This is a genomic window from Paenibacillus sp. Y280, from assembly GCF_056786335.1.
Genome location: NZ_JBXCIW010000028.1, coordinates 1 through 57,671, shown reverse-complemented (window position 1 = coordinate 57,671; position 57,671 = coordinate 1). Strand labels below are relative to the sequence as shown.

The following is a 57,671-nucleotide window of genomic DNA, read 5'->3' as shown; positions in this document are numbered from 1 at the left end:
TACAGCACTAGGATGCAGGTAGTTCTCCATCTCTCTTTTTTCGGTAATAAAGGCTTTTGAACGATCACGTCTACGATTGACACTATTGCATTGCTCCAAGTACTTTGGCTGTACTCCCTCGTCCCGATCATATATATGGATCTCAGGTATCCCAAGCCCACTGAGATAATTTGATGATACCCAATCCTTAAGTGTGCTGCCGCCCAAATGAAACATCGCTATTCTAGGATCATTCTCTATATCTGGGAATAGGGGATCAACATTGTGCAAGATTTTACTAATAATGTTTAAGAACCGAACATCGTGCGGTCCTTCAACACAGATGAAAACTTTTATCCGACTGTCCGGGAACACCCCTAATTGATCAGCAATCCTTTTGTATACACCAGCGTCTTGATATGTGATTTCTCTATTGCCATCTGGAAGAACTTCTATGTACCGTAGTTGTTCTACATTAAGTAATCCAGCCAGGCCAGGTACATGAGTTGTAATAATGACCTGACAATTATCTGTTTGCGAAAGCTGAGACAGCGACTCTACTAACATCTTTTGATTATTTGGATGTTGCGCTGTTTCAGGCTCCTCTATAGCGTATATAATTCCAGAAGAACTTGACTCTAATTGTTTGCGTTCGACTTCTGCGCGAAAAAAGTTCAGTAAGATAAGTCTTCGAACACCGCTTCCCCGTTTATTTATTGGTATCTGATCATCACTTGTCAAAGATAGTTTGAACAGTCCATCCCATTTCGGTTCAGATTTAAAACGCGGGGCTAATTCATTCGCTAAAGCTGGATCCATTTGCCTCAATTTATCTAGTGTTCTTGAAGCGACAGCAAGCACCTGATTATGTACAGTTTCTTTTATCCGCAGCAGGTCTGCTTCAACTGTCTTAATGGCCTCAGTAATTGCATACTTCATAGGGTCTTGGATTTCAGAATCCTCGTCATTACTCGGACGATCGGCTTGAAATAGTGCATATTGCGGTAGGATCTTAACAATACTTTCCCATACAGTCTTCGCATTTTCTTCATTTAAGGGAACCATTTGTTGTTCGCATTGTAAATTACCCACTTGATTTCTTATTGCTTGACGAAGTGCCGGGTTAGAACGTTGATCAATATTGGATAAATCTATCCCTAGCGATCGTGCACGACTTTTGAGTTCAGCATTCTTTAGTGTTATCAAATCTTTTGTCTCATCCGTTGAAGGATGAGAAGCAAAAGAAAATACCATTTCCTTGGGAGTTTTTAAACTACAATTGTAAACCTTATGGATCTCAAGTTCACCATTTTGATTAATTAAGTATTCCGTAGCAAAATCCGTTGTTGTCTGCGTATCCAAAACAACCTGACTAGGCAAATCTGAAAAGACGCAACCAATAACAACCTCTTTATTAGTATTGTAAACACAAGCATCCGATTGTTCAATTTTAACAATCCTGTTGTTAAAGAATATCTCTAGAGCTTCGAGAATTGTTGATTTGCCAACATCATTTTTTCCTATAAATGCGGTAAAGTCATCGAAAGGAATCACAAGTTCATCCTTATATGATCGGAAATTTTTAATAATAACTCGATTTAACTTCACGTTGGACACCTCCAGATTGGGTATGCTCATGCATGCATTGCCCTTTTACGCTATAATGCTAGGTGACATTGACATCAATGTAAATCGTTCAGAACTTCGTATCTCTAGTATACTCTCGTTAATTCGACCCTTTACAATGAAATTCGAGCAATAAAGATGTTTTATTTAACTATTCGACATTAATTTTCCATGCCCTCTTATTATCGAAGAACTTTACCTCAAAACCTCAATACATTTCTTCTTTTAAACCAGAGACCAATGGTTAAATAGAAGCTAAAAACACCCGAGTTTCTATCACAAATGTTTAAGTGATGTACATCGCTCATGTAGAATTAGGAATAAGGGACACAGACAGAACGGCATCTCACTCTTCATTTGACTTTCAGTTCACTTTATGCAAATAATAAATACTAGGAAAGATTCATTCTCCAAAAATACTAAATTCGCAAAATTTAATCAGAATATCATTCGACAAAAGATAAATCACGGGAGGACCGGATTATCTTATGTGCATGTATTGCACATGGGATATCCGGTCCTTTTTTTGTTGCAAGAAATCAGTCCATCTTTCCTAACATAATACGAAAGGGAGGGCCAAGATTGAAACGTAAAACAAACAAAGTTTCAAAGTTTACAATAAGGCAAGCTCTATGCCGTTGTGCCAGACACAGCGAAAAGTACCACATTTCAAGACACATTTTTATGCACAGACTTAGAGCTTTGAGGGGGGTGCAGAATGAACGAGGCGTTTGAAAGGTATAAGTTTCCATGTTCAAGCTCGAAGAAAATAATCATCCCTCGTGCAACGGGGAAAGATACCAGTCAGCAATTCGCTGTTCAATTACAACTGGATCTTCTCGTGGGGGATGAAAAAGCTCAGTTACAAGAGTACAAGGTATAAACGAATTCTCTCCTGTCAAGTATGGTTATAAGCATAAACCTTGACGGGAGAGATCTAAATGTCAAAATCACGAATTACAAAAATCACGTATGCGCAAGACCTTCCAGCAGAATCAGCAGTGTGGATTCAAAAGCTAATAACCAAATTATTAATAAACGAGTTGGACATCGACTTCTCGGTTAAAACGAAACTTTTGGAGTCAGCCGACAGAAGATTCAGATTGTAAGGAGGGTTGTAAAATTGCAAAAAAAGCTAGTTGTTGTTTACACACGCGTTAGTTCCGGATCACAAAATTTAAGAGAACAGAAAGCCGCGGCCAAAAACGTCTTAGAGATGAGAAATATCAATGAGGATGATGTTCTCTTTCTCGAAGATTATAATGTTTCGGCGACGAAGAATGACATGAAAAATCGCCCCGAATTTAACAGGCTACTACGATTGGTAAGTGAAGATAAAGTCGCGACAATCATCATCTATGCGCGAGATAGAGCATATCGGAATTTTTATGAGGGTTCGCAGTTCAATGATCTGGTGAATCTCCATAATGTTGAAGTCGTTTATACAGCTTCAAACTCCATTCCATTCCATAAAAACTCTAGCATCGAAAGTTTTTACGGGATCTTTGCCCAACAAGAAGGTAAAAACATTGGAAGACGTACGGATGATGCAAGAAAGAGATTCCCCGGGGAAACCATTGGTTATCAGCGCATTGAACAGAAGCCAAGTGACGGCACAAAGAAGGTGAATTTCATTAGAGATAATGATCGAAGCCATATGATCAAATCGCTATTCGATGAATTTAGCCGAATTCAAACGAAAACAGAATTTGTGGATATATTGTTTACGTATGGGAAGAAGCTAAGTGGTCACGCAAAAGTAATGAAAATATTACAAAGACCATTTTATGCAGCTCATTGCATCACAGATTATGGCTATGATCAACTCAACCATGTTGAACCGATTATCACTCTTGAACTTTTTGAAAAAGTACAAGTAACTCTTCAAAAATATGTTCAAGAATATGAGGATGAGGTCGCGCGGGTCAAAGAACGAATCATCTTTCAACCTATTTGCGGAATTTGCAACAACGAAATGAAATTCAAAAAGATGTTAAATAAGCCATCCTACTTTGTTTGCAGTCAACGGCATAAACAAATAGCAATCGGATTGGATGAACTTAACCAATTTATCGAAAAAACGATCTTGAATGAGATCAACAGCTTTACCCTCTCAATATATGAGCCTATGTTTCGAACCCATCTTAAAGGTGTGCAGGATAAGCTTCTTCATCAAAAGCAACATAATAAGCATTTATGGGAAAAATCCCTCTTGTTGTTAGCAAGCGCCGATTTAATTCATCATGGTACGTTACGCAAACACTCAGAATCTAAAATTCAGCATATTGAGGATAAGATTGATACGATTGATCGAGAACTAGTGGAACTGCGATCCTTAGAACATATAATGACATCCATTACAAGTATCGTACCTCGAGCCATACGAAATTTGACTAAATCGGATTTGGAAATATTAATTGAACTTCTGATCAAAGAAATCAATATACATCACGATTATCTGGAAGTTAACATGTATAGCTTTGCATCAGAGCAAAAAGGAGTTGGTTAATCAGTGGTGGTCAAGTTGAAAGGCGTGGGCTATCTCCGAATTTCAGACAACAAACAAATGGACAATCATTCGGAAGAAATCCAAAAGAGAATGATACGTGAGAGAGGCCGACAAGAAGGAATCGAGATCGTTAAGTGGAGATTCGACGAAGCGGAAAGTGCTTATCGTAAACGTGCAGCTAAGAGAGAAAACTTGAGAGAATTGATTAACGACGCAAATGAAGCCGATGCAATCATCTTTTACGATGAAAGTCGGCTGACCCGCAGAATATCTGACTTTTATGAGGAAATATATTGCCCGATTAAGAAGAGATACCCTCATGTAAAATTTATTAGCACACAGTCACCCGGCGAATGGGATCCCAACGATCCTATCGTCCAAGCAAAATTTGTGTTTGCCGCCGAAGAATCTCACATCAAATCGATTCGTGCAATAGATGCTCAATCTAGCCTACTAGAAAACAAGGTTAGACCTGGAGCTCGTTCTCCTATCGGCTACGATTTAATTGGAGGTGTACTAATCGCCAATGATGAAGCCCCGATTGTGGTTACTATTTTCGATTTAGTTTCTTGGGGAAATTCGAATGACAAGATTGCTGAATTTCTCAATGCTAATTGTGTGACAACGAAATATATTAGCAAATGGCACAGCAGTACGATTGATTATATCCTTCATAACTATGCGTATGCAGGTGAACTCCGCTGGAATGTAAAACATTCAAACTCGTTCATGAACGCAAGTGACACTGGTGATATCGGCCTTTTTGATACCGTGCATGAGGCTATCATTTCGCCAGTCATGTTCGCAATCGTCAATCAAGTGAAAGATTATAAGAAAAAATACGGTAAGCTAGATACACCTTTCTTCTTGCGGAACCTTCTTCATTGCGGTAACTGCAATTCCATTCTAGTCGCAAAAGATAATTCACCTAAGACAAAAAGCAAGCAATATCAGGTGTACCGATGCCTTACATGCAAAGTACCGATTCGTGCCAATGAAGTTCATGATGAAGTTCTCGCGGACCTAGCAAAAAAGTGGACTTCAAACCTCAATGAAATGATCAACGAAAGTAAAAGGATCCTCTCAAAGTGGCTTAAAACGCTGCAAGCTTTAAAAAAATCAGTTGATCAAACAGAACAGCGCATTTTATTGAATGAACGATTACTAAACCAACAAAACAAGTCTGAAGATTTGTCCAATACCATCAATCGCATCAAACAATCATTAGAGGTCATTCGGAAAGAGAAGCTAAAGCTAATCCAAGCTATTGAAAAGGTTGATCTGCTGAACGACGTTAAGGCACTATATGAAGTTTACTCGCACTTCAAACATGCAGATGTAACTTCCCTATTCAATACTGAGCTAAGAACGCTGTGCCTGACCTTCATCGACCGTATTAAATTGACACCCAAAGAACATAAAGGCTTTTCCCTTTCAATCAATTACAGGCTTAACCCATTCGTTGAATTGGAAAACTCGACTGGTCAGATAACCGAAGAATTACTAAACCAACTGCCTGCAAAACCGAATGAGCTCAAGAAGAAGTAATCCACCGCACTTGGCCGATCTCAAGAATCCCTTGATATCCATGAATTTTGGTGATAGTTCATCGGTTTTCCAACCGGTAAAGGATACTTTTCTAGTTGAATAATCGAATCGCTTATTATCTTTATGGTCAAAAAACCGAACGTTTAAACCGTTGTTGTAGTACTTAAAAATATTCTATCGCTTTTATTCGCCATCCCGTTTTCGGTTGGTTATGATGAACTTATAAATGCAGTACTTAACTAAATATTTTCACGGGAGCACCGTTTCCACTCGTCTTGGAGAACTTCTTACTTCAGACGATTGTTAACGGTGCTTTCTTTATCTTGATTTACAAACATCAAGGAGTGATTACATTGAAACGCACGGTTGGAAGTGTAGCACAATTAGGCATTGTGAAGAAAGAGAAACTCTCCAAGCCACCAGTCCGGCAAGGTGCAAGCCAAACTTCCGACAAGATTAAACTGCTTGTCCGGTGGCGGAATCCAAGAGAAGCAACACCAAAGATATGGCTCTGGTGGCTGTTACACATGGTTGAAGTTGCCCTGATGGAAACTTTCATTGTTGACACACTATGCAGAATTAGACGCAATCCTGTGAACTTTATTCATCATAAATCGCTTCTCAAAAAATACGGTGCAAAGCTAATTGTCCTCGAGCTCTTGATGGAGGTGGACTAAATGGCTAACAAACATGAAGGCATTGTTGAACGTGTTTTCTCCATAGAAAATGACTTTGATTTCAAAAGCGTGATGAAACTAATCGTTGCAAATAAAATTGAAGATCTTGTCAATAATGTTGATAAGGTAAACACTGCTACATCTCAACAAAATGAGGAAGGATTTGAACACTCATGAGATGTGCGGTATATGTTCGTGTCTCAACGGACAAAGAGGAACAAAAGGCATCGCTTAAGTATCAAAAGGAGCTGTTTTACAGATACATTGCAGAGAAAGGATGGGATTTTCACAAATTTTACGTTGATGTCCAATCCGGAACAACCGCCAAAAGGAAAATGCTGCAGAAGATGATCGAGGATGCTGAAGCAAAAAAGTTCGATGTTATCTTGGCAAAAGAACTTTCGCGTTTGGCCAGGAATGGAGAACTATCGTACAAGATCAAGAACCTTTGCGAATCTCAGGGCATCCATATCATCACTTTGGATAACGCGATTAATACCTTGGAAGGGAATACCCATATGTTTGGCCTGTATGCGTGGATATACGAAAACGAATCTCAAAGTACAAGCAATCGTGTTAAAGCCACCCTTCGCTCCAGGGCAAATAAAGGGTTATTCAAAGGTTCTGTTCCTCCATACGGTTACGAGGTAAGAAACGGACAACTGCAAATTCGGGGCGATAACACACCGGATGTCGTTAGACGGATCTTTAATGAATACCTAAGTGGAAGTGGAAGAGAAAGCATTGGACGGCGGCTGTACAAAGAGGGGATTCCTACTCCTGCTGAAGTGGCCGAAAAGAAAAATGCCGGGGACAAATGGAACGATTCGACCATCAAGCTGATCCTCACGAATCCGCATTATACTGGTGATTTGGTACAAGGTCGAACTACAACCATAAGCGTGACAAATAAAAAACGAAAAAAGATTGATAAGGAAAACTTAATTGTCCATAAAGATAGGCATGAGGCGATTATTTCAAGAGAAGTTTTCAATGCTGTTCAGCAGCAATTGAAAATCAGAACCAAGCACATTACAGCGCCTAAGAAACATCTCTTCACTAATACCCTGTTTTGCGCAGATTGCGGTACCGGGATGTGGTATCGGCATAACAGAGTAGGCTATATTTGCGGCTCTTATGCACGACATGGAAGTAAAGCCTGCAGCAATCATGCTGTCAAAGAGGAGTTTCTGATAAGAACAATTCTGTCTGACATCAAAATGTGGTTGGATCAAATCGATAAGGAAGCATATGTTAAGGAGCTAGAGGCAAAGTCTATAAAATCGAAACTTCAACTTCAAAAACAACTCGAAAAATTAACAAAAGACATCGATACATTGAAGAAGCGAAAAAAGAATTTTGTCAACCTTTTAGCTGATGAACTCCTAACACATGAGGAGTATCGCGAAAATGTTGAAGCCACCAATACTGAAATCAATGAGTTAGTCTTGAAGAAAACCGAGTTGGCATCCGAATTCGAACACGAAAATGTTACAGAAAACCTTAGTCAGCTAAAGTCAGAGTTGCTTAGCTTCCTTAATTTCGATGAGTTAACTCCTGAGATGCTACATCGTTTAGTAACTCGGATTGAAGTTCGAGAAGACGGAATGCCGCGGATCCATTACCGCTTCTCTGCTCCAAACAACTGATAAAGAAGCAGGCTACCCCTTATTGGGAGCCTGCTTTCTCCTGTAAGACGATCTGCGAGACGCACTCCACATGTACGGTATGCGGGAACATATCCACCGGCACCACCTCAACCGTCTTATACCCGCCATCCTCTAACACCCGCAAGTCCCTAGCCAGCGTAGATGGATTGCAGCTCACATAAACCACTCTTTCCGGCTGCATAGCCAGAATCGTCTCGAGCAGCGCCGGATCGCAGCCTTTACGAGGCGGATCGACGACGATCACATCCGCCGTAATCCCTTCCTTGCGCCAGCGAGGGATAACAACCTCCGCAGGCCCAGCTTCAAACGACGCGTTCGTAATGTCGTTTAGCTCAGCATTCCGTGCTGCATCCTCAATCGCTTCCGGTACAATTTCCACGCCATAGACGCGCCCTGCCTGACGAGCGAGGAACAGCGAGATCGTACCGATGCCGCAATAGGCGTCAATTACGGTTTCCGAGCCCGTTAAGCCTGCATATTCCACCGCTTTGCGGTATAGCTCGACCGTCTGCATCGGGTTCACCTGATAGAACGATCTCGCCGATATGGCGAATCGTATGCCGTCGAGCTCATCATAGATGACCTCATTGCCCCATAGGACGCGGGTCACATCGCCAAAAATAACGTTCGTGTCGCGCTCGTTCACGTTCTGCACGATACTCTTCACGCCCGGCAGCTCCTCGCGAATACGCTCAATCCAGCGGTCCGCCATCGGCAGCTTCTTGCCGTTGGTCACAAGCACTACCATAATCTCGCCTGTCACTACGCCGGTCCGCGCCATCACATGGCGCAGCACGCCGCGACCTGTAGCTTCGTCGTAAGGTGCAATGCCAAGCTCACGCCCGATGCGCTTCACGACGCGTATGACCTCGTCATTGTGCTCATGCTCAATGAGGCAATCGTCCATATCGATGATTCGGTGACTGCCGCGAGCATAGAAGCCTGCGATTAATTGTCCATCATCAGAACTTAAACCTACAGGTACTGAAGCCTTATTCCGGTAACGCCAAGGCTCGTCCATTCCAACAGTAGGAAGAACTATAATCCCCTCAGATGCACCCTCAGCATTGCCTTCTCCAGCCACCTTCAGCTTCCCAATGCGTACCAGATTGTCCACGACATGCTGCCGCTTCCACTCGAGCTGCGCTGGGTAATCGAAATGCTGCAGCTGGCAGCCGCCGCATTCCTTATAAATATCGCAAGGCGGCTCCACGCGCGATGGACTCTTAAGCAACAGCTCTTCTAGCCGTGCATATCCATACTGCTTCTTCACCTTTATGACCTTCGCCCGCACGCGCTCACCAGGGAGCGCTCCCTGAATAAAAAGGGTAAAGCCGTCAGCGCGGCCTACCCCTTCACCATCATGCGTCAGGCCGATAATATCGACGGTGACCTCTTCGTTTTTTTGAAAAGGCGCATCTACTGGAATCGCCGCCGCATTCGTACCCGCCGCGCCGCGTGATCTCCCCTTGCCGCCTCTGCTTCTACCTTTATTCATAAACTCTCTCCGCTCTATCTTCAATGCTGTTGCTCATCAAAAACTATCCATCGTTTCATTGTTTCATTTTTACATTGTTTCATTGTTCACTATTCTATTATTCCCTAATTCCAATATCCATCCGCGCTTAGCAGTACGTCGACTCACCTGTTTCATCCGAAGAACCGTGCCTAGCGATCCGTAGAACTCCCCAGTTTCACCGGAACAACGCACCTAACGGTACGTCGACTCCCCAGTCTCATCCGCAAAAATACGCAGATGCGACGGCAGCACCGAGAATGTGCACGGCAGCACGCCGCCATATTCGCCATCGAGGTTTATTTGCACATAATCCGGCGTTGTGACCTTCAGCTCATCCGTGCGGAAGTGGATCACATGCGGATCGTTCAAATGCTCGCCGCGCAGCGCGAGCGTCACCAGCTTAATAAATTCCGGCAGGTTGCACTTGCGGATCAGCAGAACATCCAATAAGCCGTCATCCAGCTTGGAGTCAGGCGCGAGACGCTCGAAGCCGCCGACCGAGTTGCTGTTGCAAATGAGGAACATCATAAACTCGTCATGAAATTCTCCGACGCCGGCTGCCTGAAAGGTCAGCTCAGTCGGGCGAAGGCGGGTCATTTTCTCCATACCCTTCATATAATATGCCAACTGCCCGATCATCGTCTTCAGCTTGCTCGGCACATCATAGGTCAGCTCCGTCAAGGAGCCGCCCCCGGCAATATTTATAAAATAACGCTCATTCGCCTTGCCGACATCAATCGGCCTAGTATATTGCTGAATGATCAGATCGACCGCATACTCCCAATGCTTCGGAATGCCTGTCGCCCGTGCAAAATCATTGGTCGTTCCCACCGGCAAAATGCCAAGCGGAGGCCGATTCGCCTTAGTCGCCAAACCATTAATGACCTCGTACAGCGTACCGTCGCCGCCCGCAGCAATAATCATATCATAGCCGCGATCCGCTGCATCCGCTGCCGCAATGGTCGCATCTCCTTCACCGATCGTCGCGTGGCAGCTCGTTTCAATACCGCCCTGCTCAAGCCGCTGGAGAATATCAGGCAGACGTTTCTTCATTTCTTCTCTTCCCGATGTCGGGTTATAGATTAATCTCGCCCGTTTGATTGCCATCCCGGTTCACTCCTAACCATCCAATCACCCAATCTTCTATGGTCCAGACGATATGTCTACTTTTTATTTAAACGCTGCAAGCCCTTGTACATCTGGCGCTCCAGCCATCGTTCAATCGCAGCATGTGGCAGCATCGCTCTACCGTTATACCGATACGCAAGCCCAGCAAGACGTGTCGGAATGACATGGTTCGTAAAATAACCCTGGCTCAGGAACAGCGGCACCACAATAACCGCTTCCTCCGGATTAGCCGCCTGCATCGCTGCAAGCTTAGCCGCTGCTTGATCGGGCAAAAGCATCGCATATTCGGCACGCTGAAAGCCGCCAAGCACACGAAGACGCTCGCCAAGCTTCGTTAGCCCTTCCTGCCAGCGCTCATGGAATACCTTTTCCTTGCTTCCGTGGCCGATCAACAATATAGCTTCCTTCTCTGGCTCAGAGGACAGCTCTGCAATATTCAGCGCAAGCAGCTCTGCGATTTCCGGATCATCGTCGATTGGCTCTCCATAATGAACGTTAGCAGCAACGCGGAACATGCCTAGATCGCCTTCCAAATCCGAAACCCACGGAAAGCCGAAGGCTTGCCCGATTTCATCCACATGCGTGCTGCCTGAAGATAGAAACAGCGGCACAACGAATAGATCCGTCACACCTTGCTCCTCAAGCGCATCGATTCCATCCTGAATAAGCCTTCCCTCGACAATTTCAAGAAAGGACGACATGATTGGAACGTTTGACAAGCGCGGCGACAGAGCCGCTGCCGCAATCGCATGATCGACTAGCTGTACCCAGGCGGTTTCCCTAGAGCCGTGACTAATAACGAGAATGCCTGGCTTCATTGAAGGAACCTACCTTCCAAGACGCTCTAAAGCCATTTTATACCCGTCATTGCCGTAATTCAAACAACGCTTCACTCTAGAGATTGTTGCCGTGCTGGCACCTGTCTCCGCCTCAATTGCATTGTATGTGCTGCCCTTGCCGAGCATACGCGCAACCTCAAGTCTTTGAGATAACGATTGAATCTCATTCACCGTGCACAAATCGTCAAAGAACACATAACACTCCTCAACTGATTTCAATGTAAGAATCGCTTCGAATAATTGATCTATTGCTTTATCATTAAGTTTTTTAAGCTGCATTCGTATTCACTCCTATTAAAACTAATGTTACTATTGTATCTTTTTTACCCGTTTTTTTCAAACATTACCGTATTCACGCTTTACAGAACGGAAGAACCAAGCAGCTGATTTTTGAAGCAATCACTCATACAAGCACAGGGCATTTATCTAGAAAAAAATTCCGCACTCGGGACATTCGTCCAATCCTTATGTTCGCCTACCCCATAGACTATTATAAAAGAAGGGTTGTGATCCGTGTGAATTATCGCAATAACCCCGGTACCGGCAACCAGCATTATGATTGGCACGGCGGCCAGCGCCTAACGGCAGAGCAGCTGAGCAAATCATCTGGCGCAAAGTCAACCGGCTTCAGCTTTGCCGCTGACCTGCCAACCATGCCGCCAGCAACAGTGACGCCGCCAACGCAGGATATCCTGCCCGCCGTCATACCGGAGACAGCAGTTGAGCTAATCGAAACGACCGCCAGTGCCAAAGCAGGCGGCTTCTCTCTTGCCAATTTACCTAAACTAGATGAAATCAAAGGTTTCGTCGACCGTATTGGCGGCATCGACGGAATCCTTACAACGGTTACGAAAGTACAGAAGGTGATGTCCAGCGTCTCTCAAATGGCGCCACTTGTCAAAGTGCTCATGGGCTCCTTCAAAAAAACCAAAAAATCGGATGACGATGATGAAATCGAATGGAAGCCAAAACGCCGCAAGCGTCGCAAGCCTACCTCTGGCAGCGGCGCAGGCAAAAGCGGGCCTCGCCGCCGCAAGCCAAAGCGCCGTTAATCATTTTGAAGTCATACACCCTGATTGCCATGCGCCTTGCGCCGCAATCAGGGTGTTTTCGTTTCATCCACAGCTGTGGTCGATTTGTGCATAAATCAAATTATTCTGACACTTTTTTCATTTATGCACCGTTTCACACATCTATTAACGAGTTATCCGGTTGTGGATAAAGGGTATTTCCAGTCTATCCACAGCATTTCTCCCTTTACACGTATGAAAAAACAATTCACCTGTGCACAAGTGCAACCTTCGACATATTTCGGCAGCCTTCACCCTATACACATTCCCATCCCACAAAGGTCGCCACAACGTTGTACATTCAAAAGATGCGCAAATTTCCGTTATTCGTACACAACTGTTACTAATTATGTGCATACATGCAATTTTCGTCCTGTTTCGCCAATGGTTTTCCACAGTGTTTAACTTCTTGCAGCCCTTCTATTCGACCTGCAGAGAACGCAAAAAATAGTGAGAAAAATCTCAATCCCCATGAGCAAAGCTCACGGCGAGTGAAGTTTTCCTCACTATCGCATTGTCACTCCATTTTATAGGAAGAAGAAGTGAATAATCCAATAGAAGAACATCGCCATCAAAACGGTAATCGGAATCGTAATAATCCAGGCTACAATGATGCGGCCTGCTACTCCCCATTTTACAGCGGAGAAGCGCTTTGCACTACCAACACCGAGGATTGACGAAGTAATAACATGAGTCGTACTAACTGGCAAGTGGATCATCGTTGCCGTTAGGATGACGACAGCAGAACCGATATCTGCAGCGAAACCGTTGATCGGCTCGATTTTGAAAATTTTTGTACCCATCGTCTTAATAATTTTCCAGCCGCCAACCGATGTACCTAGCGCCATTGCAGTCGCAGCGGAAATCTTAACCCAAAGCGGAACGTCCATCGTCGTCTGAAGGCCAGAAGCAACAAGGGCAAATACGATAATGCCCATCGCTTTTTGAGCGTCATTCGTACCGTGCGAGAACGATTGGAACGCAGCCGTAAGAATTTGACCAAACCGGAAACCTTTATTCACTTGATGCGGACTTGATTTGGCAAAAATCAGCTTCAATATCCACATGATGATAAAACCGGCAGAGAAAGCGATCAGCGGTGAAAAAAGCAACGCTTGAACGATTTTGATTAGACCGCCGGAGTTAATAGCACTCAAGCCTGCACCGCCGATGACTGCACCTGCAAGTGAGCCAATCAAAGCATGCGAGGATGAGGAAGGAATGCCAAACCACCATGTGATCAAATTCCAAGCGATTGCCGACAACAGCGCTGCGATAACGATTGGAACGCCGTGCTCCAGCTCCGCCGGATTGGCGACGCCTTTACCAATTGTTGCTGCAACGCCGGTAAACGTAATTGCACCGACGAAGTTCATAACGGCAGCCATAACGATTGCGACGCGAGGCTTTAGTGCCCGCGTAGATACGGCTGTTGCAATTGCATTCGCCGTATCGTGAAACCCATTTATAAAATCAAACGAAAGCGCCAAAAAGACAACAATCCATAGAACCATTAAATCCATTGTGTAATACTCCTACTCCTCAGATTAGCTGTTACGCATAATGATCGATTCCAGCGTATTCGCTACATCTTCGCAGAAGTCGGTCGTTTGCTCCAGCATCTCGTAAATCTCTTTGCGCTTCATCAGCTCAATTGGATCTTTGACATTTGTAAATAAGCTCTTGATGCAAACCCGAAGCAGGTCATCCGCTTGGTTCTCCAGCTCGTTAAGAGCAATGTTCGGCTCGCGGATCGCAAGCAGCTTACGCTCAGTCAACAAGTAGATTGCCTTCTTAATTTGGTGAGAGGAACGAACAAGAATGTCACCGAACAGCGTTATGTACTCATCCTTTTCACGAATGTTGTACATCTCAAACCGGGACGCGCAAGCTTCAATGCCGTCAAGCACATCATCAAGCGAAGTCGTAAGGGCCATAATATCCTCGCGCTCGATCGGAGTGATGAACGTTTTGTTCAATTCCTTCAAAATCGTATGCACGTATTTGTCGCATTTGCTCTCGTATTCCTTCATCGTCTTAGCGAAAGCTGATACATCCGATAGATCTGAAAGGCCTTTGGCGAAATACTCAACTGCCTCTACAATGGCGTCAGCCATTTCTTCGAACGTCTTAAAGAAAATATCCTTTTTCTTGAACATCGTAATCCCCTTTATCCGACTTGATGTTTAGGCGTACTGTTGTGAGCCCACAATATCTTAACATAGTTTACATGTGAATTGTTAAGAGATTGTAAAGGTTTTGAGAAAACTTTTTTGATTTTCATAAAAAAAATAAAAAAGACACAATCTCGAAACAAGATTGCGTCCTTTCTATCCTTGGAAGCTCATCCGTTAACGTCTGTTAACAGTGTTTCCAATCTGCTATGATTGTACCCATTTGACATGTCCTTCGAATGTCGGATTGTTCGGCACGATATGGAAGAACGTTTTGCCCGGAACAAATGGCAGCTCTTCTCCGTTTATTACAATTCGAATCATGCCATCGGAAGCCCGTACCCATTCCGCTTCGATTGCTTTGCCCTTCTGGAACAAAATCGCCGAGCCTCCCTCATTCAGGTCCACGGAAAGCCGCCCCTCATTGTCCAGCGTCTTGTGATCCGCACCAAGCACGACCAGATTCGCCGCCGATAGCTGCTCGTTATTGTTCAGATCAATATGCGGCTTATCGCCGATGGAACGTTTGTATAATCCAGCACCGGAATCGTATTTGTAGCCCACACTATAATTGTTGAGTAAAAATGATACCGTAATGTCGCTTGCCGGAACACCGATCTCCGTAGAACCCGCTTCCGCAAATGTATAAGGCGGTACCTGCTTATCCATGCTGTATTTCTTCTTCTCAGCGCCCGTACGCAGCTTCTCCAAGCTCGAATAGAGATTATGCGGCGCTTTCCTTTCCTTGCTTCTCCAGAAATAGCTGCCCGCATTCGAGATTTCATCCAAATAAGGCTTGCCCTGCCGCTGCAAAACCGCATAGCCATCGTTGCTGGCGCCTGCGTGGGCGAGCACAGCTCCAAAGCTGTCTCCAATATCAATAAGATAAGGCCTGATGCTGCGAATCGGTCCGATCGTATCCGTTAATGCACTTGTGCTCTGAAATACGGCAATTAACCTTGTTATGCCGCCTTCCGCAAGCACTTCCCAAATGACGTCAGCGTTCGACAGCCCAGATTGCGGACGAGCTGCAGCAAAGTTATTAATCATAACAACGATAGGCCTTGCTGTACCAGCCTTCTCAAGTTTTAGGCCCGTTAACGGTGCATCAAAGGGAAGCGGAACTGACGTAGCAATGGGCTCAGCTATGCCAGTCGGCTCGCTCATGTCACTAGTTTCCTGCGGGGATTCGCTGCCTCCGTTGCCCACGCTGCATGCTGTTAGGAATAGAATGAGCGTCAATAATAGCAAAAATGCTGAATTTTTAATCTTTTTATCCATGCGCAAACCCTGCCTTTTCCAGCTTTGCTCAGCTTGTATTCGTTTACACTTAACTTCCATTTAAACACAATTAAGGACGTATGTCTCGACAAATAAGTTCTTCTCGGTGATATAAAAAAAAGGAGCAAGCTTTTTTTATGATCAAAAAAAGCTCGCTCCATCTTGCTATCCCTATTCAACTCGCTTAAATACTCCAGTGATGCCATTCCTCTTGCTTCTTATCGAGACCGCTCAACCACTCGGAGGTAACGTGAATCGCTCCCTCCTGATGCTCGCGGGCAGAGTAAGTATGATTCGCTTGAAAAATAATTTCCTTCTCGCATAACCCTTCGCTGCGCGTCCAGAAAACCTTCTGGTAGAGGAAGCTGTAGTCGACTGGAATAAGCTCATCGCTCGTTCCGTGAACCAGCAGCACCTCGCCGCCAAATCTAGTCGCCGCTTGAAACGGCTGATGCTGGAGCAAAGATTCGAAGAACACAGGCTGCAGCGTATAGCCTTGGTAATCCGAGCTGCCTGTCGTAACCGCATTATCATAGCTGCTGCGGCCTACGATACGGACGATATCATTAAAAGGATAAGCAACCGGCGACCAGAGCACAAGCCGCTTCACCCGTTTGTCCTTAACGGAAGTCATAATCGCAATCGCCCCGCCAAGACTGTGGCCAAGCAATACGATTCGCAGCGGATCCACGCATTCCATGCTTGCCATATAATCGATTGCGCTTCTTGTCTGATCGACCATTGAATCAAAGCCAAGCGCGCCGTAATCACCGTTGCTCTCGCCGCAGCCGCCATAATCGAAGCGCAGGACGTAAGAGCCTTGCGCTGCAAGCGCGCGCGCCGTCTTCACAAATAAACGATCAACTCCTATACGGGAGCCAATGAATCCATGGCATATAATAATGGCTTGCCTTTTCTCTGAATCGGTTTTGTTCCCGTCAGTGGGGTAATGCAGCGTTGCCGCAAGCTCAAGCCCGTCGTGTCGCAGCGTCAAGTGCTTTTCCATCCCGATAACCTCCTGAAAGCTTATATATAATAATTCCTACCCGTATACTTTGAATTAACAATAGAACCATAATAGCATCACTGCTCTCAGACTGTCAATCATACATAGGAAAATAAAACCGTTCGCGGATTTGTCCCCGATTATTATACCATATTAGGCACGCGATCATTATTTTGCCGATTATTCAGGACATACTATGCACATGAAATAACGCGAAGCAAGTTTTGCTTCACAAAACTTTAAAGCTCATGCTTACGAAGCAAGTTTTGCTTCACAAAACTTTTAGGAGGTGCTTCCATGCCTTTGTGGATTGCTTGGCTGAAGGAACATTGGCTTTCCTTCCTGCTTATTTTAGGAACTGTTGTTGCCGTTATTTATGTGATTGCCGATCGGAAAATGCTGTTCTATAAAGAATGACGATCCAAGCACCTACGGGCAGAGGATTACTCCTCATGCATGATCGGCACTCGAATCGTCACAATCGTACCGGCTCCACGCTCGCTGTCTATCGTAAGCCGGCCGCCGTGGAGCTCTATGATTTCCTTGCAAATCGCCAGCCCAAGCCCAGAACCGCCTTGACCCGTGTTTGCCTTATAAAACTTTTCCGTTACATGCGGAAGATCCTCCGCTTCGATTCCGCAGCCGGTATCCGCTACAGTGAGCATTGCTTGGTCTTGCTCAATCGTAGTGGCGACTCGTATCGTTCCGCCCGCGGGTGTAAACTTGAGCGCATTGTCAATCAAGTTAATAATGACCTGCTTGAGCCGATTCGCATCTCCTCGCACGACGATCGGGCTTTTTCCATAATTGGCAAGTATCCGTACCCGTGTATGCTCCTCGCGTACAGCCAGTTGATTAACCGTCTCCTTAACCGGACCGTTGAAATCAAGCACCTCGCTGTGCAGCTCCATCGTTCGCGCAGAAAGCTTTGAGAAATCGAGCAAATCCTCGACCAGCCCCGATAGCCTCTCCGTTTCCTTGCTAATGATCGAGAGGCCTAGCTTAACCTCCTCGTCATCCTCGGTAGGCTCGCTTTCCTTCAGCGTCTCACTCCATCCTTTTATCGATGTCAGAGGGGTACGCAGCTCATGCGAAATCGATGATATAAAATCATCCTTAAGCTTTTCCCGCTTGCTCAACTCCATGACCATCACATTAAAGGTTTCAGCCAGCTGTCCGATCTCATCGTCATTGCGCTGTATCGCCCGCCGCGTCCAGTCCCCCTCAGCCATATAGCGCGCCGCTCGCGTCAGCTCGCGAATCGGCTTTACAATACGCTGCGCGAGAAACAAGCTTAAACCAAGAAACAACAGCACGACTCCTACACCAACTGCTGCAGCCATCCGAATGAGCAGGCTGACCATCGCATCCACTTGCTTCAATGAAGCTGAATAACGCAGCATAGATACGACTCGCGTTTCATTCCAGAGCGGAATGGTCACCGACATGACTCGCTCGCCATAGTACGGATCTACGCCGCGCCAGCTGCCGGATTTCCCGGCAATAGCCGCCTTCACATCAGCTGTCGTATAATGAATATTCGGCGCAAAGCCGTCCGAATCAATCCGTATTTGACCGGTGCTGTCGAGCAATTGCAGCCTGGTACTGCTCTCTACCATATATTGCAGCATGTAATCGCCTTGATCCTGCACGGTGAGCGATGAAAGCGAACGACTATGCAGCGATAATGCCGACTCCGCTCTCTGCTTGACCGAGCTCTGCGCGCTTCCGTAATAATAGTTCCACATCAAAGCTGCGAACACGCCGCCGAGCACGCTGACGACAAGCACGATGAGCAGCAAATAGCTCCACACCATTCTCGTTTGCACGCTTTTCATTCGACGCATCCCCGCTTCCACCGATAGCCATAACCCCAAACCGTTTCAATAAAAGCGGGATCAGACGGGTTTTTCTCGATTTTTTGCCGGATTCGCCGTATGTTCACGTCAACCACCTTAAGGTCGCCAACATAATACCGGCCCCATACCTGAGTCAAAATATGATCGCGGCTAACGCTCTCGCCTACGCGCTCCATCAGCAGCCTGACCAACGTCCATTCCGTAGGCGTCAGAATTATTTCCTTCTCCTGCTTCCACAGCTTGCGCTCTGCCACGGACAAGCGAAACGGCTCCACGCGGAGCTCTTGATGGAAACTCGCCGCATGAGGAGCGGACATCTGCTGTATCGGTATAAGCTGCTGTGCAAAGGGTGCGAACGATGCATCGTCATGTCCAGCTGCCGCTGCCTCGTCGGCTTCTGCAGCTCCTTCCTTGGCCGCCGCAATTCCTTCTTGAGCGGCTGACGCCTCCCGCTCCGGTGCGGCAATGTCCGGCTTCATTCTGCGGTAGAGAGATTTGATACGCGCGATGAGCTCACCCGGGCTAAACGGCTTTTGCACATAATCGTCGGCACCAAGCTCCAGCCCATGTATTTTATCCTCCTCCTGCGACTTCGCCGTGAGCATAATGATGCCCATGCGCGGATATTGCAAGCGAAGCTGCTCGCATACCTCGAAGCCGCTAATCGTAGGAAGCATAACGTCCAGAAGCGCGATATCGATAGGACCTTCCGTATTGGCGAGCGCGATTGCCTCTTCGCCCGTTTCTGCTTCAATCACTTCCATATCGTTGCGCTTCAGATTAATACGGACAAAGCCGCGGATGGACTCCTCGTCCTCCAACAATAATATTCGCATAGCTTAGAGCACCCGCTTTTCTCTCTTAATCGTTGCGAATCGTTAAAGAAGAAGCGAACGCTGCTTCAACCCCTACCATATCGCGAAATGCTTGCCGTTCCGCCTCGGGCCAGCCCGTCGGCGCTTCTTTTACGAAAGATACCGCAAACACATTGCCGCTGTCCGTCAGAAGCTCGCGATATGGCTTCGTTTCCTGCTTCCAAGCGTTTTCGACGCTTTCCCAAAGCTTCTGCGGCACAGCATATAAAGTAGCCATTTTGGCCGTAACATTTGTCTTCTCATTCCAATAATTAACCGCCACGAAGGCGTATTGCTCATCCGAGCTGTGCAGCGTGTAGCGTCCCATCCATTCCTTGGGAATTTGAAGCTGCATGCCGTATCGATAATCGGTAAAATCTTCTCTAACCTTCACAAAATCATTTTTGCCATCCCATTGCACCCATTCATTCAACCATTTGGACTCCGCATAAGAGACGTTCGGGTAACCCGGAGCCTCCTTCGTCCACTGCAGCTCCAAGATGCCATCGCTGTTAATATCCTTGCTCATTGTAGGCGTACCGCTAAACCCTTCATACTCTGTATCGAAGTTTGGGTATACGAGCCGCAGCTTGCCTCTCTCCCACACATACATGGCCGTGTAAGTAGCGTGAGCCCCCGTAGATGCCTCCAAAACAATCCCTCTATGACGCTCCGAGATTTTTCCGATCAGCAAACGATCATAGCTATTGACACCGTCATACAGTTTTTCCGTATAAATCTCCTTCATGCCGCCTTTTTTCCAATTGTAGAGGGTTAAATGATATTCAGGCAGCGCCAATTCCTGATTGGTCCCATGCTCTGAGATAATCGCGAGCTCCAGCTGTCCATCCTCGTTAATGTCTCCTGTATCCCCGTACGAATAGGGGATGCTCTCCACTGGCTTCAACGTCAGCTTGCCCGCCTCGTTGCGTACTGGCGTAGAGTCAAATGAGTAAATCTCAAGCACGTTCGGACTGTCGAATGCGCCGATCCACCCGATCAAAATTTCCATAAGCCCATCTCTATCGATATCCTCTATTTTCAGCCAATCGATCATTCTTGCCAGCGGCTGCTGCACAAGCACCCAAGGCTTCCATAAGGACTTAGTATATTTAAACACCATAAGCTCAGGTGAACTGTATTCATTGTAATAAGAAACGATAGCCTCTTTCGTGCTGTCTCCATCCACATCAGTTAGGCGGATCGCTTCCATATGCTCTTCCCTAAGGGGAAGTGTAAGCTTGCTGTAAACAGGCAGATTTTTTTCAATTGCTTGTACAATGGCCTGCTTCTTAGGCGAGATGGCTGGCTTCTGCAGAAGATCTGCAGGCGCGGCTGTATAACGACAGCCAGTTGAAAAGAATAGGAGTGAGATAGCACCGCTGAGCAGAAAGCTCCATCGCATTATTTTCCCCCGCCTATGCTTGGCATTTGTATCACTTCCGTCATTCAACTCTGCAGCCTCCTCGTGCAAGTACCCGTGTTAAGCGATTTGATCGGCGGTAACGAGCGTATAACCCTTTTCCACCAAATCATCAATGACGTCCGGCAGAGCTTGTACCGTGTTCTTAATATGCTTGCCGCCAAAAGAATGCATTAATATTATACCACCAGGCTTCGCCTCGTTCTTAATCATTTTGCGGATATCGGCTGACGAAGTGCCTGCCCAATCACGCGTATCTATGTTCCAACCGACTAGTTCACGATGATTCGATTTCAATAACACTTTCAGCGTATCCGATACGGCTCCATATGGTGCGCGGACCATGGACGGTGTATAGCCTATTGCTTTCTTGATTGCCGCATCACCTGTTTTGACTTCCTCGATGATTTGCTGCTTATTCAGCTTGGATAAATCTTTATGATGATAAGTATGATTGCCAACCGCATGCCCTTCGTCCACGATGCGCTGGAGCACCTCTTGATTTTTAGTCACTTGCTGTCCGACTACAAAAAAAGTAGCCGTTACTCCTTTTTCCTTCAGGATATCCAAAATATCGGTCGTGTAACGCTTATCCGGCCCGTCGTCGAACGTGAGCGCGATCAACATCTCTTCCTTGCCCGGCTTGTCCGTTGCCGATGCGTCCGGCTCATCTCCGCCCGTTTGCGTTTTAGATGGATCAATCGCCTCGCCTGTGGATGGCTCTCCCTCGAAACTGCCCTGGATAATTCCGCCTTCTGCCACTCCGCTATTGCCTACGATAACGACATCCCCTTTGGCGTCTGCGCCGTCTTCCAACTGCGGTCCCTTCCCTACGCTGCCCTCGTTTACAACAGGGGACTTCCCATTACTCAAAATTGATGCCAAACTGAAACTCTCGCTTGCCGAGCAACCGCTGATCAACAGGAGCACAGCAGCCATAATAATCCCTGTAAAAATAATGCTACGATGCCTTTTTGCTTTTGCCATTCCACTCACCTACTATTCCTCGCTGATAGATTGATTGTAACTCTACTGCTGATTAATAGAGTTACAAATAAGTAACACCATTCGAGAGGATCTGACATATTCAGCGAATAAAAAAAAAGGCCAGCCAAAAAGCTTTGGCCGACCTAAAAAGACGAAAGACCAACCCCTCGCGATGCTCTATGCGAGCTTCGAAATGGGTTGGTCTCTCTTTAAGCTTTAATAGCAAGCTAATAGCTTAAATAAGTGCTTTAGCCGCAATGTCAGTGCGGTTTTGCTTGCCTTCAAAGTCAATGACGCTGACGGCTTCGTATGCACGAGCACGCGCTTCTGCGATATCGCGGCCAAGGCCTACGATGCCAAGCACGCGTCCGCCATTAGTAACGAACTCCCCGTCCTTTTCTGCAGTACCTGCGTGGAAGATGAGAGCGCCCTGCGCTTCCGCTTCAGCAAGTCCCGCAATGACTCTGCCCTTCGGATACGAAGCCGGGTAGCCTTCCGATGCCACAACGACGCAAACGGCTGCTTCATCGCTCCACTGAATGTCCAACTGGTCCAAATTACCGCTAAGCGATGCGAGCACGATGTCGACCAAATCCGTTTGCAAACGAGGCAAGACGACCTGTGTTTCCGGATCGCCCATACGCGCGTTAAACTCGATTGTTTTCGGGCCGTCTTTTGTAATCATTAGGCCTGCGAACAGGACGCCGCGGAACGGCCGTCCTTCGCTTACCATCGCTTTTGCGGTAGGAATAATGATGTTCCGAATGGATTCATCAATAATCGCTTGATCGATATGCGGCAGCGGTGTATAGGTGCCCATGCCGCCCGTATTCGGGCCTTTGTCACCGTCAAAAATCGGCTTATGATCCTGTGCAGGAACCATAGCCCGAACCGTTTCGCCATCAACGAAAGCTAGAATCGACATTTCTTGTCCGACCAGACATTCCTCGATTACGATTTGGCTGCCCGCTTGGCCAAACACTTTATCAACCATCATCTCGCGCAGCGCTTGCTCCGCTTCTTCAAGCGTAGCCGCAACCGTTACTCCTTTGCCAGCAGCCAAGCCGTCCGCTTTAATAACGATTGGAGCCGTTTGCTCGCGAAGGTATGCGGAAGCTGTCTCGTAATCGGTGAACGTTTCGTATTTCGCAGTTGGAATATCGTATTTCTTAAGCAAATTTTTCATGAAAATTTTGCTGCCTTCGATTTCCGCCGCGTTTTTGCGAGGACCATACGCCTGAATGCCGGCTGCCTCGAAAGCATCAACGATGCCATCCGCAAGCGGATCATCCGGGCCTACAAATACAAGATCAATCGATGCATCCTTCGCAAAACGGATCAGCTCGTCGAAATCGCAGACTGCAATCGGCACGCAATCTGCAAGCTGTGCGATACCGGCATTGCCGGGCGCGCAATAAATATCTTTAACCTTCTCGCTCTTCTTAAGCGCCCAGACGATGGCATGCTCACGTCCGCCGCCGCCTACTACCAAAATACGCATATCCACTAACCCCCTATTTGACTATATGAAACAGCTGCAGCCTCCGCCTTCGCCAGCTTCCTGTCGTTAACGAACGGCTGCAATAGAAATAGCTTCGCGCGAATCTAGTGCTTGAAGTGGCGTACGCTTGTGAACACCATGGCGATGTTGTTAGCATTCGCCGCAGCGATAGACTCTTCGTCCTTAATGGAGCCGCCTGGCTGGATGATAGCCGTAATGCCCGCTTTTGCCGCAAGCTCTACCGTATCGCCCATTGGGAAAAATGCATCGGAAGCAAGCGCTGCTCCTTTAGCTGCTTCGCCCGCTTGCTCAATAGCAATGCGAGCCGCGCCTACGCGGTTCATTTGACCAGCGCCAACGCCAATTGTCATGTCATCCTTCGCAAGCAAAATCGCATTGGATTTAACGTGCTTAACAACTTTCCAGCCGAATAGAAGCTGCTTCAGCTCTTCTGCTGTCGGCTTGCGATCTGTTACGAACTGTAGATCGGCTTCTGACACGCTGTGAACGTCGCTCTCTTGTACAAGCATGCCGCCGTCAACCGATGTCACAAGCCATTCCGGCTTGCGCTCGCCAGCTGCGGACAGCTCGCCCAGCTTGAGCAAACGAATGTTTTTCTTCTTCGTCAAAATATCAAGCGCCTCAGGCGCGAAGTCTGGCGCAATGATGATTTCGAGGAAAATGCCGCTAAGCAGCTCAGCTGTATCCGCGCCAATCGTACGGTTAGCCGCAACGATACCGCCAAAGATAGAGGTAGGGTCTGCTGCATAGGCTTTTTGGTAAGCCTCGTGAATCGTTGCGCCGATGCCTACGCCGCATGGGTTCATATGTTTTACGGCAACTACAGCTGGCTCGTCGAACTCTTTCAAGATTGCGAGCGAAGCGTTGGCGTCGCTGATGTTGTTGTACGAAAGCTCCTTGCCGTGCAGCTGCTCAGCTGTCGTTACGTTGCCTGCTGCTGCAAGCGGCTTGCTGTAGAAAGCAGCCTTCTGATGCGGGTTCTCGCCGTAACGAAGATCCTGCACCTTCTCGTATGTAACGGTGTAAGTTTCAGGAAGCGGCTCGCCCATTTGCTTGGAGAGGTAATCCGAGATTAGGGAATCGTATGCCGCCGTGTGACGGAATACTTTTGCAGCCAAACGTTTGCGCGTTTCAAGAGTAGTGTCGCCCTGTGCTTTTACTTCTTCAAGAATCGTGCCATAGTCGCCAGCATCAACAACAACCGTTACGAATGCGTGGTTTTTGGCAGCGGAGCGCAGCATCGTTGGTCCGCCGATATCGATGTTCTCGATGGCATCCTCATACGATACGTCTGGCTTCGCAATCGTTTCTTTGAACGGATAAAGGTTAACGATTACGAGGTCGATATAGTCAAGACCAAGCTCCTTCATCGCCTTCTGATGCTCTTCATCGTCACGAACGGCAAGCAATCCGCTGTGCACGGCTGGGTGAAGCGTCTTCACGCGTCCATCCAAAATTTCCGGGAATCCCGTCACATCGGAAATGCCGATAACCGGAACGCCTTCCTTTTGAAGCAGGCTGAACGTACCGCCCGTCGAAATGATTTGCACACCTTGGTTTGCCAACTCTCTTGAAAATTCCACGATTCCAGACTTATCGGAAACACTAATTAACGCTCTACGAATAGCCACGCAAATACCTCCTCATCTATTTGACCAAACCTTTGCTTTTCTCAAAAGAAAACCTTTAAACCGCCCGTTTCGCTTGATGCGGTCCAAGCTCGCTGCTCGGCAGGCGCATACCCCCGGATGAGCTCATTCCCGCCGCTACTGCTGGCATTAGGTCTAGTTTCTAGCTCTATCCAACCCTTCTGCCACTCTAGCGGCTCACCGTTACGTGGCGGCCATTCAGTGAGACGCGGCCCTGCGCGATCTGCTGAATAACGGACGGCAGCAGCGCTTGCTCAGCTGCATGAATACGCTCGGCGAGCGAGCCTTCCGTATCCTCGTCCGCTACTTCAACCGCGCGCTGCGCGATAATCGGACCGCTGTCCATGCCGCCGTCCACGTAGTGTACGGTGACGCCGGTCAGCTTGACGCCGTACGCCAGCGCCTGCCCGATGCCGTTCACACCGGGAAATGCCGGCAGCAGCGCAGGATGAATGTTAATCATCCTGCCGTAGAACGGCTCAACGAGCACGGACGTGATAATGCGCATATAACCCGCAAGCACGATAAGCTCCACGCCGCGGCGCTGAAGCTCGGCGATAATTTCCGTCTCATAAGCCTCGCGAGACGGATACTCCTTCGGCGTGAACAGGAACGTGTCCACGCCAGCCTTCTTCGCGCGCTCCACAACGGGAGCGGCAAGCTTGTCACAAACAAGAAGCTCGATGGTTACATCGAGCTTCCCCTCCTGCACCGCATCTACAATCGCTTGGAAGTTCGTACCTTGTCCCGAAGCGAAAACAGCGATGCGAAGCGTTCCCATTATACGTCCGCTCCCGTAAACGTCACGATGCGGCTTCCTTCCGTAACCGTTCCGATACGGTAAGCCTGCTCACCAAGCTCAGCTGCAATGCGAAGAGCTTCATTTGCTTGATCAGCCGGTACAACAACAACTAGACCAATACCCATATTAAAAGTCGTGAACATATCACGATTCGTAATTCCGCCTTTATTTTGCATCAAATCGAAGATCGGCAAAATCGGCCAAGAGCCGTATTCCACATCAACGTTCACGCCATCAGGCAGAACCCGCGGAATGTTCTCGATGAAGCCGCCGCCTGTAATATGCGCCATGCCTTTCACTTCAACTTGCTCAACCAGCTTAAGCGCCGATTTCACGTAGATGCGTGTTGGCTCGATTAGCACGTCGCCTAGCTTCGCGCCGCCAAGCTCTTCGAGCTCTTGATCCAGCGAGTAGCCAGCATCCTCAAGCAGCAAGCGGCGTACAAGCGAGAAGCCATTGCTGTGAATGCCGCTCGATGCGAAGCCAATTACAGCGTCGCCAGCTGCGATTGTGGAGCCGTCGATCATTTTTTTCTTATCTACAATACCAACTGTAAAGCCGGCAATATCGTATTCGCCGCCTTGATACATGCCCGGCATTTCAGCCGTCTCGCCGCCGATCAAGGAACAGCCTGCTTGCACGCAGCCTTCCGCGATTCCTTTGACAATCGCTTCAATTTTCTCAGGCACAACCTTGTCGCATGCCAAGTAATCGAGGAAGAACAACGGCTCCGCGCCTTGTACGATAATATCGTTCACGCACATAGCAACGGCATCAATGCCGATCGTGTCATGCTTGTCCATTGCAAAAGCAAGCTTCAGCTTCGTTCCGACGCCATCCGTTCCAGACACGAGCACAGGCTCATCGTACTTGTCCTTGTTCAGGCTGAACAGACCGCCAAAGCCGCCAAGCTCTGCCAGCACCTCTGGGCGGTAAGTCCGCTTTACGTGCTTCTTCATCCGTTCAACCGCTTCGTTGCCTGCCGCGATATCGACGCCGGCTTTTTTGTACGCTTCTGACACTCTCGGTCAACTCCTTAACTAATTTAAGAGCAGCAATCGCTCCATAGGGTTAATCATTTATGCTGTTAACAGCTGCAGCTTTTGTCCGATTCTTCGTTAACCGGCGTTGGGTAGTCATTATCGAAGCAAGCTAGACACATGCCGCGATTATACGCTCCGTCATTGCCGCCAACCGCATCAACAAAGCCTTGATCGCTCAAAAAGGTTAAAGAATCCGCGTTGATTTGCTTCCGGATTTCTTCGACCGTACGGGAAGAAGCGATAAGCTCCTTGCGGTCCGGCGTATCGATGCCGTAATAGCAAGGGTTCTTGAAAGGAGGCGATGTAATCCGAACATGCACCTCGGTCGCACCCGCCTCGCGAAGCAGATTCACGATACGAAGCGACGTTGTGCCGCGTACGATTGAATCGTCAATCATGACGACGCGCTTTCCTTCTACTACTTTGCGAACGGCAGACAGCTTCATTTTGACACCTTTCTCGCGAAGCTCTTGAGAAGGCTGGATGAACGTCCGGCCGGTATATTTGTTTTTGATCAAGCCAAGCTCGTAAGGAATACCCGTTTGCTCTGCGTAGCCGATCGCTGCCGAGATACTCGAATCGGGAACGCCCGTTACGATATCCGCATCAACAAACGATTCCGTTGCAAGCTGGCGTCCCATCCGTTTGCGTGCCGAGTGGATGTTAATGCCATTAATATCGCTGTCCGGGCGGGCAAAATAAATATATTCCATCGCGCAGGTCGCACGGCGGTCAACCTTGGCGTAACGATCCTCGCGCATGCCGTTAGCGTCCAATATAAGCAATTCGCCCGGCTGAACATCACGCTCATACACAGCGCCAATCGTCTCAAATGCGCAGGATTCCGACGAGAATACATACCCATCGCCGATGCGGCCCATTACGAGCGGACGCAAGCCATGCGGATCAGACGCAACAAGCAGCTTGTCATTGGTCAAAATAAGGAAAGCAAAGCCGCCGACAATGCGCTGCAAAGCTTCCTTCGCAGCCGTCTCGAAATCCTTCGATGAGCGTGCGATGAGATGCGCAATAACTTCCGTGTCGCTGGACGTTTGGAAGATCGAGCCCGACATCTCCAGCTCATGGCGAATTTCCGGCGCATTTACGATATTTCCGTTCGTAGCAACCGCAAGGTCGCCATCTCTGTAGCGGAAAATAAGCGGCTGCGCGTTGGCAAGCTTGCTCTCCCCTGCTGTAGAGTAACGCACGTGACCGATCGAACGGTCGCCGGCAAGCATATCGAGCTTTTCTTTGTCGAATACTTCTTTTACAAGGCCCATGCCGCGGTGATAAGCGAACTTGTTGCCGTTGCTTGTATCAACGGTACAAATCCCTGCACTTTCCTCGCCGCGGTGCTGCAAGGCATGAAGTCCGTAGTAAGAGAGGTTGGACGCTTCGGGGAGGTTAAATACCCCGAACACGCCGCACTCCTCACGCAATTTATCAAAAATATCGTCGCGGCCAATGCCTTCGTTATAGTGATCTCCTGTCCAAAGCAAAGGCTCCTGTCTTATTTCATCAGACATGGAATCGCATCCTTCCAGACCTTCTCCAGTTGTTGTACCGGCGCCTGAATACCGGCTTTTCCGTTGACGCTTATAGTAAGGCTGCTGCCTTTAACGTTGCCGATTTGTGCATGTACAACGCCTTGCTCTGCAAGCAGGGCTTGCAATGCTGCCGCTTGCTCCGGCTTAGCCGATAGCAAGATACGGGATTGCGATTCGCTGAACAGCAGGTGATCTGCGCGAAGCTCAGATGACAATGCCACTTCCGCGCCAAGGCGTCCGCTGATACACGATTCCGCAACAGCAACCGCGATACCGCCTTCGGACAAGTCATGAGCCGATGCTACAAGACCTTTTTGGATAGCGCCAAGCACGGCATCCAAAACCTTTTTCTCAGTCGCAAGATCAATTTCAGGAGGACGGCCGGCAGCAGCGCCTTGCAATACGTATTGCAGCTCGCTTCCGCCTAGCTCCGCTTTCGTCTCGCCAACGAGAATAATAACGTCGCCTTCTGCTTTGAAGCCTTGTGTCGTAATGTGATCGATGTCGTGTACGAGACCAACCATACCGATTACCGGCGTCGGGAAGATCGCGCCTTTAGCGTTCTCGTTGTACAAGCTTACATTACCGCCGATTACCGGCGTGTTAAGCACGACGCAAGCCTCAGACATGCCGTCTGCCGATTTCTCAAGCTGCCAGAACACTTCCGGCTTCTCCGGGTTGCCGAAGTTCAGGTTGTCTGTTACGGCAAGCGGCTCAGCGCCGGAGCACACGATGTTGCGTGCTGCTTCCGCTACTGCAATTCGTCCGCCTACTTCTGGATCTAGATATACGTAACGTCCGTTGCAGTCCGTTGTCATCGCAAGCGCCTTGCGCGTGCCGCGAATCGTCACGACTGCCGCATCGGAGCCTGGTTGAACAGCTGTAGATGTACGAACCATGTAGTCATATTGATTGTAAACCCATTCTTTGCTAGCAACGGTAGGGGAAGCAAGAACCTTCTCCAGCGCGCCAGTCAAATCGGTTACTTCTTCATAAGCCGAAGTGTCTATTGCACCATTTTCGCTGTAGTAAGCTGGCTCTTTGGAAGGCTTGTCGTATACAGGGCACTCGTCAACGAGCGCTTTAACCGGCATATCGGCAACCTCTTGGCCTTGGTGGAACAAGCGGAGACGTCCGTCATCCGTTACTTTACCTACTTTGGCGCAAATAATGCCCCAACGGTCAAAAATTTCTTTCGCTTGCGCTTCATGCTGCGGCTCTACGACGAAGAGCATACGCTCTTGCGACTCGGAAAGCATCATTTCATAAGGCGTCATGCCTGTCTCGCGCTGCGGCACCTCGTCAAGGTAAAGCTCAAGGCCGTTGCCCGCTTTGGAAGCCATCTCTGCGCTGGAGCAAGTAAGACCCGCTGCTCCCATATCTTGAATGCCAAGCACGATACCGGAATCGATTAGCTCAAGCGTTGCTTCCATAACCAGTTTCTCCATGAATGGATCGCCGACTTGTACCGCCGTACGCTTCTCTTCAGATTCCTCGGAAAGCTCGACGGATGCGAATGTAGCGCCGTGAATACCGTCGCGGCCAGTAGCAGGACCTACGTAGAATACCGGGTTGCCTACCCCTTTAGCGACACCGCGCTGAATTTTATCATGATCGATTAGGCCGACGCACATTGCGTTAACGAGCGGGTTGCCCTCGTAGCTCTCATCGAACATAACCTCGCCTGCAACGGTAGGAATACCGATACAGTTGCCGTAGCCGGCAATACCGCTAACGACATGCTCGAACAAATATTTTACGCGCTCATTCTCAAGGCGACCGAAACGCAAGCTGTTCAGCAAAGCGATCGGACGAGCGCCCATGGAGAAAATATCGCGGATAATGCCGCCCACGCCCGTAGCAGCGCCTTGATAAGGCTCAACCGCTGATGGATGGTTATGCGATTCGATTTTGAATACAACCGCTTGGTTGTCGCCGATATCAACGATACCCGCGCCTTCGCCCGGTCCCATAAGAACGCGAGGTCCCGTAATCGGGAATTTCTTGAGGATCGGCTTGGAGTTTTTGTAAGAGCAGTGCTCCGACCACATGACGCTGAATACGCCGATCTCTGTATAGTTAGGTTTACGGCCAAGAAATCCGCAAATCAGCTCAAACTCATAATCGGATACGCCAAACTGGCTGTAAATCTTTTGCTCGGCAATTTGCTCCGCTGTCGGTTCTTTAGCTGTTAACTGCTGCGCCATGTTGTTCCCTCCATGCATTCAAAATCGATGTAAACATCCGTTTGCCGTCTTCCGAGCCGAGCAATTGATCGATTGCGCGCTCAGGATGCGGCATCATTCCTACTACGTTGCCTGCTTTGTTGCTGATGCCCGCAATGTTCTCAACCGAACCGTTAGGATTCGTGTCGCCCGCATAGCGGAAAATGATTTGATCGTTCGCTTTGAGCTCAGCTAACGCTGCGTCGTCGCAATAGTAGTTGCCCTCGCCGTGAGCGATAGGAATATTTATAATTTCGCCTTGCGAATATTGGTTTGTAAAAGGAGTGCTGCTGTTCACCACTTCAAGCGGCGATTGATGACAACGGAACTTTAGTCCGTTGTTGCGAATCAATGCGCCAGGCAGAAGGCCAGCCTCGGTCAAAATTTGGAACCCATTGCAAATGCCCAGGATATACTTGCCTGCTTCTGCCGCTTTTTTCACTTCGCTCATCACGCTTGCGAACTGTGCGATTGCGCCGCAGCGCAGGTAGTCGCCGTAAGAGAAGCCGCCCGGCACAAGAATTGCGTCATAAGCGGACAAATCCGTAGCTGTGTGCCATACGTAATCAACCGACTGGCCGATGGTGTCTTCGACTGCTTTGTAGCAATCGATGTCACAGTTGGAGCCAGGAAATACGAGTACCGCAAACTTCATCGCCTTATCCCTCCAGTTCAAAACGGAAATCTTCTACAACCGTGTTCGCGAACAGCTTTTCGCACATTGCTTTGATGCGTACTTCCGCTTCTGCGCGGTCAGTCGTGTCAAGCTCAAGCTCCAAATATTTGCCGATGCGTACTTTTTCGACTTCGGAGAAGCCCAGTGTGTGAAGCGCGCCTTGTACAGCGGTTCCTTGTGGATCCAAAACGTTTTGCTTGATGGTGACGTAGACGGTTGCCTTCATAATAGCCTCCTGAAAATGTGGGTTTTTCTCGCAGCAGCTTAATTGTCAAATGTGGCAGCCGCTCGGGCGCGGGGGTTATTGTCTTCGTCGCTTTAGAAGCCGGGAAATTCTGATTACACGCTTAGCGGTAATTTCCCGGCTTCAAGAAGCGATCGCTGTCGCTCTACGACAACAACTCCCCGCTCTCCGAGCTTCGCACATTTTCATTTAAGACCTTTTGCGAGGGTGGTCGGTGAAGCAATTTTTTGTGGCCGCGTTGTCACTGGCCACCGGATTGATTAGTGCAGCCTTTGCTTTCGCTGGCTGCCTTGCATTTATGGGGTGCAGCAGCGCTCTCGCTGGCTGCCTGCCTCGTTGCATGCATTCTGCATGCTAAGAGCCTTATTACTGCACGCATTCTGCATGCCAATAGCTTCTGCATTGCTTCAGACGCTGTTGCGCCCCTTTGTTAACGTTGTCGCTTGCGCTTGACGCGGTTTTGCTTGAAATGAGCTATCCTGACCTCTCGCTGCATGGTGAGCGAATTGGTTCAGCACAGAGAACAGTCAATAATGCGAAAGCCTTCTACAACTCAGCGCCTGTAAGGCGGCGATAAATATCGCGGTAGCGTGCCGTTGTTTCGGCTACTACGGACTCCGGAAGCGGTGCCGGCTTGCTGTCGCGGTCCCAGTCGGAGCCGAGCAAGTAGGTGCGCACTGGTTCTTTGTCCATGCTGTCGATCTCTATATCCAGCGCATAGTTGTCCTCCGCCCAGAAGCGGGAGGAGTCAGGCGTGAAGATTTCGTCGATAAGAATGACTTTTCCGTCAATAAGACCGAATTCGAATTTGCAATCGGCTAGGATGATGCCATGCTCGGCGCAATAGCCGTGAGCGAATTCATAAAGCTTGATGCTGCGGTCGCGAAGCTCTTCGGCAAGCTCGGCGCCGACCATCTCAGCCATCTTCTCAAACGGGATGTCCTCGTCGTGGCCAACGTCGTTTTTTGCAGCCGGCGTGAAGATTGGCGCAGGAAAACGTTCGTTTTTATGAAGCCCTGCCGGAAGCTCGATGCCGTTGATTGCAGACGTTTGCTGGTATTGTCTCCAGCCGCCGCCCGTGATATAGCCGCGTACGACGCATTCGATATCGATGCGTTCTGCTTTCCGAGTAACCATGATACGGTTTTTGAGCAGCTCAGGCTCGGTTACGAGTTCGCCAAGCTTCTCTACATCGGTATGAACAACGTGGTTCACTTGGATGCCCTCTGTTTGCTCGAACCAGTACGCCGACAGGCGGTTAAGCACATTGCCCTTGTCCGGCACAGCCGGGTCAAGCACGTAGTCGAACGCGGAGATGCGGTCGGTTACGACGATCAGAAAGTGCTCGCCCAGATCATACAGCTCGCGAACCTTTCCTTTGTAAATAAGCGGAGCTTTGATATAATCGACAGCCGTCGATAAAGCGTGTGATGTTGCGGTCATCAGGCCAGCCTCCCCTTAAATCAATCCCAAACGAGTGAAAATCGTATCGACATGCTTGAGATGCCAAGCCGGGTTAAAGCAATCGTCGATTTCTTCCGCAGTCAGCACGCTTGTAATTTCCTCAGTCTCGCCGATGATGTCGCGGAATTGACGCTGTGTCTCCCACGCCTGCATCGCGCGCGGTTGAACGGTGTCATAAGCTTTCTCGCGGCTGAAGCCTTTGTCGATCAGCTTCGTCAATACGCGTCCCGAGAACGGTACGCCGTATGTCGCTTGCATGTTGCGCTTCATGTTTTCCGGGAACACGGTCAGGTTGTTGATGATGTTGCCCAAACGGTTCAGCATGTAGTTGAGCAGCATCGTTGCATCCGGCAAAATAATCCGCTCAACGGATGAGTGGCTGATATCGCGCTCATGCCATAGGGCAATGTTCTCGTAAGCCGTAACCATATGTCCGCGAATGACGCGGGACAAGCCGGAAATGTTCTCGCAGCCGATTGGGTTGCGTTTATGCGGCATCGCCGAGGAGCCTTTTTGACCTTTGGCGAACGGCTCTTCCACTTCACGGAATTCACTCTTTTGCAGGGCGCGAATTTCGGTTGCGAACTTGTCGAGCGATGAAGCTACAAGCGCAAGTGTCGCCATATATTCAGCATGGCGGTCACGCTGCAGCGTTTGTGTAGAGATAGGAGCTGCAGTGATACCAAGCTTCTTGCATACAAATTCTTCAACAAAAGGGTCGATGTCAGCAAAGGTCCCGACAGCGCCTGACATTTTGCCGAATTGAACGTTGTCAGCCGCATGGTGGAAACGCTCCAGGTTGCGCTTCATTTCCTCGTACCAAAGCGCCATTTTCAGACCAAAGGTCGTTGGCTGAGCATGTACGCCGTGCGTACGGCCCATCATAGGCGTATCCTTGTATTGCAGCGCTTTGTTTTTCAAAATTTCGATAAAGCGTTCGATATCTTTGACAAGAATATCGTTCGCTTGAAGCAGCAGGTAGCCGATTGCTGTATCTACAACGTCGGTGGAAGTAAGGCCGTAATGTACCCATTTGCCTTCAGGGCCCGCTTTCTCAGATACGGCGCGCGTGAACGCGATAACGTCATGGCGCGTATCCTGCTCGATTTCATAAATTCGGTCAATATCGAAGTCTGCAGAGGCGCGAAGCGCAACTACGTCTTCCTTCGGAATAACGCCTAGCTCTGACCAAGCCTCGCATGCGCAAAGCTCAACCTCAAGCCACGCTCTAAATTTATTTTCCTCTGTCCAAATCGCTCTCATTTCCGGTCTGCTGTAACGCTCTAACATTAATTCTTCACACCTTCCAAATAGTTGTTTCTTCAATCCAGCTAAGCGCAGCATCTATGTTCTCTGCCAAGACATTGACATGTCCCATCTTCCGCTTAAAGACAGCTTCTTTCTTTCCGTACAAATGCAGCTTCGGTGCTACCTTGAGACGCTTAGCGGCCTCATCCTGCCGTGCCGTGAGGGCAAGGAGCGGCTCAACATGCTGGCCGAGCACATTAACCATAACAACAGGGCTCATCAGCGCCGTATCGCCGAGCGGCAGGTTGCACACAGCGCGCACATGCTGCTCGAACTGCGACGTCCGGCATGCCTCCATCGTGTAGTGGCCGCTGTTATGCGGGCGAGGGGCAAGCTCGTTCACGAACAGCTCGCCATCTGCCGTCACAAACAGCTCCACTGCGATTAGGCCAACTACGCCAAGTCCTTCAGCAATCTGCATCGCAAGCCGTTCCGCTTCGCGCTGCAGCTCCTCGCTGATTCTTGCCGGAACAATAGACAAGTGCAATATATTATCGACATGTATGTTTTCCGCAACGGGAAAAGCTTTAATCTCCCCTTGCGGGCTTCTCGCCGCTATAACCGATAATTCCTTGTCAAAGCGGATGAACTGCTCCAGTACCAATTGAACCTTAGCTCGCGAGAGCGTCTCGTACGCTTCCTCGATTTCGTCCTCGCTGCGAATAACCCATTGGCCCTTGCCGTCATAGCCGCCCATCGCCGTCTTCAGCACGCAGGGCGTACCGAAAGCGGCAACCGCCTCGCGAAGCTCATCAGTGCTGCGAATTTCGCGATATGGTGCAACCTTCACGCCTGCCGCTTCAATCGCTTGCTTCTCGCGAAGCCGATGCTGCGTCGTGTACAGCAGCTTGCTGCCCTGCGGCACGTAGGATTCCTCCATCAGCATCGCTGCCACATCGGCGTCCACATTCTCGAATTCGTAAGTGATGACATCCGAACGCTTCGCAAGCTCGCGAGCCGCTTCGCGATCATCATAGGCGGCAACGATTTGCTCGGCAACCTGCCCGGTCGGGCTGTCCGCGACTGGATCAAGCGCGATGAACCGATAGCCCATCGCACTGCCCGCATTCGCCATCATTCGGCCTAGCTGCCCGCCGCCAAGTATGCCGATCGTGCTGCCTGGCAGCAGCGTGTGGATAGGCTGCTTGTCCGTTTCGCTGCTCATAGCGTTTCACTGCTTTCAAGCACTTCCTGCTTAATGCGCTCGCGGCGCGCTTCCACGCGCGCTTGCACCTCAGGGTCGAAAGCTCCGAGCATTTGCGCTGCCAGAAGTCCTGCATTCGTTCCGCCCGCATTGCCGATTGCTACCGTAGCTACCGGGATGCCGCCAGGCATCTGAACGATGGAGAGCAAGGAATCCAGCCCGCTCAAATTTGAGGATTTTACGGGAACGCCAATAACCGGCAAAATCGTCTTCGCAGCGACCATGCCGGGCAAATGTGCAGCTCCGCCAGCCCCGGCGATAATCACCTTTAGCCCGCGCTCTACCGCAGTTTCCGCGTATTCAAACATGAGGTCCGGCGTCCGGTGTGCCGAAACGACCTTTTTCTCATAAGGAATTTGCAATTCCTCCAAAACGTCGCAGGCTAGTTTCATTGTGTCCCAATCCGATTTGCTGCCCATGATGACGCCAACCTTCGCAGACATGCGATCAAACCCACTTTCATGTATAAGTTTATAAACCATCAAGCGACTATGACTTAAAGCCGTAAAAAACAGAAAAAGCCCGCCAGCAACCAATTAAATAGGAATGCCGCAGGACTCGAGCGGAAGCATTAAGGATCAACAAGCAATCGCAATGACTGCGGACATCCATTAAGCTTCACTTCAATGAGGACGAGCAAGCCGGGCCAATATGCCTGAGAGACAACAGAAGGCTGCCCCATAAGAGAGGCAACCTATGTCCAACTTAAAAGGGCATATATGAGCTGCGAACTTGCTATATGGCGATCCAAGCCGAGATCCTGTTGGTGTCAATTGATGCAACTCGCTTGATTCGCTTATCCATTCATCTTGCTCGTAGTCCGAAAATTAAGGTTTCCGGGTAGAAACATTCAGGCCTAATCCCAAATATATACGAGGGTGACTTTAAATAAAATAGGAAGAAAATAATCAGATTCAACCTTATGTTCCAGTTATAAATTTACGCGCAACGCCGCCGCCTCCATTCGAGGAAATTCGACAGCCGTTTTCGCTTCGGCAGTATCTCTGCCTCAAACCTATTCTAGTTTATCTAATCCCCAAACTACTGTCAATGAAATACGAACATTAAAAGAGAATGTTTTATAAAGGTTCGTTTTTTTGAAGAAAAGAACCGGAAATTCAGAACTGCTTAACCAAAAAAAGGGGATTACCTGCAGCAGCGCGCCGTATTTATCCCCATTGATCCTCACTGCCGCAATCAGCAGCATCAGCAAAGTGTCGATCATCAATTACAATGAACAGAATCAACCGTAAGAAAAAAAGGCATTTTTCACCGTTTTTCCACTCTGCTTGCTTATTATTCCCAATGCTCCGTATTCCTTCCGCGATTGGCTATGATTTTTCAGAATTTTACAGCAAAAAAAGCTGTTCGTTTATACATTCATACTTTGTAATAAGCAGACTAGGAATAGCTCTCTTTGAATAGAGTTATAACGGTGAGTTTTTTGGAATAAGAAGCGGCAGGCAAGGGCGGTCGCTTGAGCATGCAGATTGATTTTGAAAAGGAGGTTCGGCGAAGGTGCTGATCCATGTCGTGCAAAAAGGTGACTCGCTTTATAAGCTGGCACAGAACCATGACGTTTCCGTAGATGATATTGCAGCAGCCAACGGATTGAGTAATCAAACGGTGCTCATCGTTGGACAATCGCTAATCATTCCAACCGAAGCAGCCAGTCACAGGGTACGTGCTTCCGAAACACTGTGGCAGATTGCCCAGCGATACGGCGTTTCGCTGCAGGAGCTGGCGGCTGCCAACCAGATTACTAATCCTGCACTTATTTATCCCGGCCAAACGATCGTCATTCCGCAGCCAGCTCGACCAACGATTGAAGTCAATGCTTATACGGAGAAATTTGGACCCGCAGGCGTCGAAATCGTTGAGGAAATCGGTGAATATTTAACCTACCTGAGTCCGTTCAGCTACCGCGTACAGACCGATGGCACTTTAACGACGTTAGACGATTCAGCTATAATTAACGCCGCCTACAGCAAGCGTGCCGCTCCAATGATGGTAATTACAAATTTCGAGAACGGCACGTTCAGCTCGGATATCGCACATACGATTTTGGCCAATCCCGATCTTCAACAGAAGCTTATCACTAACATTCTCGCAACGATGAATCAAAAGGGTTATCTAGCGCTAAATGTAGATTTCGAGTACATCTTTCCCGCTGACCGCGAGCTTTACAACGCATTTCTGCAAAGACTTGTCGACAGTCTTCATCCGGAAAACTATCTCGTATCCACCTGCCTCGCTCCTAAAATAAGCGCCGCCCAGACCGGCACTCTGTATGAAGCACATGATTATCCCGCTCATGGACGTATCGTTGATTTTGTCATATTAATGACCTATGAATGGGGCTGGTCTGGCGGTCCCCCGCGTGCCGTCGCACCGCTGAACGAGGTTAATAAGGTGCTTAGCTACGCCCTGACCGTCATTCCAGCTGAAAAAATCGTAATGGGCATGCCGTTATACGGCTATGACTGGACGCTTCCTTATGTGCAAGGAGCAAAATGGGCCCCAACCGTCAGTCCGAAGGAAGCGGTAGAGCGTGCAGGCAAATATGGCGCTGAAATCAAATATGACGATGAAGGTCAATCGCCTTACTACAGCTATTATGATGAGGAAGGGCGCGAGCATATCGTCTGGTTTGAGGATGCGCGCAGCGTACAGGCCAAATTCAATCTGGTCAAAACCTATAAACTGCGCGGCGTCAGCTACTGGGTGCTTGGCGTTCCGTTCCCGCAAAATTGGTATGTGCTTCAAGCCAACTTTACGATTAAAAAGCTTGTTTAGCGCCCCGTCTCGTTTGGCAAAAAAAAACCGCAGCGTTCGTTATTGACGAACACTGCGGTTTTTTTCATAGCTGCTACACCAGCCATACGGTCTTCGCCGTAGCAGGAATTCGCTTTGGCTCTGGCGCAACCATGTCAGGATAGCCCAAGTATAAAAAACCGACGATTTGGTCTTTCTCCGCAAGCCCAAACGTTTCTTTCATAAGTGGATGATACATCGGGTCACCGGAACGCCAAATCACTCCAAGCCCATTTGCATGGGCAGCCAGCAGCAGATTTTGCACGGCTGCCTGAGCAGCCGCAAGCTCTTCTGCCAGCACCGCGCGCGGATCGTCTGATGGCGAGCATATGACTGCAATTACGACAGGCGATCGGTAGGCTTTCGTACGTTCCTTAGCCAATCGCTCTTCAAGCTGCTCCCCGATCAGCTCAGGAACTGCGGCAGCAGATACGCGTGCGTAGCCTTCAGCAAGCCGCTCTCTTCCGTCACCTGTCATAACAATAAATGACCATGGCTGTGTATTAAAATGACTAGGCGCCCACGCTGCTGCGTCCAGCAGCCTTTCAATTAACGCACGCTCAACGGGGTCCTTCTTCACTCTGCCTATCGTTCTTCGCGTGCGAATCGCTTCCTCAATGTTCATCTTCCGAATCTCCTTCGATCAAATGACTTTAACGGGTCTTCTGATTCTATTGCTCGAACAGATGCAGGTACTCGCCGTACCCTTCCTGCTCCAGCTTGTCTTTGCCGACGAACCGCAGCGATGCGGAGTTAATGCAGTACCGGAGTCCTGTCGGATGAGGTCCGTCATCGAACACATGGCCAAGATGGGAATCGCCCTCTTTGCTTCGAACCTCGACTCTCACCATATGATGCGTAGTGTCTGTGTGTTCGGAAACCGCAGCAGCCTGCAGCGGCTTCGTGAAGCTCGGCCAGCCGCAGCCCGCATCGTATTTGTCGCGGGAGCTGAACAGCGGCTCACCCGAGACGATATCCACATAGATGCCATCCTCGGTGTGATCCCAGTATTCGCCGGTGAACGGACGCTCTGTTCCGCTGTTTTGCGTCACTTCGTACTGGATTGGAGTGAGCTGCTGCTTAAGCTCGGCTTGGTCCTTCTTAACGGTCCAGTTCTGCGAAATAAACGCGTCGCGGCCGGAGCCTTTACGGTACATTTTATAGCGGTAAGGATTCGATTTGTGATAGCCCTGATGATAGTCCTCTGCCGGATAGAAAGCTTGCGCAGGCTCGATCTCCGTCACGATTGGACGATCAAAGCGGCCGCTAGCCTCAAGCTCCTGCTTGGAAGCTTCCGCAAGCGCATGCTGCTGCTCATCATAATAATAAATGCCGGTTCTATACGATTCGCCGCGATCATGGAACTGCCCGCCTGCATCAGTCGGATCAATTTGTCTCCAGAATATATCAAGCAGCTTCTCGTACGGGAAAATTTGCGGATCATACGTAATTTGCACCGCTTCCGCATGACCTGTCGTCTCCGAGCAAACCTCCTGATAGGTTGGGTTTACGGTATGCCCGCCCGTGTATCCGGATTCGACCTTTATAATGCCTGGCATTTCCTCGAATGGTGAAACCATGCACCAGAAGCATCCTCCTGCGAACATGGCTTTCGCCTGAACTCGGCTCGCGCCGTTATTTGTGATTGGTTGATCCATGCTGATCACCCTCCTAATTGGTTCAAATCATAACTAGCACCTTTATTATACATGACGACTGCTGCTAATCACAAAAAAAGAGGACTGCCGCTGTTAAACGGCATATCCTCCTGAAGTCAATTATTCAAAATCGTAACCCGGTAAAAATACGAATAAGATCGGCAACGAACTAGCCCCCGGTGATGTATACGTAATGGTAACTTCCGGCGGCAGCTTAGGAGCCGATTGCCCATCCTCCGGTTTCTTCTGCGTATAAATCAATACGCCTTCTCCCAAGTTCAAGTGCCCGCCTGTCGGGACAGATACAACATTGCCATTTACAGAAACCGCGCCTTGAAAGATGCCTGCTCGCGGATTGAGGATAATGCGGGTACCGTAGGTGACATCCTTAAGCTTGATTGTCGTCACTGCCCCATATTCCCCGCCGTTGAATGTCGATTCGCCAGTCAGCGCATCTACACCAACCATGCTGGTGCCGCGGCTGCCTAGACGGAGCTTGCCCTCTTTAAGGCCAATAGTCTCATTTACTTCAATCAACTGATCCGTATCCAAAAATCTTCCCCGATTGCCTACCTTCTCTAGCTGCTCCAGATTGAACACCGAGCTTAAAGCGTCCGACCATTCTCTCAGAGCCATCGTCGAGAACGTCAATGGTCCATCCGAGTCAACGTCCAGCAAACCAGAGAAGCCTTCTCCTGGATTCATAATGATTTTCTCCAGCTCCGGCAGCAGCACAGCCGATGTACCAGGTTCAATAATCATCTCGCGAGGCAAGCTGCCCGTCAGGTATCTTGTCACTGCGGCAGATCCAAATTGCATCGCATTCACGCTTGGACCCGCTAAGCCTCGGTTGCCTAACGTCAATGTAATCGCTTCGCTTTGCAAATTCGTAACCACAACTGCTAATTTCATCCGTTCTTCAGCGCCGTTCCGATGATGAATGAACATGCGGCTTGGACCATCCAGTACATCCTCATACAGCAGTCCTTCGCCAAAAAACCGCTCCGGCGCGTTGGACATATACAATGTCGTATAGCCTTTTGTTTCAAAAGTAGGAACATCCTCAAAGCTATTCATCAGCTTTGCATCCACGCCGAATTTATCGCCGGGATTACCATAGCGCATGTAGTATTCATAAGGCGTGTACATGACTTCGTCAGTAACCGTAATATCCTGCACCGCTTGTGGACTCCAAGTGCCATCGTTATCATAAACGGATTGCGTAACCGCATAAACCCCCGGTTCAAAGTACGCGCTTTTGCGACCCGTCCATTCCGTTTTCAGAATCTTTCCATCAGGATCATAGCTAAGATCCTCAAATTCTACCGGCTCGCCAAGCTTCACTTGAACCGGAGCCTTAAAATTCGCTACCGGAGCGATGTTCGGATCTGGCTGAATCGTTATTGTAATTTGTTTGAGCTGTGCATTGTACACATATGCTGCGTTCCACAGCAGCTTAACGGAGGACAATGGCACATGCATCGTACCATTAATGCGCATTGCCGCATTTGGCATAACCATATATTTTCCGTTGCGGACCGCGCCGCGCATGTTGACGTTTAACGTCACTTTGTTGAGATAAGTATCGATATGAGTGCCCTTGCTATCGTTATATACGCTTGCCCCTACTGAGGCGGCCATCGTACGAACCGGAATCATGGTGACTCCTTTTACTACCGGCAGCGGCGTCGCCATTTGCTGCGCTTTGCCATTCAATGTCATTTGCTTCGACCCGTGCACAAACACCAGCTTGATTGGCTGACGCTCTGCTGCATCTGCTTGTTCCTTTGCTCCAAAACCTGTGCCTACAAGCGCTACTAGCAAGCTGGCTACGATTGCTCGCTTAGCAAATCGCTTGATCCAATTCTCTCTATTCATCCTAATCTCCTTCCGATTTGCGGCATCGACTGCCGCATCCCGAATGATTAGACGCAGGTAAGGGGTAGAATGTTCCGGTGAAAAATCAAATTTACATAAAATTCCCACCTGACACGGAGGACATCTATATCTCTCTTTGTTACAATAAGATGACATCCGCAACTATTTAGCAGCAATAGATGTCTAAAACGATGAGTCCCAATGCTTGCAGTTCGTTCATCCGATCTTTCGTGCAAGTGACTAACAAGAGAGGTGAATGAATAGAATGAGTGATTTGATTTTGGAACAACGCACTGCTAGCCAATCCGACAAGAAGACGCGCAAAAAGAAAGGGAACCGTCCCTTCCTCCTTTTCGTTTGCGTTTGGCTCATTATTATATGCTCCGGCATACTAGGCGCCAAATGGTATACCGAACGGATTCAGCAGACACTGTCCGCTGATCTGGAGCGTCAAACCGCCAGTCAAATTTCGGCGATGCAGCAAGCCTACGAGGCTCGCATGCTTCAGCTCGAAACGAATTACACGACAGATCTTTCCGAGCTAAAGGCCAAGGTCGATGCGCTGAATGAGCTGCTTACGTTCACGAAGGATAACGCCGCTTCCAAGACCGACAACAGCAATAAGCTGTATACGCAATTGAATGAAGTGAAGAAGCAGCTGAACGAGCTGCAGAAGAGCTTGGATGTGCTCAAATGAATCTGACCGTCAAAGCGTTGAACCGCACTGCCTTGCTCGCTTGCGCGCCTTTTCTCGGCATTATGATATGGCTGTTATTATCCGATATCGTTATTCAATTGCCTGCAGAAGCGTTTCCGAAGCCCATAACCGAACAAATAAGGCTCCCGGAAACGGATATTAAGCCTGCCGCGACTGGTCTTGATCTTGCCCAGGAAACGGCGTCACAAACTCGTGAATCGATACAAAGGCAAATAAAGCTGTATAAACAAACGAATGCCGATATGGCAAAAATTACATCGATGGCAGCCTCGCAAGCAATGAGGCCGCTCCAAATTTACGATCGCAATATAACGAGGAAGCTGGGCAATACTTCCGCTACAATCGAATCGGACAAGCTGAGAGCTCAGCTATTCTTCATAAAAGCAGAAAACTTTACTGCCTATGCGCTCAAAGTGAAGCTAAAGAGCAAAGACGCGATGACGATGACGCTTGGCGGCGATGAGCTCGGCAAGGCTGAGACTACGCTGGCCGCCGTTAAACGTCATCAGGCTGTAGCCGGCATTAATGCAGGGGGCTTCGCCGATGGCCGCGGGAAGCGATATCCGCTAAGCACGACTATCGTTGACGGCAGCTATGCGACCGGCTTCGAGCCGCCGCATGCGGATTTGTTTTTTGTCGGATTAAATGATAAGAATGAGCTGATTGGCGGGAAGTTCGCGACTAAGCAGCAGCTTGATGCTCAAAATCCGAAGTTCGGCGCATCCTTTGTGCCTGTCCTGCTTCGCGGCGGTTCTCCACAGCCGATTCCGGTTAAATGGCAAACGAGTCCGAAGCGCGCTCCGCGAACCATTATAGCCAACTACAAGGATGACCAGCTGCTATTTCTTGTCGCTGATGGGTATAACGAATCCGGCAGCTCCGGCGCTACGCTTGGCGAAATGCAGCTGCTGCTTCAGCGCTACGGTGCGGTCGACGGCTATAATTTGGATGGCGGCGGCTCTTCCTCGCTCATTTTTAACGGGCGCGTCATCAATAAGCCTTCTGATTGTCAGCTTCGCAAGCTGCCTACCCATTTTCTGTTTTTTAAATAATTAGGCTCGGATAGCGCGATAGCGATGACTTGTGAATATACTAGTACCGAACTCCCTGAATCAGACTCCTGCTAACGCTTTTTTTGGGAAAGGAGCAGCAGTGATGGGCATCGGAGCAACATGGTATCGCAAAACATTATTGACGATCACGGGCATTCCGCTTGTAGAGAAGCTGTCAACGACCTATGGCAAGAGGCTGGCCAGCAAGTTTATTGCGGGTGAAACGCTTGAGGAGGCTTTGAGGGAAATCGAGGTGCTCGGCAAGCACGGCATTATGGCTACGCTCGATCATCTTGGCGAAGGCATCCGAGATTTAAGCGAGGCTTCCGTATATAAGGAGCAATATTTAAAGCTTATTGCAGGCATTGCTGCCTGCAAGGCAAGCTCCAACGTATCGTTGAAGCCAACCCAAATGGGTCTCGCTCTGGACCAAGCCGCCTGCTATGCCAACATTCGCGATGTGGTGAAGCATGCACGCCGCCATCGGAATTTTGTTCGGATCGACATGGAAAATACGCCTTATACGCAGGCGACGATCGACATCGTGAAGCGGCTGCATGCCGAAGGCTTAACGAATGTGGGAACCGTGCTGCAGGCTTACCTGTTCCGAACGGAGCAGGATGCTAAGGATATGCTGCAAGCGCGCATTAACCTACGCCTTGTGAAAGGCGCCTATAAAGAATCGGATGATGTCGCATTTCAGAAGCCTGACGAGGTTATTGCAAGCTTCAAAAGCATGATCAAGCTGCATTTGGACAGAGGCGTCTATACGGCAATCGCCTCGCATGACGATGCGATTATCAGCTGGGTGAAGGCTTACGCGCGCACGCATCGAATTCCGAAACATGCTTTCGAGTTTCAAATGCTGTACGGTCTTCGCATGAGTGAGCAAGCCAAGCTAGCCAAGGAAGGCTATCGAATCCGCTGCTATGTCCCATACGGCGTCATGTGGTACCCCTACTTCACCCGCCGGCTCGCCGAGAAGCCCGCCAACCTTATGTTGGTTCTTAAAAACATGTCTGTACTTAAGCGCTGAGCTGCCCCTATGGCGGCTTCAGCGCTTTCTTTCATTTCGTATACGAACGTAAAAGAGAGCGGGTAGGAGCTGTAAGCACATATTTGCTCTTACAGCGAAATAGTAGCATATGTTTGTGGGCTGTAAGCACCCATACGTGCTTATAGAGAGAATTCGGCGTGTGAGATTGCTCGAAATGGCAATATAAGCACGTATTTGTTCTTATAGCGAAAAAGTAGCTTGTGTTTGTGATCATTAAGCACCCATACGTGCTTATAGAGAGAATTCGGCGTGTGAGATTGCTCGAAATGGCCCTGTAAGCACGTATTTGCTCTTATACTATAACTAGCCAGTACTCTTCTTGAGTCAGCTTTATTTAGCAGAGTTAACTTTTAACACTATCGCTTCTTTTAGCATGCTCAAATCCCGTTCACTGTCCAAATAAAGCTCCTCGGCCTCCTGCTGCGTAATCCATTCGAAGCGAAAGCGGTCGCCCGGCTTCAACTGGGCGAAAACAGGAATGTCGACCGTTGCAACCTGCGCGATTCGGGGATAACCGCCCGTTGTCTGTCTATCGGCTAGCAGCACAATCGGATTGCCATCAGTAGGCACTTGTACGGTTCCATTTGCGACTGCCTCCGATAGCAGATCTTGCGGGGCAGCGAGCATAAGCTTCTGTGCGCCCTCGAGTCGGTACCCCATCCGATCTGACTGAAGAGTTATTTGAAAGGTTTGGCGAAATAGGCTCGTCCGGCTCTCCTGTGTAAACAACTCGTAATGGGTGCCCGGCATCGCACGAATAATCGGGTCAGCCAGAATATCCGCTATGGCGAAATGACTTGCATGCCAAAGCGGCACCGCAAAGTTGCCCCCCCAGCCTCGGCTCAAAGCATGCTTCAATCGCTCTGACAGCAAGCCGGGAGCTTTGGCAGTCAGCATATCTCCTGCCTTTAATGCCCTTCCCTGATAACCTCCGATAGCGCCGCGCAGGTAGGTGCTTTTGCTGCCCATTACCTCCGGTACATCCAGTCCGCCCGCAACCGCCAAATAAGAGCGGCAGCCGGATTCGCAGACACCAAATCTGACGATGGTTCCCGCGCGAATGAGCGCTGGTCGCCATAGAGGCAGCTCCTCGCCATCGGCAGTGACGAACATTCGTGCACCGCAAATCGCAAGCAGCATATCCTTCTCCAAAACCAGCGCCGTTCCGGTAAGCGTAATTTCAAGCACCGCTTCATGCCCCTCGTTGCCGACCAACAGATTGGCTGCTCGCGCCGCTCCCGTATCCATAGCCCCGCCTACGACTACGCCATATTTTTGAAAACCATGCCTCCCAAGATCCTGCACGGTAACGAGCAGGCCAGGACGAATCACTTGTATACTCATAATTCACCTTCTATATAAAGCTTATATTGCTGCTCCGTTATCGGCTTGAATCTAACCGCATCCCCCGGTCTAAGCAGGCTCGGAATCTCGTCCTGAGGTCGAAATAAAGCAAGCGGCGTTCTCCCGATCAACTGCCAGCCGCCCGGCGTTGCTACTGAATAAACACCCGTCTGCTTGCCCGCTATGCCAACGCTGCCCTCCGGTATGATCGTTCTCGGCGTCTGATGTCTTGGAGCGGCAATTCGCTCCGACATCCCGCCTAAGTAAGGAAAGCCTGGCGCAAAACCGAGCATATGCACCAAATAGCGTCCATCCGCATGAATAGCGATCACCTCTTCCTCCGAAAGTCCGTTCAGCTCAGCTACAAGACTAAGATCGGGACCATATTCCCCGCCGTAGCAAACAGGGATTTCAATCGTTCTAGCCTGTTGATCGGTTGGGCACAGCTGCTCTTTGGAAAGATAAGTCTGTACTCTAGCGCATACGGTTTCGAAAATCGCAGCATGCTGGCGCTCTCCTCCTGCCCTGCTTCTCTTCACAAGCAGCGGGTCATAGTGAATGGTTACCGATACGAAGGACGGCACGCATTCGATTAATCCGGCAAATGGCCGCTCCTCTAATGCACGGCTTAAATTCATGACGATCCGATTGGTTTCCGTGTCAATGCCGCTGCCCAAACGAATGATTAAGGCAGAATCGCCAAGCGGCACCATTTCATAAGAAGCATTCAACACTGATCTCCCTTTCTCCACACTCATCTACCCGCCTTCTTCACGGCAATGCCTTCTGCCTCTAATGCCGCCCGCATTTGCATAACATGCTCAACTACACATGGCGTATCCCCATGGACACACACCGAGTCCGCCTGCAAAATAAATCTGTTCTGCTGCCGCGTAACTACCTCGCCGTCTCTGACCATCCTTATCGCTTGCTCTGCCGCGCGAGCAGGGTCTTCTATAACAGCCCCATCTGTTCCCCGCGGCGTAAGCGATCCATCCGATTCATAGGATCGGTCTGCAAATACTTCGCTGATCGTTTGCAGACCAATCGCGTTACCGGCACGTATGAGCTCACTTCCTGCTAGACCGAATAACAGCAGACTGGGCTCAACCTTATAGACCGCCTCCGCTATCGCATCGGCAAGCGGCCTGCTTTTGGCAGCCATATTATACAAAGCGCCATGCGGCTTCACGTGCGCGACGGCGCCTCCTTCGGATTTGGCAAAAACATAGACCGCGCCAAGCTGATAAACCGTCAGCTCGTATGCCTCCTCTGGCGTAATATCCATCGCGCGTCTGCCAAAGCCAGCCAAATCAGGCAGCCCTGGATGCGCGCCAATCGCTACGCCATGTGAAAGCGCCAGCTTAACCGTATGGCGAATAGTCGCAGCGTCTCCCGCATGAAATCCGCATGCAATATTCGCAGAAGTAATATATTTCATCAGCTCGCTGTCCGAGCTTGTTCGATAAACGCCGAAGCCTTCTCCCATATCGCAATTCAAATCTATGCGATGCATATTGCTCACCCTTCCGCCTGCCGCAGCATTCTTTTTTCAAAAGTATAGCAAATGACTGCCGTAAAAAGGACTTCCCGCCGCTTCACATGCAAAAAAAAGAAGCGGCGCCGGTCCAGCACTGCTTCTTCAATATCGTCTATTCTCCGCCCATGAATACATAACGGCCAATGATCAGCACTGCTAGAATCCACATGAGCCAGTGTATTTTGTACTTGCCTTTGCCCGACAAGTTAGCAACCGTTGCAAGAAGCACGTACGATACGATACCGAACGAAATACCGTTTGCAATGTTGTACGTAAGCGGCATGAATGCCAGCGTCAAGAAGGAAGGAATCGCATAAACCATATCCGAGAAGTCGATATCTTTTACCGATTGCATCATAAGTACGCCTACGATAATAAGCGCAGCAGCCGTAGCCGCACCTGGAACAAGCGCAACGATCGGCGACAAGAAGATCGCGAGCAGGAAGCAAATGCCTGTCGTTACTGCCGTTAGGCCCGTACGACCACCTTGTGCAATACCTGCTGAGCTCTCTACGAATGCTGTCACTGTGCTCGTACCTAGTACCGCACCGCCGCTGATGCCAATGGCATCCACGAACATCGCTTTACCAACGCGTTTTTTGCCCTTTTCCGCATCCTTCATGTAACCAGCACGGTTTGCGGTACCAACAAGCGTACCGAACGTGTCGAACATCTCAACGAAAGTGAATGTTAGAATGACAGTTACGAGACCAACCTCGAACAATCCCGCAAAATCAAAATGCCAGAAGTTCATTTTCGTAAAATCAGGCACCCATGTTTGATTCGTAAAGGCTGCCTTCACGTCAACATGGCCAATTAGAATCGCAATGACTGTCGTTCCCAAAATACCGAACAAAATAGCACCTGGTACACGAAGTACCATCAGTGCGCCGATAATCAGCAAAGCGATGACAGTGAGTACAACCGTTTCATTGTGGAAGCTTCCCAGCTGAATAACGGTTTCGGAGCCGCTAACCGGCGTGAAAACGCCTTGCTTGATATCCGTAAAGCTTGATACGGCAATTGTCATGATACCGCTGTTCTTCAATCCGATAATCGTAATGAACAAGCCGATACCGACCGTAATGGCATGCTTCAAGCTGTCTGGAACAGCTGTTATAAGCATTTGACGAATTTGAGTCAGTGTAAGAATGATAAAAATAATGCCTGAAATAAAGACTGCTGTCAGACCCATTGCAGGCGAGATCGGGGTGTCTGTTGACGCTGATGCAATAACAACCGATGCAAAATACGCGTTCAAGCCCATTCCCGGAGCAAGCGCGACAGGGAAGTTGACGAATAAGCCCATCGCGATGGTGAAGATGCCGGCAGCAAGCGCCGTAGCTAGAAATACTGCTGTCCAGTCTAGACCAGCCGGTGTGAGTATGATTGGATTGACGGCCAATATGTACGCCATCGTCATGAAAGTCGTCAGCCCCGCCATAATCTCTGTTCTGACATTTGTTCCGTGTTCCTTTAAGCGAAAGAAACGTTCCATTTTGATTACAAACCTCCCAAAAATGTGCTGGAACAAACAAAGAAGCCTAGAAAAAAATGCAAAAATACGCATTTCTCCTAGGCTCTGCAAAAAGGGGAAAAGTATACACGCCGGACCGCTGCGTGCTTTTCCACCATTTTCGTAGCCTGATCATTTACGGTGACCGAGTAGAGACTCTCAAGCCGATTCTTGAGATTATACGAAAAAATATGCTGTTGTTGTTTTCCGTTTACCATTTTAAAGAGATTACGTCTACTTTGTCAACCACTTTTGACGAACATTAATGGCAATAAATAACTTAATTATTCGTTTTTATCCATACTTTCTGATGTTACTTCCCCTTTTTGACGAGTGAACGATACATTAGAACCAAAAAGTAAGGCGCGCCAATCAGCATAATGATAAGTCCAGACGGTATTTCCTTCGGCGCCAACACTGTTCTTCCAAGCGTATCCGCTATGACCAGCAATATTCCGCCAAGCAGCCCCGATAATACAATGGAACGTCTTGTATGATGCCCGATCATCATGCGAACCGCATGAGGCGCTATTAACCCAAGGAAACCAATCGTTTCTACGCTCGCAACAGCACCAGCTGCAAGGAGGACGCCGATAATCATCGACCACAGCCGCGTCCATAGGTCGTGCCGGTTATCCAGACAAAGGCGGTACTGCTCCACAAACTTGCCTTAACGATCATCGCCTGTATCCCGGCTGAGCCAATTGCTGAAACCGCGATTCCGAGCAAAATAAGAACCGATGGATTAAGCGACTTGCGCCACGCTAGGAAAAATACAAAAGCAGCAGCGATAATTCCGCCCGCTATCGCGGCAATCGGAAGAACAAAAATGGGCAGTGTCGGCCAAGCGACAAGCACGACTAGAGCGCCAAAACCCGACCCGAGGTCACCCCGATAATGGAGGCGTCCGCAAGCGGATTGCGAACGGCGCTTTGGATGAGTACCCCGCTTATAGCCAGCGCAATACCTCCTCCTGCAGCAACAAGCGTACGAGGAAGTCGTAAGTTTAGCAATACGGAGTAAGAAGAATCACCTGACCCTACAAGACTTCTAAGCAAGTCGACAATTGGAATTTTTGTTCCGCCATTGTCAATATAAAAAAATTATGGATAAAGCATTTCTAAAATTTATCTATCTAGATAAAAAAAAAAGGACGGGATTATGATCCCGCCCTTTATATATGTGCTGTCCGAATGACAGCGAGCTTTTGTTAATTTTTGAAAAAGTTAGGCAAATACTTTTTGTTCGCCTCAAGCATTTCTTCAAGCAGCGCCTTCGCGACAGATACGCTCGGAACGAGTGGATGATGAACCAGCGCTTGCAGCGCGATTCCTCTGTCCCCGCTAATAGCCGCTTCGATCGTCAGTGCTTCGTATGTTTTAACAGCATGCATAAGACCTTTGATTTGCTCAGGAACACGCTGCAGCGGCAGTGGAATCGGACCTTGCGCCGTTACGACACAGTTAACCTCAATGCTTGCATCCTCAGGCAAGAAGTCGATAATGCTGCCGTTTCTCACGTTCAATGTCTGAATGTCCCGCTTGTCCGTGTACAAAGCATGCATCAAGTTAACAGCCGCCTCGGAATAATAAGCACCGCCGCGTTTCTCAAGCTGCTTCGGCTTCTCGCTTAGATTAACATCCTTGTACAGCTCGAACAATTCCTCTTCGACCCGGCTGACGACTTCCGCGCGCGTACCGTTTTTCTCTAGCGATTCCTTCATATCAGCCAGCATCGTGTCTGTCATGTAGAAATAACGGAGATAATACGTAGGCAGTGCGCCAAGCGAGCTTAGGAAATCCGAATCCCAGTCAAAAGCCGTTACGTTCGTAGCAGAGTAATCACGACCTCCGCCGATCATCTCTTGAAGCTTATCTTCGCCGTTTACATAGGCAGCTGTTACCCAGTGCAGATGGTTGATGCCCACGAATTCTGGCAACACTTCGCTCTCGCTGACACCGTACTCCTTAGCAAGAAACTTTTGAAAGTTAATTGGTGAATTACATAGGCCGACCGTCTTCACCTTGCTGTATTTCTGTACCGCTTCCGTCACGATACCAGCTGGGTTCGTAAAGTTAAGCATCCAAGCATCTGGCGCCAGCTCTTCAATATCTTTACAAATGTCGAGAATGACAGGCACGGTACGAAGCGCCTTGAACATGCCTCCTGGACCCGTTGTTTCCTGACCAATTACACCATGAGTAATCGGAATATGCTCATCGCGGCGTCTTGCTTCAAGAAGCCCAACCCGCATTTGTGTCGTAACGAAGTCTGCTCCAGCAATGGCTTCGCGACGGTCTAGCGTCAATTTCACTTCGATCGGCAGCCCAGCTTTCTCGACCATCCGTTTTGCAAGCTCGCCGACGATCGCCAGCTTATGGCGGCCTTCCTCGATATCAACGAGCCATAGCTCGCGAATTGGCATTTCGTCGTATTTTTTAATAAAACCTTCTACGATTTCAGGGGTATACGAGGAACCGCCGCCGATGACAGCGACCTTTAGTGGTTTTTTGGACATGTGAATAGCCTCCCTAAATGTTTTCGTAAATGTGAATGATTGCTTTGTGTTCAAGTTGGAGCGATTAATCGATTTCCTTATAACGTAATTTTTCTAAGCGCCGCATCTACTTCTTCGCTGATAACGATGCCGCTGCTATCCATCGCGCTCATAACAGCGCCAACTACTGGGTCGACGGTTAGCTTAACCGTTTTGGCATGTGGAGCAACTGCAATAACCGTCTCGTTAATGGCATCAACCATATGAGCGGTGCTGCCGCGCGACAACACGCTTCCAGTTAGAACGACATCAAACTTTTGCTGTTCCATGCCTAGTCGCTTAATCAATGCATTAACCGAGTTGCCATGCTCACGGCCAGTCTCCTGCAAAATACGGATCGCCACTGCATCGCCCTGCTCTGCTGCTTCAAACATAACTTTGGCAAGTACATGGGACGGTCGTTTACCATTTTCCAAAGCATCGTCGTACATTTCTTCAATGCTATTATAGCCAAGCCGCTGCGGGACTAGCTCGGTGAGAAGCGTCTGTTGCTCTCTGCCCTCCCAAGCACGAATAGCGCTGCGGAAGGCATGAATCGCCAGATCGGTCCCAGAGCCAAGTCCATCTCCGAACATATAACCAAAGCCGCCATATTGAAGCTCATCGCCTTGCGGGTTGCGGGCAGCTGCATTAAAGCCGGTGCCGCTTATGATAACCGCACCATACGACTGGTGAGTTCCAGCACGCATACCGATCATCGTATCGCATGCGATTGCATGATTTTTGAAGCCTAGCGAGGCAATCATCGGACGCAAAATGACATAGTCAGGCTCGCGATCCGCTCCTGCAAGTCCAAAATATGCAAAAGTCACTTGCTCCTTCGACACTCCGGCTTCTTGAAGTGCTTGATTGCAAGCATTATCAATGCTTGTCTTTGCTTCATCAAACGCCGTTTGGTGATTGCCATTCCCACCGTGCCCTCTGCCTAGCACATGACCAGTTTCGTCAACAAGCAGGGCATGCGTCTTGGTGCCTCCTGCATCTACCCCAAGAAAAATCAATTCGGTCACGCTCCTAATTTTTACTTTCGATTAAACATATGAAATTTATACGTTCTTCTATTTTAAAATAAAAAACACTGCTCCTCTAATGATAAAGAACGATGTTATGATACTATCTTACTGTTTTTTTCTATTCACGCAGCTCAGAAGGCAGCTTGCCTACATGTTGTTTAAACAACCGATTAAAATTAGATAGATTACGAAATCCACATTCTGCTGCTACTTCAATAATCTTCTTGTCGGAAGATTCCAGAAGATGAGCCGCATGCGACAGGCGCAATTGAATCAAATAATCCATCGGCGAAGTTCCGACGACTTGAACGAACAGCGTGCTGAAGCGCGAGGGGCTTAAATGCGCAGCCTCTGCCAGCTCTTTAAGCGTCCACGGGTAAGAAATGTCAGCCTCAATGTCGTGCAGTACGCCTCGAATCGTTTCCATTCCACGCGCATATGGCGTTCCGGTTTCATTGTTTTTCGAAAAATAACGATTTACGAACGCAAGAAACTGCATGAGCCTTGCCCTTACGACCACTTCAAAATGAGGCTCCTTGCGCTCAAATTCAACAGCCATATCCGAAATGATGTCTCCTAGCAATGCCAGCATCGGATGGCTCCGATCAAGCACATTGTCAAACCGCAGGCCCGTTTCACGAAACGGAATGAGCAGCTCCGCATCATAACGCTGTTCTAAGGCAAGGTATGCGGAGTCAAACATGATAACATTCATCACGAGATCCTCAGCCTCGAACGCACGATGAAGGTCATTGGAACGAATAAGAACGATATCGCCTTGCTGGAAATCATACCGACTCCCGTTGATTAAATAGTAGCCGCTTCCCTTTAAAATGTAGTTTATTTCGAGCGCCAAATGCCAATGCAGCCTTTGAAAGGTAGGATTTACTCCCACAGATCGCGAGATGATAATCGGAAAAGCCTGAGGCAGCTGGATAAGGTCTTTGCTGATGGAAGGGTATAGCTTCATTTTATTTCTCCTTAAGTTTTGCGAATGCAAAACAGCTTCGTAAGCATGTACTTAGTTTTGCGAATGCAAAACAACTTCGTAAGCGTGTGCTTAGTTTTGCGAATGCAAAACAACTTCGTGAGCATGTGCTTAGTTTTGCTTAATGCAAACTAAAACTACTTTTTAACTATATGCTTGATATAAATTATAGCAGATGGTGAAAAATTGACAACATATGTAAGAGGTGATATTTTGTAACCTACGGTTAGTTACCAGTGGTTATAGTTCAAGAAAAGGAGGAATGGTCATCGTTTCCAAAAAAGAAATGCGATCAGAGGAAACAAAACGCTCGATTATCGCAGCTGCCGAGAAGCTGTTCCGCGAGCGAGGCTACGAGTCCGTTGCGATCAGGGAAATCGCCAAGGAGGCGGGCTGCTCGCACACGACGATCTATATTTATTTTCAGGATAAAGAAGCTCTGCTTCACGCGCTGTCCATACAGCCCTTGCAGCAGCTTGAAGCGAAGCTGGACGCACTCGCTGAGGATGTATTTTTGTCCTCCGACGATAAGCTTCAGCGCGTGAGCGAGCAATTCATAACGTTCTGCTTGGAAAATAGGAGCATGTATGCTATTTTTTTCGAGGCAAAGCCCCCCCGCGCGGATGCAACTGAGCCAGAGCTTGAAATCAATCGGTTACGCACCAAAATGTTCGACATGATTATACAGCATCTGAAAACCAATCTTAATCTATCAGAAGGAGAACAGCTGCTTAGCTGCTCACACATTTATTTCTATATGCTTCGCGGTATTGTAGGTACATATGCATTGTCGGAGGAGAGCGTCGATTCCATTATGAGCCGACTCTTGCCTACCTTCCACGCTGCTTTTGATTCGCTGCTGCTGGGATTTAGCGTTCAGATTCAAGTAGGCGGGGACAAATGATTAAAATGCAGCTTCAAGTTGGCAGGAACAAATGAGGGACACGTAAGTGAGTTATAAGTGAAACACAAGCGAGTCATAAGTGAGTCATAAGTGAGTCATAAGTGAAATACATGTGAAATACAAGTGAAAATAAGGACATAATGAAATTATGCATCTAAGAGACATTGGATCGTTGCTGGCTTTCTTGCTCGTATCATCTCTTGTTGCCGATTATTTGGGGCTGTTAGTGGATTCAAATTACAAATAATAAACCGCCGAGAGAATACTCTCGGCGGTTTATTATTGTTTATGCTATTCCCAGTCAATTGTAGCAGGCGGTTTCGATGTAACGTCATAGACGATACGGTTAACGTTGTCTACTTCGTTTACGATACGAACGGAGATTTTCTCCAGCACATCCCAAGGGATACGGGCCCAGTCAGCTGTCATGCCGTCGATTGAAGTAACCGCGCGGATGCCGACTGTGTACTTCAATAGAGTAAATTACTATTCAATTATTGATCATGCCTACGAGTTACATTAATACTATCCTTGATACTCCCACCTTCTCCTGAAGCTTCAACAACAAAATGGTCATGAAAATCTGCTCCCAAACGCTCTCATAAGAATACCAAAAGGCACAACCACATATGATTGTGCCTACATGAAACTTCTCTTTTATTGAATAGGTTTAATTCCACTTTTGAGTGTGTCAAAGTATTCAGTCAATATCAAGTTAAAATCAACATCGTCATTTATGCTTTCAATATACTTCCATGACAATAGCTCCTCTGTCTCAATATGAATAATTTCAAAATCCATTTCCCTTGATTCATATACAATTACTTGCCCCATGCAAACCTTTGTCTCTTGAATTATTCTTACAAATGGTTTTGCTAATAGTTCAATATCCACATCAGGCATGACAAATTCAGTTGCGATACCCTCATTTTGAAATAATTCAGTTCTTTCCTGAATCCATTCCTTAAATTTTTGCCTAATCACGATTTTTCACCCTTAGACGAAATCCATGTTTCATTCAGTTATCCGTATGAAGAATACTTTCGGCGATTTCTTGAACCCGTTTCATGGAAATACCGTTTCTTTGTTCTATTGCAAGAGGATGTTCCGTAGGTTCTATTTCAATAAATGGTCTAACCCCAACCCTCCGAGTATGTACCATAGTTTTTAGGCTCAATGTTTCAGGATAGCATGGTAATGATGTTGAGAGCCATCCAAACATAGGATTAAGCTTAGACTCCCTTCCTTCTTCGTCCCAAAGTTCAATGGTCTTTTCAAAATTTTCTTTACTCAGAGATACCCACACGTCCCAAGAGAATGTATCTGCTTCATCATTCAAAGGAATCTCAATGCGTCCTTTTATGAAAAAATCTTCTCCATCAATCACGCACAAATCCGAATTTATATCACATCTATCTTCTCGCTCATCAGGATTTATCTGATACCAATAATAAGGTGCATCACCGCCGTAACTTAAAGGTAATTCGTCATGATACTTCCCACAATTGGTACAATTGTAACCTTGTTGTATAGGTTCAATTACATTCTTTATTGATCTTACCCATTCATCGCTACATTCATCTCTAACTGCAATCCAACCTATCGGTAGATCACTTAACTTTGCTATGGATGGTTCGCATTCAAGAATTTCTTGTAGACTAACGATAGCAGAATCATCAATCTCTACTTCATTTCCATCAAGGAATTGCCACATGCCATCTTCTGCATCGTGTGAAATATACATAATTGTTGACTTATTATCTAAGATTCGTTTCAATGTAATCGCCATCGTATCTGGTGGGTCAGAGAAAATCCATTTTCTTTTACTCATTTCCGACGCTCCTATCCGTAAAATTGCTCTTTCATTCCGATTGAGTTAAGAAATTAAAACAATCATAAAGGTCTTCATCATCGGGTTTATTTATTAATTTCTTTTCTTGTCCTCTGACATAATACAATTCAAATTCTCATTTATCAGATGAATCCTCTATTGTTCGAACTCCATCAATTACAGCAAACAAACCAAATAAAGCACTATCTACTGCTTCTGTTAATGCACTTCGAACCATCAATTGATTTTCCTCTGAAAGCTGATTGAACCAGTTGGATAGTTAAACATGCTTTTGTCTTGCTCTTCTTCCTGCTGGTTTAATCATGGTTTGAATGGTATCAGATACAGCAGAATCTCTAACATATAGTTTGATTACTTGAACAAACTCTTCATTATTCATGGTGAACCCCCCTCTAAATAAATTCGTGCTTTTAACTTTTATCAAGTTGAATTGCAATAAATTCATTGGCAACCACATACGAATCACCAAAAATTAAGACCTTGTAATCTGTTTGCTTACCGTTCCATTGCTTATCACTTTTGGTTGGAAGTAACGTGCCTTTCAAACCGTTATCCTCCAGCACGTTAAAATATTCCTTAATAAGTTTCGCTGGGGCTTTAGCGAACAAACCTATATCAAATCCTAGTAACCATTCTATTTTTCCATTTATATATGTTCCAAAAGGAATTAGGTTATTTGTAATATCTCTATGGGCAATGTAAAGTTCCCCAATTATCTTCTTGCTGTCTTTTACGTGTCCATTGAAATAAAGTTCAAAATAGTCTTTATTGTAGTCCCACAAATATACATGTTCATCTAAAACCTTAAAATCAGAAAAGTAATATAGTTCAACCTGAATTTCGAAAGTCCATAGTAATGAGCCTTAATACACGATGTCATAGGGGACTACTTCCAAAAATGTAAGTGGAAATGATGAATCGACAGGTATTGCTAGATTTTAGCATAC

General features: G+C 48.1%; 50 protein-coding genes, 2 pseudogenes and 2 riboswitches (1 of these 54 running past the window's edge). Of the genes and pseudogenes, 12 read left to right on the top strand and 40 right to left on the bottom strand.

Features of this window, described 5'->3' with window-relative positions:
- Positions 1–1,587, bottom strand: the 5' portion of a protein-coding gene (locus AC1TPC_RS24110) for an ATP-binding protein (RefSeq protein ID WP_482069293.1). It extends 300 nt beyond the left edge of the window; only the first 1,587 of its 1,887 coding nucleotides appear in the window; it begins with the start codon at positions 1,585–1,587; its stop codon lies beyond the left edge, outside the window.
- A gap of 736 nt (positions 1,588–2,323) precedes the next feature.
- On the opposite strand from AC1TPC_RS24110, the gene AC1TPC_RS24105 reads away from it, so the two are divergent.
- From AC1TPC_RS24105 to AC1TPC_RS24080, 6 genes are all read left to right on the top strand, one after another.
- A complete protein-coding gene (locus tag AC1TPC_RS24105; RefSeq protein WP_482069292.1) occupies positions 2,324–2,488 on the top strand; it encodes a hypothetical protein in 165 nt (54 codons plus the stop codon).
- Positions 2,489–2,728: 240 nt separating this feature from the next.
- A complete protein-coding gene (locus AC1TPC_RS24100; protein WP_482069291.1) occupies positions 2,729–4,114 on the top strand; it encodes a recombinase family protein in 1,386 nt (461 codons plus the stop codon).
- Between the two features lie 3 nt (positions 4,115–4,117).
- A complete protein-coding gene (locus AC1TPC_RS24095) occupies positions 4,118–5,662 on the top strand; it encodes a recombinase family protein (RefSeq protein WP_482069290.1) in 1,545 nt (514 codons plus the stop codon).
- A gap of 353 nt (positions 5,663–6,015) precedes the next feature.
- Positions 6,016–6,339 (top strand): hypothetical protein, encoded by a 324-nt coding sequence (locus tag AC1TPC_RS24090; protein ID WP_482069289.1) that lies wholly within the window; start codon positions 6,016–6,018, stop codon positions 6,337–6,339.
- Positions 6,340–6,516 carry a hypothetical protein gene (locus AC1TPC_RS24085; RefSeq protein WP_235241191.1) on the top strand — a complete coding sequence of 59 codons (177 nt, stop codon included), beginning with the start codon at positions 6,340–6,342 and terminating at the stop codon, positions 6,514–6,516.
- The gene (locus AC1TPC_RS24080) at positions 6,513–7,988 is read left to right on the top strand and encodes a recombinase family protein (protein WP_482069288.1); all 1,476 of its coding nucleotides are present in this window, start codon (positions 6,513–6,515) and stop codon (positions 7,986–7,988) included. Before AC1TPC_RS24085 ends, AC1TPC_RS24080 begins: the two co-directional genes overlap by 4 nt.
- Positions 7,989–8,007: 19 nt before the next feature.
- On the opposite strand, the gene rlmD is transcribed toward AC1TPC_RS24080, so the two are convergent.
- From rlmD to AC1TPC_RS24060, 4 genes are all read right to left on the bottom strand, one after another.
- Complete coding sequence (gene rlmD, locus AC1TPC_RS24075) at positions 8,008–9,507, bottom strand: 23S rRNA (uracil(1939)-C(5))-methyltransferase RlmD (protein WP_482069287.1); 1,500 nt, start codon at positions 9,505–9,507, stop codon at positions 8,008–8,010.
- Between the two features lie 213 nt (positions 9,508–9,720).
- On the bottom strand, positions 9,721–10,629 hold the full coding sequence (locus AC1TPC_RS24070) for a diacylglycerol kinase (RefSeq protein ID WP_482069299.1): 909 nt from the start codon (positions 10,627–10,629) through the stop codon (positions 9,721–9,723).
- A gap of 62 nt (positions 10,630–10,691) precedes the next feature.
- The gene (locus tag AC1TPC_RS24065) at positions 10,692–11,474 is read right to left on the bottom strand and encodes a sirohydrochlorin chelatase (protein WP_482069286.1); all 783 of its coding nucleotides are present in this window, start codon (positions 11,472–11,474) and stop codon (positions 10,692–10,694) included.
- Positions 11,475–11,483: 9 nt separating this feature from the next.
- Entirely contained in the window at positions 11,484–11,774 is a 291-nt protein-coding gene (locus tag AC1TPC_RS24060) for a YerC/YecD family TrpR-related protein (protein WP_053372669.1), read from the bottom strand.
- 236 nt (positions 11,775–12,010) lie between these two features.
- Here AC1TPC_RS24060 and AC1TPC_RS24055 point away from each other — a divergent pair, with 236 nt between their 5' ends.
- Complete coding sequence (locus tag AC1TPC_RS24055) at positions 12,011–12,547, top strand: tyrosine protein kinase (protein ID WP_482069285.1); 537 nt, start codon at positions 12,011–12,013, stop codon at positions 12,545–12,547.
- 545 nt (positions 12,548–13,092) lie between these two features.
- Here AC1TPC_RS24055 and AC1TPC_RS24050 read toward each other — a convergent pair.
- From AC1TPC_RS24050 to purE, 20 genes are all read right to left on the bottom strand, one after another.
- Positions 13,093–14,088: an inorganic phosphate transporter gene (locus AC1TPC_RS24050; RefSeq protein ID WP_482069284.1), complete on the bottom strand. Its 996-nt coding sequence runs from the start codon at positions 14,086–14,088 to the stop codon at positions 13,093–13,095.
- 24 nt (positions 14,089–14,112) lie between these two features.
- Entirely contained in the window at positions 14,113–14,724 is a 612-nt protein-coding gene (locus tag AC1TPC_RS24045) for a DUF47 domain-containing protein (RefSeq protein ID WP_065386477.1), read from the bottom strand.
- Between the two features lie 222 nt (positions 14,725–14,946).
- Positions 14,947–16,020 carry a DUF3048 domain-containing protein gene (locus AC1TPC_RS24040; protein WP_482069283.1) on the bottom strand — a complete coding sequence of 358 codons (1,074 nt, stop codon included), beginning with the start codon at positions 16,018–16,020 and terminating at the stop codon, positions 14,947–14,949.
- Positions 16,021–16,204: 184 nt separating this feature from the next.
- Positions 16,205–17,026, bottom strand: coding sequence for an alpha/beta hydrolase (locus tag AC1TPC_RS24035; protein WP_482069282.1), 822 nt, complete (start codon positions 17,024–17,026; stop codon positions 16,205–16,207).
- Positions 17,027–17,469: 443 nt separating this feature from the next.
- Positions 17,470–18,873: a sensor histidine kinase gene (locus tag AC1TPC_RS24030; protein ID WP_482069281.1), complete on the bottom strand. Its 1,404-nt coding sequence runs from the start codon at positions 18,871–18,873 to the stop codon at positions 17,470–17,472.
- Positions 18,861–19,721, bottom strand: a complete 861-nt coding sequence (locus AC1TPC_RS24025) for a response regulator transcription factor (RefSeq protein ID WP_482069280.1) — start codon at positions 19,719–19,721, stop codon at positions 18,861–18,863. Before AC1TPC_RS24025 ends, AC1TPC_RS24030 begins: the two co-directional genes overlap by 13 nt.
- A 25-nt stretch (positions 19,722–19,746) precedes the next feature.
- Positions 19,747–21,192 (bottom strand): FG-GAP repeat domain-containing protein, encoded by a 1,446-nt coding sequence (locus AC1TPC_RS24020; RefSeq protein WP_482069279.1) that lies wholly within the window; start codon positions 21,190–21,192, stop codon positions 19,747–19,749.
- Between the two features lie 30 nt (positions 21,193–21,222).
- Entirely contained in the window at positions 21,223–22,149 is a 927-nt protein-coding gene (locus AC1TPC_RS24015; protein WP_482069278.1) for a polysaccharide deacetylase family protein, read from the bottom strand.
- Positions 22,150–22,384: 235 nt separating this feature from the next.
- Complete coding sequence (gene purD / locus AC1TPC_RS24010; RefSeq protein ID WP_482069277.1) at positions 22,385–23,650, bottom strand: phosphoribosylamine--glycine ligase; 1,266 nt, start codon at positions 23,648–23,650, stop codon at positions 22,385–22,387.
- 104 nt (positions 23,651–23,754) lie between these two features.
- On the bottom strand, positions 23,755–25,302 hold the full coding sequence (gene purH / locus AC1TPC_RS24005; protein WP_482069276.1) for a bifunctional phosphoribosylaminoimidazolecarboxamide formyltransferase/IMP cyclohydrolase: 1,548 nt from the start codon (positions 25,300–25,302) through the stop codon (positions 23,755–23,757).
- Between the two features lie 187 nt (positions 25,303–25,489).
- Positions 25,490–26,101, bottom strand: coding sequence for a phosphoribosylglycinamide formyltransferase (gene purN, locus AC1TPC_RS24000; protein ID WP_482069275.1), 612 nt, complete (start codon positions 26,099–26,101; stop codon positions 25,490–25,492).
- On the bottom strand, positions 26,101–27,144 hold the full coding sequence (gene purM, locus AC1TPC_RS23995; protein WP_053372682.1) for a phosphoribosylformylglycinamidine cyclo-ligase: 1,044 nt from the start codon (positions 27,142–27,144) through the stop codon (positions 26,101–26,103). Before purM ends, purN begins: the two co-directional genes overlap by 1 nt.
- Positions 27,145–27,209: 65 nt before the next feature.
- Positions 27,210–28,691: an amidophosphoribosyltransferase gene (gene purF, locus AC1TPC_RS23990; RefSeq protein WP_482069274.1), complete on the bottom strand. Its 1,482-nt coding sequence runs from the start codon at positions 28,689–28,691 to the stop codon at positions 27,210–27,212.
- Positions 28,676–30,919, bottom strand: coding sequence for a phosphoribosylformylglycinamidine synthase subunit PurL (gene purL, locus AC1TPC_RS23985; RefSeq protein ID WP_482069273.1), 2,244 nt, complete (start codon positions 30,917–30,919; stop codon positions 28,676–28,678). The genes purF and purL overlap by 16 nt, the downstream gene beginning before the upstream one ends.
- Positions 30,897–31,592, bottom strand: coding sequence for a phosphoribosylformylglycinamidine synthase subunit PurQ (purQ, locus tag AC1TPC_RS23980; RefSeq protein ID WP_482069272.1), 696 nt, complete (start codon positions 31,590–31,592; stop codon positions 30,897–30,899). Before purQ ends, purL begins: the two co-directional genes overlap by 23 nt.
- A 4-nt stretch (positions 31,593–31,596) precedes the next feature.
- Positions 31,597–31,842, bottom strand: a complete 246-nt coding sequence (gene purS / locus AC1TPC_RS23975) for a phosphoribosylformylglycinamidine synthase subunit PurS (RefSeq protein WP_175598164.1) — start codon at positions 31,840–31,842, stop codon at positions 31,597–31,599.
- 561 nt (positions 31,843–32,403) lie between these two features.
- Positions 32,404–33,300 (bottom strand): phosphoribosylaminoimidazolesuccinocarboxamide synthase, encoded by an 897-nt coding sequence (locus tag AC1TPC_RS23970; protein WP_482069271.1) that lies wholly within the window; start codon positions 33,298–33,300, stop codon positions 32,404–32,406.
- A 15-nt stretch (positions 33,301–33,315) separates the two neighbouring features.
- Positions 33,316–34,611 (bottom strand): adenylosuccinate lyase, encoded by a 1,296-nt coding sequence (gene purB, locus AC1TPC_RS23965; protein ID WP_482069270.1) that lies wholly within the window; start codon positions 34,609–34,611, stop codon positions 33,316–33,318.
- 7 nt (positions 34,612–34,618) lie between these two features.
- Entirely contained in the window at positions 34,619–35,794 is a 1,176-nt protein-coding gene (gene purK / locus AC1TPC_RS23960; RefSeq protein ID WP_482069269.1) for a 5-(carboxyamino)imidazole ribonucleotide synthase, read from the bottom strand.
- Positions 35,791–36,276, bottom strand: coding sequence for a 5-(carboxyamino)imidazole ribonucleotide mutase (gene purE / locus AC1TPC_RS23955; RefSeq protein WP_053377464.1), 486 nt, complete (start codon positions 36,274–36,276; stop codon positions 35,791–35,793). Before purE ends, purK begins: the two co-directional genes overlap by 4 nt.
- Before the next feature lie 353 nt (positions 36,277–36,629).
- A riboswitch (purine riboswitch) is annotated at positions 36,630–36,729 on the bottom strand.
- 622 nt (positions 36,730–37,351) lie between these two features.
- Here purE and AC1TPC_RS23950 point away from each other — a divergent pair.
- Entirely contained in the window at positions 37,352–38,629 is a 1,278-nt protein-coding gene (locus AC1TPC_RS23950; protein WP_482069268.1) for a glycoside hydrolase family 18 protein, read from the top strand.
- A gap of 73 nt (positions 38,630–38,702) precedes the next feature.
- On the opposite strand, the gene AC1TPC_RS23945 is transcribed toward AC1TPC_RS23950, so the two are convergent.
- From AC1TPC_RS23945 to AC1TPC_RS23935, 3 genes are all read right to left on the bottom strand, one after another.
- Entirely contained in the window at positions 38,703–39,272 is a 570-nt protein-coding gene (locus AC1TPC_RS23945) for a nitroreductase family protein (RefSeq protein WP_482069267.1), read from the bottom strand.
- Between the two features lie 46 nt (positions 39,273–39,318).
- Positions 39,319–40,305 carry a peptide-methionine (S)-S-oxide reductase MsrA gene (msrA, locus tag AC1TPC_RS23940; protein ID WP_482069266.1) on the bottom strand — a complete coding sequence of 329 codons (987 nt, stop codon included), beginning with the start codon at positions 40,303–40,305 and terminating at the stop codon, positions 39,319–39,321.
- A gap of 120 nt (positions 40,306–40,425) precedes the next feature.
- The gene (locus AC1TPC_RS23935) at positions 40,426–42,183 is read right to left on the bottom strand and encodes a stalk domain-containing protein (protein WP_482069265.1); all 1,758 of its coding nucleotides are present in this window, start codon (positions 42,181–42,183) and stop codon (positions 40,426–40,428) included.
- Positions 42,184–42,448: 265 nt separating this feature from the next.
- Here AC1TPC_RS23935 and AC1TPC_RS23930 point away from each other — a divergent pair, with 265 nt between their 5' ends.
- From AC1TPC_RS23930 to AC1TPC_RS23920, 3 genes are all read left to right on the top strand, one after another.
- Positions 42,449–42,880, top strand: coding sequence for a hypothetical protein (locus AC1TPC_RS23930; protein ID WP_482069264.1), 432 nt, complete (start codon positions 42,449–42,451; stop codon positions 42,878–42,880).
- Positions 42,877–43,953, top strand: coding sequence for a phosphodiester glycosidase family protein (locus AC1TPC_RS23925; RefSeq protein ID WP_482069263.1), 1,077 nt, complete (start codon positions 42,877–42,879; stop codon positions 43,951–43,953). Before AC1TPC_RS23930 ends, AC1TPC_RS23925 begins: the two co-directional genes overlap by 4 nt.
- Before the next feature lie 103 nt (positions 43,954–44,056).
- A complete protein-coding gene (locus AC1TPC_RS23920) occupies positions 44,057–44,989 on the top strand; it encodes a proline dehydrogenase family protein (protein ID WP_482069262.1) in 933 nt (310 codons plus the stop codon).
- A gap of 351 nt (positions 44,990–45,340) precedes the next feature.
- Here AC1TPC_RS23920 and AC1TPC_RS23915 read toward each other — a convergent pair whose 3' ends face one another.
- The 8 genes and pseudogenes from AC1TPC_RS23915 to AC1TPC_RS23880 all read right to left on the bottom strand — a co-directional run bounded on the left by AC1TPC_RS23915 (position 45,341) and on the right by AC1TPC_RS23880 (position 53,950).
- On the bottom strand, positions 45,341–46,354 hold the full coding sequence (locus AC1TPC_RS23915) for a 5-oxoprolinase subunit C family protein (RefSeq protein ID WP_482069261.1): 1,014 nt from the start codon (positions 46,352–46,354) through the stop codon (positions 45,341–45,343).
- Positions 46,351–47,112, bottom strand: coding sequence for a 5-oxoprolinase subunit PxpB (gene pxpB / locus AC1TPC_RS23910; RefSeq protein WP_482069260.1), 762 nt, complete (start codon positions 47,110–47,112; stop codon positions 46,351–46,353). The genes AC1TPC_RS23915 and pxpB overlap by 4 nt, the downstream gene beginning before the upstream one ends.
- A complete protein-coding gene (locus AC1TPC_RS23905; protein ID WP_482069298.1) occupies positions 47,109–47,870 on the bottom strand; it encodes a LamB/YcsF family protein in 762 nt (253 codons plus the stop codon). Before AC1TPC_RS23905 ends, pxpB begins: the two co-directional genes overlap by 4 nt.
- A 136-nt stretch (positions 47,871–48,006) precedes the next feature.
- The gene (locus AC1TPC_RS23900) at positions 48,007–49,392 is read right to left on the bottom strand and encodes an NCS2 family permease (RefSeq protein WP_482069259.1); all 1,386 of its coding nucleotides are present in this window, start codon (positions 49,390–49,392) and stop codon (positions 48,007–48,009) included.
- A 122-nt stretch (positions 49,393–49,514) separates the two neighbouring features.
- Positions 49,515–49,615: riboswitch (purine riboswitch) on the bottom strand.
- Positions 49,616–49,723: 108 nt separating this feature from the next.
- Positions 49,724–50,495, bottom strand: a pseudogene (locus tag AC1TPC_RS23895) (FecCD family ABC transporter permease); the annotation flags it as partial.
- 125 nt (positions 50,496–50,620) lie between these two features.
- The gene (locus AC1TPC_RS23890) at positions 50,621–51,928 is read right to left on the bottom strand and encodes a 6-phospho-beta-glucosidase (RefSeq protein WP_482069258.1); all 1,308 of its coding nucleotides are present in this window, start codon (positions 51,926–51,928) and stop codon (positions 50,621–50,623) included.
- A gap of 77 nt (positions 51,929–52,005) precedes the next feature.
- The gene (locus AC1TPC_RS23885; protein ID WP_482069257.1) at positions 52,006–52,968 is read right to left on the bottom strand and encodes an N-acetylglucosamine kinase; all 963 of its coding nucleotides are present in this window, start codon (positions 52,966–52,968) and stop codon (positions 52,006–52,008) included.
- Positions 52,969–53,098: 130 nt separating this feature from the next.
- A complete protein-coding gene (locus tag AC1TPC_RS23880; RefSeq protein WP_482069256.1) occupies positions 53,099–53,950 on the bottom strand; it encodes a helix-turn-helix domain-containing protein in 852 nt (283 codons plus the stop codon).
- A 280-nt stretch (positions 53,951–54,230) separates the two neighbouring features.
- On the opposite strand from AC1TPC_RS23880, the gene AC1TPC_RS23875 reads away from it, so the two are divergent.
- A complete protein-coding gene (locus tag AC1TPC_RS23875; RefSeq protein WP_482069255.1) occupies positions 54,231–54,872 on the top strand; it encodes a TetR/AcrR family transcriptional regulator in 642 nt (213 codons plus the stop codon).
- A gap of 291 nt (positions 54,873–55,163) precedes the next feature.
- Here AC1TPC_RS23875 and AC1TPC_RS23870 read toward each other — a convergent pair.
- From AC1TPC_RS23870 to AC1TPC_RS23855, 4 genes and pseudogenes are all read right to left on the bottom strand, one after another.
- A pseudogene (locus AC1TPC_RS23870) lies at positions 55,164–55,340 on the bottom strand (GMP synthase (glutamine-hydrolyzing)); the annotation flags it as partial.
- A 189-nt stretch (positions 55,341–55,529) separates the two neighbouring features.
- Positions 55,530–55,856: a hypothetical protein gene (locus tag AC1TPC_RS23865; RefSeq protein ID WP_482069254.1), complete on the bottom strand. Its 327-nt coding sequence runs from the start codon at positions 55,854–55,856 to the stop codon at positions 55,530–55,532.
- A 34-nt stretch (positions 55,857–55,890) separates the two neighbouring features.
- Positions 55,891–56,403, bottom strand: coding sequence for a DUF2199 domain-containing protein (locus AC1TPC_RS23860; RefSeq protein ID WP_482069297.1), 513 nt, complete (start codon positions 56,401–56,403; stop codon positions 55,891–55,893).
- Positions 56,404–57,134: 731 nt separating this feature from the next.
- Positions 57,135–57,506 carry a hypothetical protein gene (locus tag AC1TPC_RS23855; protein WP_482069253.1) on the bottom strand — a complete coding sequence of 124 codons (372 nt, stop codon included), beginning with the start codon at positions 57,504–57,506 and terminating at the stop codon, positions 57,135–57,137.
- Positions 57,507–57,671: the final 165 nt, after the last annotated feature.

Excerpts from the sequence above, each read along its gene's own strand:
- AC1TPC_RS23945 (WP_482069267.1), bottom strand. The coding sequence starts at position 39,272 with ATGAACATTGAGGAAGCGATTCGCACGCGAAGAACGATAGGCAGAGTG.
- AC1TPC_RS24060 (WP_053372669.1), bottom strand. The coding sequence starts at position 11,774 with ATGCAGCTTAAAAAACTTAATGATAAAGCAATAGATCAATTATTCGAA.
- AC1TPC_RS24015 (WP_482069278.1), bottom strand. The coding sequence starts at position 22,149 with ATGGCAAAAGCAAAAAGGCATCGTAGCATTATTTTTACAGGGATTATT.
- AC1TPC_RS24085 (WP_235241191.1), top strand. The coding sequence starts at position 6,340 with ATGGCTAACAAACATGAAGGCATTGTTGAACGTGTTTTCTCCATAGAA.
- AC1TPC_RS23900 (WP_482069259.1), bottom strand. The coding sequence starts at position 49,392 with ATGGAACGTTTCTTTCGCTTAAAGGAACACGGAACAAATGTCAGAACA.
- purL (WP_482069273.1), bottom strand. The coding sequence starts at position 30,919 with ATGGCGCAGCAGTTAACAGCTAAAGAACCGACAGCGGAGCAAATTGCC.
- AC1TPC_RS24030 (WP_482069281.1), bottom strand. The coding sequence starts at position 18,873 with ATGCGTCGAATGAAAAGCGTGCAAACGAGAATGGTGTGGAGCTATTTG.
- AC1TPC_RS24045 (WP_065386477.1), bottom strand. The coding sequence starts at position 14,724 with ATGTTCAAGAAAAAGGATATTTTCTTTAAGACGTTCGAAGAAATGGCT.
- AC1TPC_RS24105 (WP_482069292.1), top strand. The coding sequence starts at position 2,324 with ATGAACGAGGCGTTTGAAAGGTATAAGTTTCCATGTTCAAGCTCGAAG.
- AC1TPC_RS24025 (WP_482069280.1), bottom strand. The coding sequence starts at position 19,721 with ATGCGAATATTATTGTTGGAGGACGAGGAGTCCATCCGCGGCTTTGTC.
- purQ (WP_482069272.1), bottom strand. The coding sequence starts at position 31,592 with ATGAAGTTTGCGGTACTCGTATTTCCTGGCTCCAACTGTGACATCGAT.
- AC1TPC_RS23905 (WP_482069298.1), bottom strand. The coding sequence starts at position 47,870 with ATGCATCGCATAGATTTGAATTGCGATATGGGAGAAGGCTTCGGCGTT.
- AC1TPC_RS23880 (WP_482069256.1), bottom strand. The coding sequence starts at position 53,950 with ATGAAGCTATACCCTTCCATCAGCAAAGACCTTATCCAGCTGCCTCAG.
- AC1TPC_RS24065 (WP_482069286.1), bottom strand. The coding sequence starts at position 11,474 with ATGAAGCCAGGCATTCTCGTTATTAGTCACGGCTCTAGGGAAACCGCC.
- AC1TPC_RS23930 (WP_482069264.1), top strand. The coding sequence starts at position 42,449 with ATGAGTGATTTGATTTTGGAACAACGCACTGCTAGCCAATCCGACAAG.
- purB (WP_482069270.1), bottom strand. The coding sequence starts at position 34,611 with ATGTTAGAGCGTTACAGCAGACCGGAAATGAGAGCGATTTGGACAGAG.
- AC1TPC_RS23935 (WP_482069265.1), bottom strand. The coding sequence starts at position 42,183 with ATGAATAGAGAGAATTGGATCAAGCGATTTGCTAAGCGAGCAATCGTA.
- AC1TPC_RS24050 (WP_482069284.1), bottom strand. The coding sequence starts at position 14,088 with ATGGATTTAATGGTTCTATGGATTGTTGTCTTTTTGGCGCTTTCGTTT.
- rlmD (WP_482069287.1), bottom strand. The coding sequence starts at position 9,507 with ATGAATAAAGGTAGAAGCAGAGGCGGCAAGGGGAGATCACGCGGCGCG.
- msrA (WP_482069266.1), bottom strand. The coding sequence starts at position 40,305 with ATGGATCAACCAATCACAAATAACGGCGCGAGCCGAGTTCAGGCGAAA.
- AC1TPC_RS23920 (WP_482069262.1), top strand. The coding sequence starts at position 44,057 with ATGGGCATCGGAGCAACATGGTATCGCAAAACATTATTGACGATCACG.
- pxpB (WP_482069260.1), bottom strand. The coding sequence starts at position 47,112 with ATGAGTGTGGAGAAAGGGAGATCAGTGTTGAATGCTTCTTATGAAATG.
- purK (WP_482069269.1), bottom strand. The coding sequence starts at position 35,794 with ATGAGCAGCGAAACGGACAAGCAGCCTATCCACACGCTGCTGCCAGGC.
- purE (WP_053377464.1), bottom strand. The coding sequence starts at position 36,276 with ATGTCTGCGAAGGTTGGCGTCATCATGGGCAGCAAATCGGATTGGGAC.
- AC1TPC_RS23890 (WP_482069258.1), bottom strand. The coding sequence starts at position 51,928 with ATGTCCAAAAAACCACTAAAGGTCGCTGTCATCGGCGGCGGTTCCTCG.
- AC1TPC_RS24035 (WP_482069282.1), bottom strand. The coding sequence starts at position 17,026 with ATGGAAAAGCACTTGACGCTGCGACACGACGGGCTTGAGCTTGCGGCA.
- AC1TPC_RS24080 (WP_482069288.1), top strand. The coding sequence starts at position 6,513 with ATGAGATGTGCGGTATATGTTCGTGTCTCAACGGACAAAGAGGAACAA.
- purD (WP_482069277.1), bottom strand. The coding sequence starts at position 23,650 with ATGCGTATTTTGGTAGTAGGCGGCGGCGGACGTGAGCATGCCATCGTC.
- AC1TPC_RS23875 (WP_482069255.1), top strand. The coding sequence starts at position 54,231 with ATGGTCATCGTTTCCAAAAAAGAAATGCGATCAGAGGAAACAAAACGC.
- AC1TPC_RS23925 (WP_482069263.1), top strand. The coding sequence starts at position 42,877 with ATGAATCTGACCGTCAAAGCGTTGAACCGCACTGCCTTGCTCGCTTGC.
- purN (WP_482069275.1), bottom strand. The coding sequence starts at position 26,101 with ATGGGAACGCTTCGCATCGCTGTTTTCGCTTCGGGACAAGGTACGAAC.
- AC1TPC_RS24040 (WP_482069283.1), bottom strand. The coding sequence starts at position 16,020 with ATGGATAAAAAGATTAAAAATTCAGCATTTTTGCTATTATTGACGCTC.
- purF (WP_482069274.1), bottom strand. The coding sequence starts at position 28,691 with ATGTCTGATGAAATAAGACAGGAGCCTTTGCTTTGGACAGGAGATCAC.
- AC1TPC_RS23915 (WP_482069261.1), bottom strand. The coding sequence starts at position 46,354 with ATGAGTATACAAGTGATTCGTCCTGGCCTGCTCGTTACCGTGCAGGAT.
- AC1TPC_RS23970 (WP_482069271.1), bottom strand. The coding sequence starts at position 33,300 with ATGACCGCAACATCACACGCTTTATCGACGGCTGTCGATTATATCAAA.